This window comes from Ligilactobacillus murinus DSM 20452 = NBRC 14221 (assembly GCF_001591685.1).
Taxonomy (GTDB): domain Bacteria; phylum Bacillota; class Bacilli; order Lactobacillales; family Lactobacillaceae; genus Ligilactobacillus; species Ligilactobacillus murinus.
The window spans coordinates 1-42,841 of the sequence record NZ_BCVJ01000011.1; the positions used below are offsets into that span (position 1 = coordinate 1).

Annotated in this window: 44 protein-coding genes and 1 pseudogene; 36 read left to right on the top strand and 9 right to left on the bottom strand. The window is 39.8% G+C overall.

Translation table 11 applies throughout. From position 1 onward, the window contains the following. The coding region (locus LMU01S_RS03505; protein WP_061773554.1) for a MerR family DNA-binding protein at positions 1-282 on the top strand (282 nt) is incomplete at its 5' end. A 6-nt stretch (positions 283-288) separates the two neighbouring features. Further along, positions 289-888: a ribonuclease H1 domain-containing protein gene (locus LMU01S_RS03510; protein ID WP_056959176.1), complete on the top strand. Its 600-nt coding sequence runs from the start codon at positions 289-291 to the stop codon at positions 886-888. An 85-nt stretch (positions 889-973) separates the two neighbouring features. Here the strand turns inward: LMU01S_RS03510 and LMU01S_RS03515 are convergent, their stop codons facing one another. The 3 genes from LMU01S_RS03515 to LMU01S_RS03525 form a co-directional block, all read right to left on the bottom strand. Next, complete coding sequence (locus tag LMU01S_RS03515) at positions 974-1,867, bottom strand: peptidylprolyl isomerase PrsA (RefSeq protein ID WP_056959177.1); 894 nt, start codon at positions 1,865-1,867, stop codon at positions 974-976. A 90-nt stretch (positions 1,868-1,957) separates the two neighbouring features. Further along, positions 1,958-2,263, bottom strand: coding sequence for a hypothetical protein (locus LMU01S_RS03520; protein WP_056959178.1), 306 nt, complete (start codon positions 2,261-2,263; stop codon positions 1,958-1,960). Positions 2,264-2,268: 5 nt separating this feature from the next. Then, positions 2,269-2,697 (bottom strand): HIT family protein, encoded by a 429-nt coding sequence (locus LMU01S_RS03525; RefSeq protein ID WP_056959179.1) that lies wholly within the window; start codon positions 2,695-2,697, stop codon positions 2,269-2,271. A gap of 103 nt (positions 2,698-2,800) precedes the next feature. Between LMU01S_RS03525 and LMU01S_RS03530 the strand changes: the two genes are divergently transcribed. From LMU01S_RS03530 to LMU01S_RS03565, 8 genes are all read left to right on the top strand, one after another. Then, positions 2,801-3,328, top strand: coding sequence for a sugar O-acetyltransferase (locus tag LMU01S_RS03530; RefSeq protein WP_082613072.1), 528 nt, complete (start codon positions 2,801-2,803; stop codon positions 3,326-3,328). A 17-nt stretch (positions 3,329-3,345) separates the two neighbouring features. Further along, complete coding sequence (locus tag LMU01S_RS03535; RefSeq protein ID WP_004048119.1) at positions 3,346-4,086, top strand: ABC transporter ATP-binding protein; 741 nt, start codon at positions 3,346-3,348, stop codon at positions 4,084-4,086. Then, the gene (locus LMU01S_RS03540; RefSeq protein WP_056959180.1) at positions 4,079-5,293 is read left to right on the top strand and encodes an ABC transporter permease; all 1,215 of its coding nucleotides are present in this window, start codon (positions 4,079-4,081) and stop codon (positions 5,291-5,293) included. Before LMU01S_RS03535 ends, LMU01S_RS03540 begins: the two co-directional genes overlap by 8 nt. 63 nt (positions 5,294-5,356) lie before the next feature. Next, positions 5,357-6,151, top strand: a complete 795-nt coding sequence (locus tag LMU01S_RS03545; protein WP_056959181.1) for a phosphotransferase family protein — start codon at positions 5,357-5,359, stop codon at positions 6,149-6,151. 97 nt (positions 6,152-6,248) lie between these two features. Beyond that, on the top strand, positions 6,249-6,893 hold the full coding sequence (gene trmB / locus LMU01S_RS03550) for a tRNA (guanosine(46)-N7)-methyltransferase TrmB (RefSeq protein ID WP_056959182.1): 645 nt from the start codon (positions 6,249-6,251) through the stop codon (positions 6,891-6,893). A gap of 76 nt (positions 6,894-6,969) precedes the next feature. Next, a complete protein-coding gene (locus LMU01S_RS03555; RefSeq protein WP_004048111.1) occupies positions 6,970-7,287 on the top strand; it encodes a thioredoxin family protein in 318 nt (105 codons plus the stop codon). A gap of 20 nt (positions 7,288-7,307) precedes the next feature. Next, a complete protein-coding gene (gene ytpR / locus LMU01S_RS03560; RefSeq protein ID WP_056959183.1) occupies positions 7,308-7,949 on the top strand; it encodes a YtpR family tRNA-binding protein in 642 nt (213 codons plus the stop codon). A 148-nt stretch (positions 7,950-8,097) separates the two neighbouring features. Continuing rightward, the gene (locus tag LMU01S_RS03565) at positions 8,098-10,260 is read left to right on the top strand and encodes a DNA translocase FtsK (protein ID WP_056959184.1); all 2,163 of its coding nucleotides are present in this window, start codon (positions 8,098-8,100) and stop codon (positions 10,258-10,260) included. A 77-nt stretch (positions 10,261-10,337) separates the two neighbouring features. Here the strand turns inward: LMU01S_RS03565 and LMU01S_RS03570 are convergent, their stop codons facing one another. Further along, positions 10,338-11,162, bottom strand: coding sequence for an alpha/beta hydrolase (locus LMU01S_RS03570; RefSeq protein ID WP_056959185.1), 825 nt, complete (start codon positions 11,160-11,162; stop codon positions 10,338-10,340). A 272-nt stretch (positions 11,163-11,434) separates the two neighbouring features. Between LMU01S_RS03570 and LMU01S_RS03575 the strand changes: the two genes are divergently transcribed. The 3 genes from LMU01S_RS03575 to murC all read left to right on the top strand — a co-directional run bounded on the left by LMU01S_RS03575 (position 11,435) and on the right by murC (position 14,819). Then, positions 11,435-12,181, top strand: a complete 747-nt coding sequence (locus LMU01S_RS03575) for an esterase family protein (protein WP_056959186.1) — start codon at positions 11,435-11,437, stop codon at positions 12,179-12,181. A gap of 19 nt (positions 12,182-12,200) precedes the next feature. Then, on the top strand, positions 12,201-13,367 hold the full coding sequence (locus LMU01S_RS03580; RefSeq protein ID WP_056959187.1) for an ATP-grasp domain-containing protein: 1,167 nt from the start codon (positions 12,201-12,203) through the stop codon (positions 13,365-13,367). Between the two features lie 120 nt (positions 13,368-13,487). Further along, on the top strand, positions 13,488-14,819 hold the full coding sequence (murC, locus tag LMU01S_RS03585; RefSeq protein WP_056959188.1) for a UDP-N-acetylmuramate--L-alanine ligase: 1,332 nt from the start codon (positions 13,488-13,490) through the stop codon (positions 14,817-14,819). Between the two features lie 82 nt (positions 14,820-14,901). Here murC and LMU01S_RS03590 read toward each other — a convergent pair whose 3' ends face one another. Beyond that, positions 14,902-16,629 carry a glycerophosphoryl diester phosphodiesterase membrane domain-containing protein gene (locus tag LMU01S_RS03590; protein ID WP_056959189.1) on the bottom strand — a complete coding sequence of 576 codons (1,728 nt, stop codon included), beginning with the start codon at positions 16,627-16,629 and terminating at the stop codon, positions 14,902-14,904. 164 nt (positions 16,630-16,793) lie between these two features. Here LMU01S_RS03590 and LMU01S_RS03595 point away from each other — a divergent pair, with 164 nt between their 5' ends. The 13 genes from LMU01S_RS03595 to LMU01S_RS03655 all read left to right on the top strand — a co-directional run bounded on the left by LMU01S_RS03595 (position 16,794) and on the right by LMU01S_RS03655 (position 31,674). Then, on the top strand, positions 16,794-17,237 hold the full coding sequence (locus LMU01S_RS03595; RefSeq protein ID WP_004048097.1) for a MaoC/PaaZ C-terminal domain-containing protein: 444 nt from the start codon (positions 16,794-16,796) through the stop codon (positions 17,235-17,237). A 43-nt stretch (positions 17,238-17,280) separates the two neighbouring features. Beyond that, complete coding sequence (locus LMU01S_RS03600; RefSeq protein ID WP_004048096.1) at positions 17,281-17,982, top strand: Bax inhibitor-1/YccA family protein; 702 nt, start codon at positions 17,281-17,283, stop codon at positions 17,980-17,982. Positions 17,983-18,076: 94 nt separating this feature from the next. Continuing rightward, positions 18,077-20,749 (top strand): DNA polymerase I, encoded by a 2,673-nt coding sequence (gene polA, locus LMU01S_RS03605; protein WP_056959190.1) that lies wholly within the window; start codon positions 18,077-18,079, stop codon positions 20,747-20,749. A 19-nt stretch (positions 20,750-20,768) separates the two neighbouring features. Then, a complete protein-coding gene (mutM, locus tag LMU01S_RS03610) occupies positions 20,769-21,599 on the top strand; it encodes a DNA-formamidopyrimidine glycosylase (RefSeq protein ID WP_056959191.1) in 831 nt (276 codons plus the stop codon). Continuing rightward, positions 21,596-22,201, top strand: a complete 606-nt coding sequence (gene coaE, locus LMU01S_RS03615; protein ID WP_056959192.1) for a dephospho-CoA kinase — start codon at positions 21,596-21,598, stop codon at positions 22,199-22,201. Before mutM ends, coaE begins: the two co-directional genes overlap by 4 nt. Before the next feature lie 17 nt (positions 22,202-22,218). Continuing rightward, positions 22,219-22,689: a transcriptional regulator NrdR gene (gene nrdR / locus LMU01S_RS03620; RefSeq protein WP_056959193.1), complete on the top strand. Its 471-nt coding sequence runs from the start codon at positions 22,219-22,221 to the stop codon at positions 22,687-22,689. 17 nt (positions 22,690-22,706) lie between these two features. Then, positions 22,707-24,074, top strand: a complete 1,368-nt coding sequence (locus LMU01S_RS03625; protein WP_056959194.1) for a replication initiation and membrane attachment family protein — start codon at positions 22,707-22,709, stop codon at positions 24,072-24,074. A gap of 16 nt (positions 24,075-24,090) precedes the next feature. Beyond that, positions 24,091-25,020: a primosomal protein DnaI gene (gene dnaI / locus LMU01S_RS03630; protein WP_056959195.1), complete on the top strand. Its 930-nt coding sequence runs from the start codon at positions 24,091-24,093 to the stop codon at positions 25,018-25,020. Between the two features lie 296 nt (positions 25,021-25,316). Beyond that, positions 25,317-27,269 carry a threonine--tRNA ligase gene (gene thrS / locus LMU01S_RS03635; RefSeq protein WP_056959196.1) on the top strand — a complete coding sequence of 651 codons (1,953 nt, stop codon included), beginning with the start codon at positions 25,317-25,319 and terminating at the stop codon, positions 27,267-27,269. A 469-nt stretch (positions 27,270-27,738) separates the two neighbouring features. After that, on the top strand, positions 27,739-28,776 hold the full coding sequence (locus LMU01S_RS03640; RefSeq protein WP_056959197.1) for a methionine ABC transporter ATP-binding protein: 1,038 nt from the start codon (positions 27,739-27,741) through the stop codon (positions 28,774-28,776). A gap of 32 nt (positions 28,777-28,808) precedes the next feature. Further along, positions 28,809-29,489, top strand: coding sequence for a methionine ABC transporter permease (locus LMU01S_RS03645; protein WP_056959198.1), 681 nt, complete (start codon positions 28,809-28,811; stop codon positions 29,487-29,489). A 15-nt stretch (positions 29,490-29,504) separates the two neighbouring features. Then, positions 29,505-30,335 (top strand): MetQ/NlpA family ABC transporter substrate-binding protein, encoded by an 831-nt coding sequence (locus tag LMU01S_RS03650; protein ID WP_056959199.1) that lies wholly within the window; start codon positions 29,505-29,507, stop codon positions 30,333-30,335. 13 nt (positions 30,336-30,348) lie between these two features. Then, complete coding sequence (locus tag LMU01S_RS03655; protein ID WP_056959200.1) at positions 30,349-31,674, top strand: M20/M25/M40 family metallo-hydrolase; 1,326 nt, start codon at positions 30,349-30,351, stop codon at positions 31,672-31,674. A gap of 39 nt (positions 31,675-31,713) precedes the next feature. Here the strand turns inward: LMU01S_RS03655 and LMU01S_RS03660 are convergent, their stop codons facing one another. Further along, positions 31,714-32,385, bottom strand: coding sequence for an outer membrane protein assembly factor BamE (locus LMU01S_RS03660; protein WP_056959201.1), 672 nt, complete (start codon positions 32,383-32,385; stop codon positions 31,714-31,716). Between the two features lie 235 nt (positions 32,386-32,620). On the opposite strand from LMU01S_RS03660, the gene LMU01S_RS10555 reads away from it, so the two are divergent. Then, entirely contained in the window at positions 32,621-32,875 is a 255-nt protein-coding gene (locus LMU01S_RS10555) for a hypothetical protein (RefSeq protein WP_056959202.1), read from the top strand. Here the strand turns inward: LMU01S_RS10555 and LMU01S_RS10795 are convergent. From LMU01S_RS10795 to LMU01S_RS03675, 3 genes are all read right to left on the bottom strand, one after another. Beyond that, complete coding sequence (locus tag LMU01S_RS10795; RefSeq protein ID WP_082613073.1) at positions 32,813-33,163, bottom strand: IS3 family transposase; 351 nt, start codon at positions 33,161-33,163, stop codon at positions 32,813-32,815. The genes LMU01S_RS10555 and LMU01S_RS10795 overlap by 63 nt on opposite strands. Before the next feature lie 86 nt (positions 33,164-33,249). Further along, complete coding sequence (locus LMU01S_RS03670; protein ID WP_056959203.1) at positions 33,250-33,936, bottom strand: helix-turn-helix domain-containing protein; 687 nt, start codon at positions 33,934-33,936, stop codon at positions 33,250-33,252. Between the two features lie 85 nt (positions 33,937-34,021). Beyond that, positions 34,022-34,453, bottom strand: coding sequence for an Rrf2 family transcriptional regulator (locus LMU01S_RS03675; protein ID WP_056959204.1), 432 nt, complete (start codon positions 34,451-34,453; stop codon positions 34,022-34,024). A 143-nt stretch (positions 34,454-34,596) separates the two neighbouring features. On the opposite strand from LMU01S_RS03675, the gene LMU01S_RS03680 reads away from it, so the two are divergent. From LMU01S_RS03680 to LMU01S_RS03725, 9 genes and pseudogenes are all read left to right on the top strand, one after another. Next, complete coding sequence (locus LMU01S_RS03680) at positions 34,597-34,788, top strand: DUF6007 family protein (RefSeq protein WP_056959205.1); 192 nt, start codon at positions 34,597-34,599, stop codon at positions 34,786-34,788. Between the two features lie 105 nt (positions 34,789-34,893). After that, a complete protein-coding gene (locus tag LMU01S_RS03685; protein ID WP_056959206.1) occupies positions 34,894-36,225 on the top strand; it encodes a M20/M25/M40 family metallo-hydrolase in 1,332 nt (443 codons plus the stop codon). A 129-nt stretch (positions 36,226-36,354) separates the two neighbouring features. Continuing rightward, entirely contained in the window at positions 36,355-38,049 is a 1,695-nt protein-coding gene (locus LMU01S_RS03690; RefSeq protein ID WP_056959207.1) for an oleate hydratase, read from the top strand. 491 nt (positions 38,050-38,540) lie between these two features. Further along, positions 38,541-39,423, top strand: a pseudogene (locus LMU01S_RS03695) (DUF871 domain-containing protein); the annotation flags it as partial. Positions 39,424-39,596: 173 nt separating this feature from the next. Beyond that, entirely contained in the window at positions 39,597-40,064 is a 468-nt protein-coding gene (locus LMU01S_RS03700; RefSeq protein ID WP_056959208.1) for a Dps family protein, read from the top strand. Between the two features lie 137 nt (positions 40,065-40,201). Continuing rightward, a complete protein-coding gene (locus LMU01S_RS03705) occupies positions 40,202-40,570 on the top strand; it encodes an ACT domain-containing protein (protein ID WP_056959209.1) in 369 nt (122 codons plus the stop codon). A 60-nt stretch (positions 40,571-40,630) separates the two neighbouring features. Continuing rightward, positions 40,631-41,128 (top strand): hypothetical protein, encoded by a 498-nt coding sequence (locus LMU01S_RS03710; RefSeq protein ID WP_056959210.1) that lies wholly within the window; start codon positions 40,631-40,633, stop codon positions 41,126-41,128. Between the two features lie 63 nt (positions 41,129-41,191). Continuing rightward, a complete protein-coding gene (locus LMU01S_RS03715) occupies positions 41,192-41,389 on the top strand; it encodes a hypothetical protein (protein WP_056959211.1) in 198 nt (65 codons plus the stop codon). Positions 41,390-41,809: 420 nt separating this feature from the next. Further along, the gene (locus LMU01S_RS03725) at positions 41,810-42,742 is read left to right on the top strand and encodes a site-specific integrase (RefSeq protein ID WP_056959213.1); all 933 of its coding nucleotides are present in this window, start codon (positions 41,810-41,812) and stop codon (positions 42,740-42,742) included. Positions 42,743-42,841: the final 99 nt, after the last annotated feature.

Here is a 42,841-nt window from a genome sequence, read left to right on the forward strand (position 1 = left end):
GAACATGAATTGAATTGGATCTTCTTTATTCAGGCTATGCGCAAAGCTGGAGTATCGATCGAGGCGCTAGTTGAATTTGTTGAGCTATATCGTCTAAAGACTGATACGCGTGCTGCCCAAAAACAATTACTTGTCGAACAACGAGATAAATTAGAACAGCAAAAGCGCGAGATCGAAAAAACTTTGAATTATCTAAATTACAAGTTAGATAATTTTGAAAATCACGTGTTAAATTATGAAATTGAGAAATTACATTACAAAATAGATAAGAAAGATCAATGAGGTCATATGGCAAAAAAACATTTTTATGCAATAAAAAATACGGGGGAAATTTATCGCTCTTGGGCGGAATGCCAAACAGCACTTAAAAAAGTCAAAGCACCTGTATTCAAGGGCTTTGCCACTGAATCAGAAGCTAAGGCATTTTTAGCAGGAAAAAGTCCGACTGCAAGTTTACCAAGTGAAAGTATTTTCGTCGATGGTAGTTTTAATGCGGATAAAGCGATCGTCGGGGGTGCTTTTGTACTGGTAAAAGATGACAAAAGTGTTCATGAACAAACGATCCGAGATGATAAGCATACTGAGATCTTGCGTTTACGCAATGTCGGAGGTGAACTGTTAGCTACGATCTATGCCTTAAAGTATGCATTGTCGCTTGGAATGAGAGAAGTTACGATCTGTCATGACTACCAAGGGATCGCTAGCTGGGCAGATGGTTCTTGGCAAGCAAAACAAGATATTACTAAACGTTATGCTGCATTTGTTGAGCAAGTTATCAAAAAAGAGGGGCTACAGGTCCATTTTCAAAAGATCTCGGCTCATACGGGGGTAAAATTCAACGAACGGGCCGATCAATTAGCTAAACAAGCCGCAGAAATAACTAGTTGAGTACAAAAGAAGCTGTATTAGGCTTCTTTTTTTATGCTAAAAAAAAGCTACCCACGAAATGTAGGTAGCCGTGAAAGCTCAAAGCTTATTTTGAGCTGGAGCTAGATGAGGAAATGTAATCGGATAAGACATCTTTTAAGTCACTATCTTTGATGTTTACATTACCTTCTTTGAATTCTTTAGCAATGATCTTTTGCAATGCTGTTGAATCATTTAGTTTTTCATCAATAATTTGATCTTTCAATTCTTTTGTATGGTCAGCCATCTTGCCCTTGCCAGGGTTCTTGATACTGTAGATGACGTGGTAACCGTAGCTTGTCTTGACTGGTTCTTGTGAGAATTCACCTTGTTTCAAAGCAAAAGCAGCTTTTTTGAAGTCACTATCAAGAGAAGTATCCATGTTATTGAATGAAGGTAATTTACCACCATCGTTCTTAGTAGATTCATCGATCGATTTTTCTTTAGCTAACTTCTTGAAGTTATCCCAAGAGCCATCTTTTTTCAATTCTTCGATGATCGCATTAGCGTCTTCTTTCTTAGATACTAAGATCTGTGCGACTGTGATCGTTGGTTCATAGCTCTTCCATTGTTTCTTTAAGTCGGCATTAGTGATCTTAGTATTAGCGATCACAGCTTGACGTAGCAATAAGTTAGAACGAATGCTCTTCTTGAATGCTGAAGCTGTCATACCATTTTGTGCTAAAACAGTCGAGAAAGAAGAACCATATTGTTTTTTATACTTATTGTATTCTTTGTTAACTGCTTTATCAGTGACTTTATCACCATACTTGCCTTCTAAGATCTTATCTAAGATCATTTGTTGTAAGACTTGCTTACCTGAAGTAGTCTTTTTCATACTGTCGTAGTATTGGCTTTCAGTGATCTTACCACCTGATGTTGTTGCAACTGTCTTAGATGAACAAGCTGCTAAGGTGAAAGTCAACAAGATGCCGGCTAAAGCGGCAAACCATTTTTTCATTATGTTACACATCCAATCGTAAAATTAATAATTCTAATATAACACAAGTCACGTCTAAATTATCAATGTTTTAATAATTTTTAAGAAAAATCAATCGTTTTGTTGAGGTAATTTAGCTTGGATCTCTTTGGCTAAGGGTTCTACTTGTTCACGATAGTTTTCGATCTCTTGGGTCAAACTGTTGATCACAGGCTCAGAAGCTTTGAGTTCGGCTGAAAATTTAGCCACATTTTCTTTGACTTTTTCGACTTTAGCAAGATAATCTGTTATTTGTTCTACAGTTTGATCAAAAGCGATCATTTTTTGGGTGAGATATTTTAAGATCTCATCGCGCTTACTATAAGCATAAGCGCCGAGAGCCCCAGTAATGGTCAAAGTCCACAAAAATTTTTTCATTTTTTTCAGTCCTTTATCTGCTCGGTGATCTTATTTGCGATCACTTGCAATTTTTCTGGTGTGTAGTCAGCAGAATTATCGACAAAGGTCATTCCAAACCCATCTTCATTACTATAACGTGGTAAGAGATGGATATGTGAATGAAAGACCGTTTGATAGGCGACTTCACCGTTGTTATTGACGATGTTTAGTCCCTTGATCGTTGGGTCGGACGCTTTGATTGCACGTGCGATCTTAGGTAAGCGGCTAAAAACATCACTAGCTAATTGTTCATCGTATTCAAAGAGGTCAGAAACGTGCTTTTTAGGTACTACCAATGTGTGCCCTGGAGTCGCTTGTGAGATATCTAAAAAGGCTTTGACTTTATCGTCTTCATAGACGGTCACACTTGGGATCTCCCCGGCGATGATTTTGCAAAAGATACAGTCTGTCATATAAAAACCTTCTTTCAAAAATTTTAAATCTGCTTTTAGTATACACTATCTGAGTCGAATTTGTTGTAAACTAAATATTAAAAGGAAATAATGGAGGAAGGTCATGTTGGGAAAACAAACACATAGAATGCAATGCGGTATGATGTATAATGATTTAGATCCTGAGCTGATGCGAGCACGTCAAAAGACTATGGCCTTAACGACGGCGTATGCTCAAAGTTACTCGCAAAGTCCAGCCAAACGCGAAGCATTGTTAGCAAAAATTTTAGGCAAGATCGGCAAAAATGTTCATTTTGAACCGACTTTTCGATGCGAGTTTGGGAAGAACATCTCGATCGGGGATAACTTTTTTGCAAATTTTGATTGTATTATGCTTGATGGGGCTAAGATCACGATCGGGAACAATGTTTTATTTGGTCCACGGGTAGGTATTTATACCGCAGATCATACAATTGATAAAACTGAGCGCCAATTGGGAGATTGTCAAGCTAAACCAGTCACGATCGGCGATAATACTGTGATCGAATCGGGAAATGTGGTCACACATGATATTCCTTCTAACGTAGTCGCATATGGCGATCGAAAGATCACAGCAGCTGATAAAACGGGCTATGATCCCACCAAAATTTAGATAAGTAGGTAATTTAGATGACACTAGAAATTGAAAATTTAGTCGGTGGTTACTCACGTGTTCCAGTTCTAAAAGATATTTCATTTACGGTCAAAGCCGGTGAATTAGTCGGTTTGATCGGCTTGAACGGGGCAGGTAAATCTACGACCATCAAGCACATTATTGGATTGTTACGCCCACAAAAGGGAAAGATAACTTTAGAAGGTGTGACCTTAAAATCAGATCCTAAAACATACAAGCAAAAAATGGCTTATATTCCTGAGACTCCGATCTTATACGAAGAATTGACTTTACGTGAGCATATCGAGTTAACGATCATGGCTTATGGATTAGAAGCTAAAAGTGCTTGGCAACGCGCTCAAAAATTACTTGAGCTCTTTAGATTAGAAAATAAATTGGATTGGTTCCCAGCTAATTTTTCTAAGGGGATGAAACAAAAGGTGATGATCGTTTGTGCCTTTATAACAGAGGCTAAACTTTATATCATCGATGAACCATTTTTGGGACTTGATCCTTTAGCGACTCAAGATCTCTTAGATTTGATCGATCAAAAAAAGCAAGCTGGGGCAGCCGTTTTGATGTCGACGCATGTTTTGAGCACAGCCCAAGAATACTGTGATCGCTTTGTCATGATCGATCAAGGTCAAGTAACTGCTAAAGGTGATCTAGCAAGTTTGCGGACACAGTTTGGCGATGAAACAGCTTCTTTAGCAACGATCTATCTCAAGCTCACAGGGGCAGGTGAAAAACATGCTTGATCTGTGGAAAATGCGCCAAAAAACTCATCAAAAGCAGATGTTTAAGTATTTACGCTATGTACTAAATGATCACTTCATCTTAGCGTTGCTTTTCATCTTGGGTGGCTTAGCTTTGAGCTATTCAAATTATCTCAAAGCCCTCTCGCCCCAAGCAGAGATCTGGTATGCTAAACCGTTAGTGTTACTTATTTTAGTCATAAGCTTACAAGTCGGACGGTTGGCAACATTGTTAAAACCAGCTGATATCGTATTTATTTCACCCCGACAAGCTGAAATGGGCCAATATTTACAAAAAGCTTTACAGTCATCGTTAATTTTTGCTTGGGTGTTTGATACATTAGTGATGTTGGCTTTGACGCCATTCTTACTTGTTGCTGCTAAATTGACAGTAGTCCAGCTCATCTTTTTATGGCTATTGCTACTAGTATTGAAATATTTACAACTAGAGCGAAAACTACTAGGCCTTTATCAAGCTCAATTTGCTAGTGGACGATGGAAGTGGTTCTTAGATATTGGCTTTTGTGGTCTCTTATTAGGGACAAGTCTTTATTTAGATCCATTATATCTATTATTAGTAGCTGCACTTTTGACAGGTTATATCGATAAGTCAAAAAAAGCTCTCACGACACAGGCTGTATTTAACTGGGAAGTGGCTATTGAGACTGAAAATGAAAGAATGTTGCAGTTATATCGTTTCTTTGCGCTCTTTACCGATGTACCTAATTTGCAAGTCGCAGCCAAACGACGGCGCTATTTAGATCGTCTGTTACCACAAGCTAAGCCTGGTGGAAGTTTTACTTACCTCTACTGGCGGGCCCTGGTACGCAATGGTGAAACCAGTGGCTTAGTATTACGGTTAACGGTCTTAGGTGCTGTTATCTTGTATTTCATCACTGAACCGTGGCTAGCCTTAGCTCTAGCAGTGCTATTTGTCTATTTGCTTGGATTTCAGTTGTTTTCTTTGTATCACCACTACGACGAAATAGTTTTTATGCATATCTATCCGTTAGATCCAGAAAATAAACAAAAAGCATTTCAGAAAATGTTAGGGCAATTATTGTTTGTGGTCGCGGTGATCTTTACGTTAGTTAGCTGGATACAGTTACAAAATAGTTTATTTAGTCTCGAATTTTTAGGTGTTTTAGTGCTTGAGATCGTATTATTGACTCGGCCTTATCTTAAGGGACGCTTAGCAAAAAGAGCTTGACACTGAGTCTAGTTCTTTGTAGACTTATTTTAGTTATCGATATTTTCAAAAGGAGAGCCCCAGATGGATTTCAATTTGGAACATGGCTGGGAGATCTTACCGATCGATGGCGATACTGGCACTGCTTATATGGCGGTGAATAACGATGAACGTATCTTTATCAAGCGTAATACTTCGCCGTTTTTGGCGGCTCTTTCATTAGAAGAGATCGTTCCACGCTTGATCTGGTCAAAGCGGACAGTCTCAGGTGACACTCTGACTGCACAAGAGTGGTTGAATGGTCGTTCGCTAAAACGTGAAGAGATGTGTTCGCTCCAGGTCTCGGAATTATTAGCTCGGATGCATGGTTCCAAACTTTTAAAAAAGATGCTGTTACGGGTCGGAGGCAAGACGTATACGCCGGCTGATCTGTTGGCACAATATTTTAATGGTTTGAGTTCTGAATTACGTCAGCATCCACTATTATCCGAAGCAACGTCGCGATTGAAGGCAAACCAGCCGCAACTTGAACGCTCGAATTACGAAGTATGTCATGGCGATTTAAATCATAAAAACTGGCTCTTATCTGAGACAGGACAGCTATATCTAGTAGATTGGGAAGCCGTTAAGTTGGCTGATCCGGCTTTAGACCTTAGTATGTTAATGTGTCAATATGTCCCACGCAAAGACTGGAAGCAATGGTTGACGCGGTATGCAAAAAAAGAACCGTCACCGGATATGATGAAACGCATTTATTGGTATGCGGTCATGAATCTTTTGTTAGTTATCAAACACAACTATCAGCGTGGTCATTTCCATGAAATGAACCAAGACATTATCAAGCTTAATCAAGTAATCAAGAAGCAAAATTATATTTAAAATTGATGGGGATAAAAGGCATCAAAAACCTTTTGTCCCTTATTTAGTGAATTTTAGTTGAAAGGAAGTCTATGTATTAACTACATAGCAATTTATCATGCGTTTACGAAATAAACCTTGGGCTAAGCCCTTGATCCAAGAAAACCCACAATATGTCGTAACTGATCCGGCAACTTTACGTGGTAATTGGCAAAGTCGTTTTGAAAAAGAACAACCACTATATGTCGAGATCGGGATGGGGAAGGGCCGTTTTATCGTTGAGATGGCCAAGAAATATCCTGAGCGTAATTTTATCGGTCTTGAAATGCAAACAGTTGCTACAGGGATCGCCTTGAAAAAACAACTCGAGGCCAAATTGCCTAATCTCCAGTTAGTGTGTGCTAACGGCAGTGGTTTGACCGAATTCTTCGAACCAAATGAAGTTAGTGGGATCTATTTGAATTTTTCTGATCCATGGCCTAAGAATCGTAATGAAAAACGGCGCTTGACTTATAAGAGTTTTTTGGCTCAATATGAAGAAGTGATGCAAGCTGACGGTCATCTTGAATTCAAGACCGATAATCGTGGCTTATTTGAATATTCATTGACGAGTTTGAACAATTATGGGATGGTATTTGATCAAGTATGGCTAGATCTTCATCAGACACCAGATGTTGAAGATAATGTGATGACTGAATATGAAGAAAAATTCAGCCAAAAAGGTCAACCGATCTATAAACTCGAAGCTCATTTCAAAGCTTAGGCAAAAAAATTTTAAAAGCTAAGAGGATAAGTTATAATATACAAAAAGTAAGTAATTTATCTTGGAGGTATTTAAGATGGAAAAATTAGCAAAGATGGATAAAAAAGCATTAGAAGAAAAATTGAGCACAGGGAAGTATGTATTATTCTTTACCGCTGACTGGTGCCCAGATTGCCGTTTTATCAAACCAGCAATGCCTGAGATCGAAGCCAACTTTTCACAATTCGAATTTATCTTAGTCGATCGTGATGAAAATATCGACCTTTGCCAAGAAATGATGATCATGGGGATCCCAAGTTTTGTCGTGTATGAAGACGGTAAAGAAAAAGCTCGTTTTGTGAATAAAGATCGTAAGACGAAAAAAGAAGTAGAAGACTTCTTGAATAATATCTAAAACAAAGGAAGTATCAAATAATGTTAATTGCTAGCTATAATCCGACCCAAATGGGTGATGTTTTATTGACGATGGTGCGCCCTGAAGCAGCAGCGCAAGCAACTGAACAAAAAGGACGGATCGTTCGTATTTTTAATGCCGAAAATAATGAAACTTTAGGGTTCAACTTTTTTGATGTCAGTGAGATCTTGGTTGATCTAGCTGGCAAAGGTCAAGTTTTCTTGGATCAAGCTCAAGTTGAAGCTTTGAATCAAGCTTTACAAACAGCGGGGTTCGAACCTGAATTGGTCTTTGATGATGAACCTAAATTTGTGGTGGGCTATGTAGCTGAATTGACAGAACATCCAGATTCAGATCATTTGCATATCGCTAAGATCGAAGTCGATAATGACCAAACCTTGCAGATCGTATGCGGCGCACCGAATATTGAAGCTGGGCAAAACGTGGTCGTTGCTAAAGTTGGTGCGATGATGCCAAATGGTGCGATGATCTGGCCAGGTAAATTGCGGGGTGTCGATAGCTATGGGATGGTTTGTGCTGCTCGTGAGCTTGAGTTACCTAATGCGCCTAAAAAGCGTGGTATCTTAGTTCTTGATCCCGCTGAATTTGCAGCTAAGACAGCTTTTGATTTTGAAAAGGGGGCTAAGCTATTTACAGCTTAGTTTAGTAGATCTCACCTGGGACTGTGATAAGTCCTAGGTGTTTTTTTACATAAAGTTTTATAAAAGTGGTAAAAAACCTTTTCTCCATTTTGAATAATTACTATAATGAATTTAAAAGTAAATTAGACAGACAGTTAGGATGAACACCATGGAACATTATGATGGACCAGCCTTTTACAGAAATAATGGTCGCCCAGCTACAAAAACGCGGGTTCAGACTAAAGTACCAGCTAAAACTGAAAAAGCACCGACTAAAATAGCGACAAGTAACCAAAAGGAACGTTTAAATGGAACTTCACGGGCTTTTAGTCCAAGAAAAGTCCCGCGCTCTTTAGTTGCCGAGCGTGTTGTAAAAAAACGCCCTGATTACGATAAATTGGTGCGTTCATTAAAGAAAGCCCCCGAAGATTATTTACTCTTTGAAGGGACTGTTTTACTAGGAACTCAAGCGATCGATCTGACGGTAAGTCGCCAGTTTGATAATACAGATACTAAATTGCCTAAACACCCGACGGTATCATCACAACTAAAAACACCAACATTAGCTTCGGACAGTCGATCAACTAGTTCTAGTTTAGCGACTAGTGAAAGTATGAGCGACACAACAAGCCAGGTCCACTCGACAAGTTCGACTAGCCAGTTGCAAAGTTCAGTAAGTGATACGCGCACTCAAAGCATGAGCCCAGCTAACAGTAACAGTGAGGCAAAGAGCGTAAGCCAAAGTCAAGTAACTTCAGAGCTTAGTTCACAAGTTGACCTCACTAGTGAAATCGCTACTAGACCAGAGTCTCCCAAAATGACCGGGCTCAAAGCAGCCTTGGCACATGAAAGCTCTTTGACGCAAAGCGAACCAAGTGTGTCAGCGAAACTGACATTACCTAAGGATGGACCTGAGCCTTATCAATTTCCAGCACTTAGTTTATTACCTGCACCAGTGATCAATGACGATCCTGCATTGGATGATTGGGTCAAAAGTCAGGTCCAAACGTTAAATGAGACACTCAAAGCGTTTCATGTTGAGGCGACTGTTAGTGATTGGACTATTGGCCCGACGGTTACGCAATTTGAATTGACTTTGGGACGGGGAGTCAAGGTCAACAAGATCACCAATTTAAATGATGATCTCAAACTTGCCTTAGCTGCTAAAGACATTCGGATCGAAGCGCCGATCCCAGGTAAAAGTAGTGTTGGGATCGAGATCCCCAATAAAACTTCACGCCCAGTCATGTTATCTGAAGTCTTGTGTTCAGATAAATTCCAAGAAGCTTCTTCACCATTGACAGTAGCTTTAGGAGTCGATCTATTTGGCAAGCCCCAGATCACAGACTTACAAAAAATGCCCCATGGCTTGATCGCAGGGGCTACCGGTTCGGGTAAATCGGTCTTTATCAATAGTTTGCTTGTTTCCTTACTCTATAAAGCTTCACCTAGTGAAGTGAAGTTGGTCTTGATCGATCCTAAAGCAGTCGAGATGGCGCCTTATCATGATCTGCCCCATTTACTAGCGCCCGTGATCTCTGATGCTAAAGCAGCTGCGGCCGCGTTGAAATGGCTCGTAAATGAGATGGAAGAGCGGTATCAACGTTTAGCTGCTGCTGGGGCTCGTAACTTAGAGGCTTATAATGAAAAAGCTAAGGCAGCCGGTGAGTATGGGCTGCAATTGCCATATATCGTGGTAGTGATCGATGAATTAGCTGATCTTATGATGGCAGCTTCGTCTGAGGTCCAAGATCATATTGCCCGGATCACGCAAAAAGCTCGGGCAGCTGGGATCCACTTATTAGTTGCGACCCAACGACCAAGTGTGGATGTTTTGACCGGAACGATCAAAAATAATATTCCGACTCGGATCGCTTTTATGGTCTCAAGCCAAGTCGATTCACGAACGATCTTGGATACTGCTGGGGCCGAACGCCTTTTAGGTCGTGGCGATATGCTCTATTTGGGAAATGGTTCGGGGCAACCGACCCGGTTGCAAGGGACTTATATTGAAGATGAGGTCGATGCGGTGACTGATTTTGTTAGACAGCAAGGTAAGCCTAAGTACGCTTTTGATCCCGATAGTTTGAAAAAACGTGCAGTAGAATCAGAAAAACAAGATGATCTTTTGCCTCGAGTTTTAGACTATATCGTTAATGAAGAGACGATCTCAACTTCCAAGTTGCAACGAGTCTTTTCGATCGGCTATAATCGTGCTGCCGCGATCATCGATGATCTTGAAGCTAAACAATATATTTCACCAGCGCATGGTGCCAAGCCACGGAAGGTCTTTTTGACTCAAGAAGGCTTGAATAAATTGCGCAGTGTATAATAAAAAGACAAACGCTCAATAAGTGAGGTTTGTCTTCAATCTAAGACTGAGGTATACTCAGTCTTTTTTTGATACATTTATTCGTTAAATATAAAATTTAAAAATTCTGGGAAATGTTTAGCCCAGTAAAATTCACTATGAGATTCAGCTGCAAAAATATTTAGTGAGATATTATCCATTGGATGCCCTGTTCGTAAAAGTGTCTGATAGTAGCGCAAAGATTCATCAATATAGGCTTGGGCCTGCTTTTCAGGAGCCAAAACTTCATCGTCACCAGCATCATTTTCACTAGCTCCTGTTTGAATATAGACCTTATTGCCAGGGTGCAAGGGATGAGAAGTGATAAACTGCGTGAATTTTACTTGATTCAACCAGGCAGCACTAGAAAAAACGCCTAAATTTCCAAAGATCTCAGGGTACAGTGAACCGGCATAGGCTGTGATATAGCCACCCATTGAACTTCCAGCTAGCAACGTGGTCTCACGTTGAGGTAAGGTACGATATTTTTTATCGATGAATGGCTTGACAGTATCTACTAGCCAGTCAACATATGCTCGACCTAGACCGCCAAAATACCCGGTACCATCAGATGTTTGAAATTCAGTCTTCCATGGTGAATATTCATCGAGACGGTGTTCGGCGCTATTGTCGATCCCGACAATGATCATTTGTGGCAATTCGAGGTGTTGTTTGATCAGGGGAATGACCTTCCACGAATAACCTGCAAACGCTTCGCGACTGTAAAAAACATTTTGCCCATCGTGCATATATAAAACCGGATAATGACGCTCATTTTTAAAATAATCTCGGGGAAGTAGTACTCGGATCCTGCGCTCATTTGAAAAATAAGGCACAAATAGATAATGAGTCCGTAGCTCGAGATAATAACTGTTTTGAGGCATAATATAGCAGTTCCTTTCCCAATTTCTTGCATATATGACCAAGATATACTGAAAAAAACTTTTTGTCCAGCTATGGTCAAAATTTTATTTATATAAAAATAAAATGATAAAAAATGGTATTCACATTAGTTGTGATTTGTGTTAATATTAACGAAAAATTAAATGAAAGTTAGTTAATGCTGGGTGAAATAAAATTTATTTTGGCTTTTTAAGCGGGATAAGCGTTTAGAGTGACTAAGGTATTGTAAATTAAAAAAGGTGGAGGAAATTATATGCATTTTGAGAAATGTCAATTACATAGTAAGGTTTTAGGACGTTCGATGAATTTTAATGTTTATGGTCATGCGGGAAGACCGATCTTAGTTTTTCCGGCTTCTGGTGGTAGTCATAATGAATATGGTGATTTTGGGATGATCGCAGCATGTCAGCGTTGGATCGATAGTGGTCAGGTACGCTTTTTTACCCCAGATTCGTTTGATAAGGAAGCTTTTGAGGCTAATGAGAAAAGTCCCCATGATCGTGCCTTAGCGCATATGGCTTATGAGCGCTTTATCGTTGAAGAATTAGTACCACTTATCTATGACAAGACAAACTGGTCCGGAAGTTTGATAACAACTGGATGTTCGATGGGGGCATATCATGCAATGAATTTTGGGCTCAAATTCCCTGAGATCTTTGATACTGTTATTTCGTTAAGTGGACTATATGATCTGCGGTTTGTCGTAGGTGATTATGGCGCTGATGAGCTAGTTTACTACAATTCACCAACTGATTATCTATGGAATTTAGCTGATCCATGGTTTTTTGAAAAATATCGGCAAAATACTTATATCATCTGTACCGGTCTAGGACCTTGGGAAGAGGTTGACGAGACTCGCAAACTTGAAGCTGTTTTTAAGGCTAAGCAGATCCCAGGTTGGTTTGATTACTGGGGGAAAGATGTTTCGCATGACTGGGTCTGGTGGAAAAAACAGATGCCATATTATTTAAGTAAATTATCCGAAACGGGACAAATTTGAGTAGAAGGGACAAGATATAATGAATTTTATTGTTATTTCGCCCCATTTTCCTGCAAATTTTGAGCAATTTTCAGTGAGTCTCAGCAATAATGGGATCACGACTTTGGGGATCGGGGATAAAGCCTACGATGAATTGACACCTAGTTTGCGCACCGCATTGCATGAGTACTACAGAGTCGATGATATGGAAGATTATGACCAAATGTATCGAGCAGTAGCGTACTTTGCATTTAAATACGGTAAGATCGATCGCTTGGAATCACATAATGAATATTGGCTGTTTCAGGATGCTAGATTGCGGACAGATTTTAATATCCCAGGCTATAAGAGTGATGAGATGGATAAGATCAAGTATAAGTCAAAGATGAAACAGGTCTTTTTGAGCCACGATATTCCAGTTGCACTAGGAAAAGTTTTTCAGACCGCAGAGGAAGGCTGGAATTTACTAGAACAGTTCGGTTATCCAGTGATCGTTAAACCCGATTCTGGAGTCGGAGCTAGTGACACGTATAAGATCAGTACGCCGGAAGACTTTACTGCTTTTTTGACCAAACGTACTCCTGATGTAACTTATTTTATGGAAGAATTCATCGAAGGAGACATCATAACTTTTGATGGTCTGACAGATCAAACTGGACGTGTGGTTTTTTATTCTTCACTCGTTTACCAAGAGCCTGCTTTAGATACAGTCCATCGCACAGGTGACATGTATTTTTATGAGACACGTGACATTGACGCAGATCTTTATGAGTTAGGAATGAAAAGTGTAGCAGCTTTTGATATTCGGGAAAGATTTTTCCACTTCGAGTTCTTTAGAACAGCAGATGACAAGCTCTATGCCTTAGAGATCAACTGTCGTCCACCAGGTGGGCCTTCGATCGATCTGATGAATCATGCTCATCAGTTGAGCTTGTTTGAAGAATATGCTCATTTAGTTAAAGAAAATAAATTCTATGGCGATAGTACTTGTCCGTATTACAGTGTCTATATTTCACGAAGTAACAAGCAAGATTATCGCTATGACCTAGCTAAGATCAGACAAAAATATGGAGATGAGCTAAAAGAGATCCAACATGTTCCAGGGGTGTTTGCTGAGATCATGGGAGATGTTGGCTATATTTTCAATACTAAGACTAAAGAACAGATGCACGCGATAATCGAATTTGTTGGTGCACTCAAGACATAGAAATAAGAAATGAGCCGATCAGAATTTTGGTCGGCTTTTTGTATGGCTATGACTTTAAAAAGGTTTGCGATCTATGGTAAACTTAGCTTAATTGTTAATTAAGAAAAGAGGATATTTACCATGAATATGGACACCACATATTTTTTTGTAGGCATCAAGGGGACGGGGATGAGTGCGTTAGCCCTTATTTTAAATGACAAGGGTTATAAAGTTGCCGGTTCAGATATTGAAAAATATACGTTTACACAACGTGGCTTAGAACAGGCTGGAATTGAGATTTTCCCATTTGACGAAAAAAATATCCATGACAAGATGACGATCGTTGCTGGTAATGCTTTTGGTGATGAGCAAGAAGAGATCAAAAAAGCACGTGAATTAGGCTTAAAAGTTATGCGTTATCCGGAAGTTGTTGAAATGTTGATCGAAGAGACGACAAGCATTGGGGTCGCTGGTGCCCATGGTAAGACGAGTACTTCAGGTTTGTTGGCCCATGTTTTAAGTGGGGTCTCACCAACAAGTTATTTGGTCGGAGATGGCTCAGGTAAAGGGATCCCTGATGCACGTTTCTTTGTATTTGAAGCTGATGAATATCGTCGCCATTTTGTAGCATACCATCCAGACTACACGATCATGACCAATATCGACTTTGATCACCCTGATTATTTCACTGGGATCGAAGATGTTTGTGATGCTTTTGAAACGTTGGCTAAACAAACTAAAAAAGGCCTCTTTGTCTGGGGTGAAGATAAATATCTTCGCAAACTAAAAGCCGATGTACCAGTATATTATTATGGGACTGAAGCTGATGACGATGTGCGTGCTGAAAATATCAAACGTACGACTAAGGGCTCAACTTTTGATGTGTATTTACACGATGAATATTTAGGCAACTACGAGATCCCAATGTTTGGTAAGCATAACATCTTGAACAGTTTAGCTGTTATCGCTGTTTCGCACATGGAAAAAGTCGATCAAGAAGAGATCAAAAAAGAATTATTGACTTTCAAGGGGGTCAAGCGGCGTTTTACTGAAAAGCGTGTTGCTGACATGGTGATCATTGATGACTATGCTCACCATCCATCTGAGATCACTGCGACTTTAGATGCTGCGCGCCAACAATACCCAGATAAGAAGATCATTGCAGTTTTCCAACCGCATACTTTCAGCCGGACGGTCGCATTGATGGACGAATTTGCTAAGAGTTTAGATCTAGCCGATAAAGTCTATTTGACTGATATTTTCAGTTCGATCCGTGAACATGACGGTAAAGTTTCTGCCAAAGATCTAGGTGAAAAGATCACTAAAGGTGGCGAAGTTTTAGCTCTAGATAATATGTCACCATTACTTGATTACCATGATGATGTCGTTGTCTTTATGGGTGCCGGTGATATTCAAAAATACGAATATGCTTATGAAAAATTATTGAGCGATCTTAGCTTGAATAATAACTAATAAAAGACGATGCGTTAAGCGCTCTATGAATAACAAAACCTCACTATGATGCAGATCTTTAACAGCATAGTGAGGTTTTTTGTTATTCAGGTAAGAGAATGACAGCATCTAACAAGCGGTTAGCATAACTGGTATTAGCATTGAAGTTATGGTAGACCCACTTTGCTTCAGTGACATTATCGGTGATGATCCCATCTACATCCAAGAAGGCGGCCTTTTTAAGATCTTCCTCGCTATTGACAGTCCAAGAATAAACTTTTTTAAAACTGAGCTTGGCCTGGGTGACAAAAGAGTCATTTAACGTTGTCTTTTCCATCGTATAACCATTAGCTGGTGTCTGCGGGAAGATGAAATTATACGGTAGGATATAGTAAGCATTTAGTGTAGGAGCATATTTTTTAGCACTAGTAATAACTTTGTAGTCAAGTGATTGTAACTCATGATTATTTTGTTTGAGCGTAGTTTTGTATGTGTCAAAGAAATTTTTTAACATATTTTTTGAATCACGTTTAGTTGTCTTGATCTCGACTAATAGTCTTTGCTCATATTGTTTGGCAACGCTCAGATACTCGTCGAAACTAGGGATCTTAGCTTGGTGACCATTTTCGTGTACGGTCAAAGCAGTCAATTGAGCCAGTGTCAGCTCTTGGGGGCTAGTATCAAGATCGGCGAGTTGCTTTAGATTTTCATCATGCATGACGACAAATTTATGATCTTTGGTTTCTTGAATATCGATCTCGATGTAATTTGGTTTAGCTTGGGCAGTCTTACGAAGAGCAGGGATCGTATTTTGGACGCCATTTTTTGCATCGACTCCACGGTGTGAGATGATCAATGGTGTTTGACCTAAATGAACTAAGTAGGCCCCGTTACCTAAAAGAGCTCCAAGTGTAAATAAAGCGAACAATGGCTTAGCTATCTTGCTGAGCCAGCTTTTTTTAGTACTTTTGTAAGTCGCTAAGGTAACGTCAGCTGGTAAAATGAGCTGTAAAAGGGCAACGCTAGCCCAAACAGAGATCAGAAATGAGCCGATCTGCAGTAAGGTAACATTGATACTTCCACCGATAAGCGCACTCAACGGATTCTGATCGAGTCCAAGTTGGATCGAATATAAAATACCGATCAGTCCTAAGTTAGTGATAAGCGCAATAAATGAGATCTTTAGTAGTTTTAGCGTATAAGCCCAAAACTTATTTCTAGTTAGTTGCCAACTTTGTGCGAGCGCTGCTTTGATCTTGACTTTTTCAAAAAGCATCAGCGGTAAAACGAAGAGCAGGCGGATGCTCAAAATAAAGATCGCTAAGTAAAAAATACCGAGCAAAGTTGCATAAAGTGGTTTTTGTAAGAGAAAATCCAAGATAAATTCAGGGATGACTATTTTACTCAAAAGTGGCGAATTAAAGAAGATCCCACTAAAAGGCACGATCAATAAGAAATAGCCGGCAAAAAAGAAGATCCCGAGTGGATCGAGCTGGCGTAATTGCCGAGCCGTGTTTTTTAAGATCGCACGAAAGCTGAATTCATCTTGCCTGATCAAAACAACACCGTTTAGGATGAGCGCAAATTGCCCAAAAACACAGATGATCAAAATGATCAATTCCAAAAGTAAGCCCAAGGTGATATAGGGATGGCTCGTAACGAGTGAAAGTGCATTGGTATAAGATAAATAGGGGATCGCACCTAAATTCAATAGTAGCGAAGTCCACGCATTAAAGAGGGGGATAATCGCGACCTCAAGTGAAAGTTCGACCACTAAAAAGAGGATCAGATAATTTTTCCAATGTAAGCTAAAATCGCGTTTTAAACGCATCGTATCACTCCGATTTTTTAAATTTTATTACATTGTACCCAATACAATGCGCTAGAACAATAATTATCCCTAAATCTAGGTAATTTGATCTAGACCTAACGATTGAGCAAAAAGAAGGGGTATGCTATCATTAAGGCAGACCACTTAGAGGAAGGTGAAGCTATATGCCTGATGATGTGCATCGGCAGGGCAAAACGATCGCTGAGATCAAAGAAGGCGATTCATTGACTGTAACGGAAAGTATCTCAGAACGAGATCTATTGATCTATTTGGGACTGACTAACGATAATAACCCACTGTATATTCAAAATGAATATGCACAAAAATTAGGGCACGCTGGTCCAGTTGTGCCGCCAGTATTGTTGAGTGGGATCATTACGAGCTCAGTTTCAAAATTATTACCTGGACCTGGGAGTGAAGTGGTGAATTTTTCAGCTAACTTCATTCGGCCAGTCTATCATGATGAGATCGTCACATTCAGTTTTGAAGTGATCAAAGTTGATACGATGAAAGAAGTTGTGATGATCTCAGTTGAGGGTAGTAACCGTCAAAATGAACGCGTTTTAGATTCAGTTGTCATGGCTCGGCCTCCGCGTCAGCAAGATTAGCTACATTTATGATCAATTAAATACTTGAAAGAAGGAGAATTTTATGAATAATAATCCCGAAGTTTACAACAATAGTAATGCTGGCTTGAACAGTTTCTTTACTAAGATGTATGGGTATATGAGTGCTGCAGTAGCAGTTTCGGCGCTAACGGCTTTCTTTGGTTCGTTTAGCCCAACTGTGATCCGGTTTATGAGTAATCCGATCGCCTTATTTGCAGTCTTTGGGGTCCAATTAGTTTTGGCTTACTCCATGTCGTCGCTTAAGTCACAACGTTCACCTTTAGTGAGTGCTTTAGGTTTGTTCGTCTTTGCAGGGTTGGAAGGTCTACTCTTTAGTGGGATCTTTATCGTCTACACTGCCCAAAACATTACCAGTGCTTTTGTTTCCGCCTTTGTGATGTTTGCTGTTTTGTCCTTTATGGGCTCAACAACTAAAAAAGATCTCTCAGGGATCGGTCGCCAAGCTCGTGCCGCTTTGATCGCGTTTATCATCGTCTCGTTGATCAACTTGTTCTTGCAAAGCCCAATGATCACTTATGTCTTTTCCTTTATCGGTTTAGTGATCTTTGCTGGTCTGACAGCTTGGGATACCCAACGCTTACGTCAAATGTATCTTCAAATGGGTTCACAAGTAAATGTTAATAATTTGGCCTTGATGGGTGCTTTACAGCTCTATTTAGATTTTATCAACATTTTTATCTTCTTGTTGAATATCTTTACTGGTGCTGGTGGCAACCGCGACTAGTCAAACGAGTCTCTTCGACTTTTCGGAGAGGCTTTTTTTATTTCTACGAAAAATTTGTTAAAATAAAAGAAACTAGATAAGAGGACGGATCGATATGGCAGAAGATAAGAAAATGTTATTAGTGGATGGCAATAGCGTGGCTTTTAGAGCCTTCTTTGCACTCCATAATCAATTAGAACGCTTTGTCAATCACGCTGGGCTGCATACTAATGCGATCTATGGCTTTAAATTGATGCTAGACAAGATCTTGGGCGATGTTTTACCGAGTAATGTTTTAGTTGCTTTTGATGCTGGCAAAGTGACTTTTAGAACGAAAGCTTATGCTGATTACAAAGGTGGGCGTTCCAAGACCCCAAATGAATTGTCAGAACAGTTTCCTTACATCAGAGAATTGCTTGATGCTTATGGGATCAAACACTATGAATTACCAGAATATGAAGCTGATGATATTATCGGAACGATGGCAGCCAAAGCAGAAAAAGCAGGGTATCAAGTCACGATCGTAACGGGTGACCGCGATCTGACGCAGTTGACGACTGATAAGACGACCGTTGCAGTAACGATCAAAGGGGTAACGGAGATCGAAGAATATACACCAGCTCATGTGGTCGAAAAATATGGCTTACAACCAGCACAGATCGTTGATATGAAGGGCTTGACAGGTGATAGCTCAGATAACTATCCGGGGGTAACTAAAGTCGGTGAAAAGACTGCGATCAAACTTTTAAAACAATACGACACGATCGAAGGGATCTATGAAAACATTGAAGCGATGAAAAAGTCCAAGTTAAAAGAAAACTTGATCAATGATAAAGAGCTCGCATTTCAATGTAAAGATCTTGCGACGATCAGAAAAGATGCTCCAGTAGCCCTCACTTTAACTGAGACAACTTGGCCAGGAGCTAAAAAAGAAGATTTGCTCAAATTCTTTGAAGAGATGGATTTTAAGAGTTTTATCGCTCAATTACAAACTAGTTCAGCCGACGATGTCAGTGCAGGACCTACTTTGAGCAAATTAGAGGTCGAAGCTTTAGATGAAGCTAAGGTCGAAAAGTTAATTTATGATAAAGCTTCAGATATCAGCTTTTATCTTGAACTAAGTGATGATAATTACCATACGGCTGACTTTTGGGGCTTTGGGCTTAAGATCGATGACCGCTATTATGCAACTAGAGATGTTGAGCTCTTAAAATTACCCAAACTAAAGCAATTACTGGAAGATCCAGCGATCCAAGTTGATGTGTTTGATGGTAAACAGACCTATGTAGCCTTAAAACGTCTAGGTATTGAACTAAAAAATATCAATTTTGATTTACTTTTAGTCTCATATCTGCTAAATACCAGCGATAACAGCAATGATCTGGGGAATTTAGCCAAGCGTCATGACTACTTCGATGTTTTGACCGATGAAGAAGTCTATGGAAAAGGGGCTAAGCGCAAAGTTCCAGTTGATGATGCGATATATTTTGAGCACTTAGCGCATAAACTCAAAGCTATCTCAGATCTAGAAGATAAGTTGATGAAAGAACTAGCTGAAAATGAGCAAGAAGATCTTTATTTTGAGATCGAACGTCCACTTTCTTTAGTCTTAGCGCAAATGGAGATCACTGGGATCAAAGTCGATCGTGAACGCTTAGATATCATGCAAAGTGAGTTTAAGGAACGTTTGAGTGAGTTAGAACAACAAATATATAACGAAGCTGGTGAGAAATTCAATATCAATTCACCTAAGCAACTTGGGGTGATCTTGTTTGAAAAATTAAAATTGCCAGTTGTTAAAAAGACTAAAACAGGCTACTCAACGGCTGTAGATGTCTTAGAAAAATTACGTGGGATGTCACCGATCATCGATAATATTTTAGCTTACCGTCAATTGGCTAAATTACAATCGACCTATGTTGAAGGCTTATTAAAAGTTATCGCAGCTGATGGTAAGGTCCACACACGTTATACACAAACTTTAACGGCAACTGGGCGTCTATCATCAGTTGATCCTAACTTGCAAAATATCCCTGTTCGTTTAGAAGAAGGGCGTAAGATCCGGCAAGCTTTTGTACCAAGTCATCCGGATTGGGAGATCTTTGCTTCTGATTATTCGCAGATCGAGTTACGAGTCTTAGCCCATATTTCAAAAGATCCGCACATGCAACAAGCTTTTAAAGATGATTTTGATATTCACGCTAATACTGCGATGCGTATTTTTGGATTAGATGATCCAAGCCAAGTTACAGCTAACATGCGTCGCCAAGCTAAAGCGGTCAACTTTGGGATCGTTTATGGGATCAGTGATTTTGGTTTGGCACAAAGTATCGGGAGTACCCGTAAGCAGGCAAAAGAGTTTATGGAGACGTATCTAGCCTCATTTCCTGGAGTACATCAATACATGCAAGATATCATTGAAAGTGCGCGCCAAAAAGGCTACGTTGAAACACTTTTCCATCGTCGGCGGTACCTTCCAGATATCAAGAGCAAAAATTACAACTTGCGCTCATTTGCAGAACGGACTGCGATGAATACTCCGATCCAAGGCAGTGCAGCTGATATCATCAAAGTTGCAATGATCAATATGCAACAAGCTTTAAAAGATGCAGGCTTAGAAGCCAAGATGTTGTTACAAGTACACGATGAGTTGATCTTTGAAGCACCTAAAGCAGAGATCTCTAAACTAAAAGAGTTAGTACCAAAGATCATGGATTCGGCCGTTGAACTTTCGGTCCCATTAAAGGTCGAAAGTGCTAGTGGTAAGACGTGGTTTGAGACTAAATAGTATAAGATGAGGTGAAAAAATGCCAGAGTTACCAGAAGTAGAGACAGTCCGGCGTGGTTTGCAAAAATTAGTTCTAGGTCAAAAGATCGCACGCGTCGAAGTTTTATATCCTAAGATGATCGTTGGTGATGCTGACGATTTTAGAGCTAAATTAAAAGATCAAACACTTGAAAATATCCAACGGCGGGGTAAATATTTGCTCTTTAGGTTTTCAAATGATCTTACCGTCGTGTCCCATTTGCGCATGGAAGGTAAGTTTTATGTCAAAGAAGCGACTGATCCAGTCGACAAGCATACACATGTCATCTTTTATCTAACTGATGGTCGGCAGTTGCGCTATAACGATGTTCGTAAATTTGGGCGGATGCAATTAGTTCAAACGGGCAGTGAAGAAGATCTGCCAAGTTTAGCTAAATTAGGACCTGAGCCAGTAGCTGAAACTTTTAAAGTTGCTGATTTTTATCAAAAACTACAAAAAAAGAAGAAAAATATCAAGACTGCCTTACTTGACCAGACTTTGGTCACGGGGTTAGGCAATATCTATGTTGATGAGGTGTTGTGGCAAAGTAAGATCCATCCAGAGACGTCATGTCAAAAATTGACCTTAGAGCAAGCAACGACATTGCATGATAACATCATCACTGAATTAGCTAAGGCGATCGAAGCTGGTGGAACAACGATCAGAAGTTACACGGATGCTTTCCAAAAAACGGGCGCCTTTCAATTTGAACTAGATGTCTACGGTCAAACCGGTGAGCCGTGCAAACGTTGTGGTACAAAGATCCAAAAGATCGTGGTAGGACAACGAGGCACGCATTTTTGTCCGCAGTGTCAGCAGGTGGTAAAATGACATATATTTTAGGCTTGACTGGTGGGATCGGAATGGGCAAAACGACGATCAGTAATTTTTTGCAAACATTAGATTTTAAGATCCTTGATGCTGATGTGATCGCCCGAAAAATCGTTGAACCAACGACGCCTGGTCTGGCTGAATTGCAAAAAACATTTGGACCTCAGATCATCCAAGCTGATCAGACTTTAGATCGGGCTAAGCTTGGTAAGCTCGTCTTTAGTGATCCTAAGAAATTAGCCCAATTAGACCAGATCATGCAGCCTTTGATCAAAGCTGAATATGAAAAACAGTTGGCCTTGGCTGAGCAACAGGGGCATAAAGTAGTTGTGATCGATGCTGCCTTATTATTCGAAAATGGTTATGCAGATCATTGTGATGCAGTTATCAATGTTGAAGTTCCTAAAGCAGTGCAACTAAAGCGGATCATGAAACGCGATCATTTGAGTGAAAAGGCGGCACTTGAGCGGATCGCTAGTCAAATGTCTGCTGAAAAAAGGCGGAATTTGGCTACAACTACAGTAGATAGTTCGGGAACAGTTGAAGAAACGCAAGCGCAAGTGATAAAATGGCTAAAGATAAATAATTTAATCGAGAATTAGGCAGTGAGGTAAAGATTATGAAGTGTCCAAATTGTCACCAAAATGGATCACGTGTAGTGGATAGCCGTCCCGCCGACAATGGACATGCTATTCGGCGCCGGCGGGAATGTGAAAATTGTGGTTTCCGTTTTACTACATTTGAAAGAGTAGAAGCAGCGCCACTATTAGTTATTAAGAAAAATGGTGCCAGAGAAGAATTTAATCGTGAAAAAGTCTTGCGTGGTGTTATGCGAGCAGCTGAAAAACGGCCTGTTGCAATGGATGAGATCCAAAATATCGTTGATCAAGTTGAAACAAAGATCCGTGCAGTCGGAGGTAATGAAGTTTCCAGTCAATTGATCGGTGAATATGTGATGGAGATCTTAGCCAATGTCGATGATATCGCCTATATCAGATTTGCTAGCGTCTATCGTGAATTTAAAGATATGGCATCTTTTGCAAGGGAATTGCAAGACTTGATGGCACGTGATAACGAAAAAAATAAGTAGTTGGGGGATGTTAGGCGATGAGTGAAGGTTTAAGGCAGATGTCGCCTAAGGATGGTTACGTTGTCAATACTAAAGCCCATATCGGTTCGACAGAGTTCAAAGTCATTTTAAAGCTCTACCAGCCGTTGATGGGAGTCAATGCTTATGGTATTTATTCATTATTAGCGGCTAAAGTAGCTCAAACACCAGACTTGTTAGCGCGCCGAATGCATAAAGAGCTATTGGATATTTTGAATTTAGGTTTGCGTGACTTTTACGAAGCCCGGATCAGATTAGAAGCACTCGGACTATTGAAGACATTCATTCAAAAAGATGAGCTTGGTCAAGTGTTTATCTATGAGTTACAAGCTCCTTTGAGTGCCGAGGCTTTTTTTAAAGATGACCTCTTGAGTATGCTTTTAGCCGATTCATTGGGTCAGACCCAATATGACGAGTTGAAACAAGAATTTGTCAAACCAGATCTCACCTATACTGATGCTAAAGAGATCACCAAGTCGCTTCTAGATGTCTTTACTGTGAAAAAAGATACATTACTCAAAAATTCACAGGTAAAAGCGACAGCTAAACCGGCTAAAAATCTCGTTGATTCAGTCGAAGTCGATCTAGATATAGAATATTTAAAAGAGCTTTTAGCCCAATCTTTTGTGCCGGCAACTGAGATCAGCCGTTCACTTGAGACCTTAAAGTCGATCGCTTTATTATATGGTCTAAATGAACTAGAACTCGTCAAATTGCTCGAACAGGCACTAAATGTCAAGGACGATAAAGTCGATCTTGAACTTGTCAAGAAATTAGCCACTCAGCAATTTGATCGGCAATTCAAAGAGCTAACACCTAAAGAAGTTAAAGCGACCGCACCGATCGATCCAGCGGTGAGTGCGGAATTGACGCAAACTGATTTAGCGCTGATCGCTGTTTCAAAACAATATCTGCCGCTTGAATTCATCGAAGAACTCAAACGGCAAAAGAATAGTTTTGTGACGAATTTAGAGCGATATACGGTCAAAACTCTAGTTGAAAAACAAGTTTTACCCAATGCGGTGATCAATGTCTTGTTGCACTATTATTTGATCGCTCAAAATAACACGATGTTAGAAGATAAAGTGGCTAATCGTTTTACTAAAGCTGCCGCTAAGTTAGCCGAAAAGAAGATCAAGACTCCAGAAGAAGCAATGGTCTACATGCGTGAGGCTAACCAGAAAGCTCGTGAAAAGAAACAACAAAAAAAATATTATGGGCGAAAACAGCAGATCGTACAAAAAGAAACTTTGCCGGACTGGGCAAAAGATGAAAAAGAACCTAAAGCTAAGTCAACTAAAGCGGATAAACAGGTACTAAATGCTCAGATAGACGAATTATTGGCACAGCTAGAACAAAGTGAATAGGAAGGCGGTGGCTAAAATGGAAGATCTAGGCAAGAATTTGACTGAGCAGATGCAAAGAAATAATTGGAACGAGCGCTATCAAAAGCTGATCACCGAGATCTTGCAGGATACCGAGGTGCGGACTTTTTTGGCTGAAAACAGTCAAACTTTGACACAGGCAGATGTGATGAAAAGTGCGAGTAAATTGTATGAGTTTGTGACTTTAAAAAAGCAGATAGCTCAAGGTAAACAGACTTTTGCACCAGGCTATCTACCGACACTTGCGATCAGCAATCACCGGGTCGAAGTCGTGTACGTTCCTACAGCTGAGCTCAAAGCAAGGCGTGAGCAAAAAGCTTTGGAAGCGCGTGTTAAGACGATCAATCTACCGCGTAGTGTTCGTAAAGCGCAGTTAAAAGATTATGAGCGTAGTGATGAACGCATGGAGGCTTTAAAAGCGGCTTTGGATTTTGTTAATAGTTACTCTAAAAAACCAAAAGAATTTCACAAGGGTCTGTATTTAGAAGGCAGTTTTGGTGTGGGTAAGACCTATCTTTTAGCAGCGATCGCTAACGATCTAGCTAAAAGGGGCTATCAAACGACTTTGGTGCATTTTCCATCGTTTGCTGTTGAGATCAAAAGTTCGATCAGTAAAAATCAAACGACAGAGTATATCGATAGTTTAAAAAAAGCACAGGTCTTGATGATCGATGATATCGGGGCTGATTCTTTGAGTAGCTGGCTAAGAGATGATGTTTTAGGGGTCATCTTACAATACCGGATGCAAGAAGAGTTACCGACCTTTTTTAGCTCGAATCTCTCGTTGACACAGCTAGAACAGCAGTATTTGACGGTCAACAATCGGGGGGAAGCCGAGCCTTTGAAGGCCAAGCGCATTATGGAACGGATCAAATTTTTGGCCGATGAATATCATGTTGTAGGAAAAAATCGCCGAAATCCGGAATAATGACTTGAAATTAAAGAGGTTTCGTGCTTAAATAGGAATTACATTAAGTAAAAGACAAACGGCAAATCAATTCAGGGAAAGAGACCTTTGACTGCAAGTCTCTTAAAGAGGAGCTTACCACTTTTATCACGATAGCCTACTGCAAAGGTAGGACGGCTCGTTTCCGTTATCGACGATCAAGAGAGGGTCAACTGACCTTGAAATTGGGTGGAACCGCGTTAAAGACGCCCCTAGTGTTCAATGGAGCACTAGGGGCGTCTTTTATGTCTTGGCAAAAAACAAGGAGGATCATAATAATGTCAGAGATCAATGTTAAGTTTCCAGATGGTGCTGTAAAACAATTTGCAGCTGGAACAACAACACAAGATATCGCAAAATCTATCAGCATCAGCTTAGCTAAGAAGTCTGTTGCAGGTGAATTTAACGGTAAATTAGTGGATTACAACGAACCTTTAAACGAAGATGGTGAGATCAAGATCATCACGAAAGATTCTGATGAAGGAATGAACGTGTTATGGCAAACAGCTGCTAATGTTTTAGCTAGTGCTTTGCATAGCCTTTATCCAGAAATGAAGTTTGGTCAAGGTGAGGCCTTAGAACATGGCTTCTTCTTTGATACAGATAATGCAGCTGGTCAAGTGGCTGAAGCTGATTTTGAAAAGATCGAACAAAAGATGCAAGAAATCATCAAGCAAAACTTACCGATCGAACGTGTTGAATATACAGAAGAAGAAGCTTTGCAATTAGTTGATGGTGATCAATACCAAACGGAATTAGTCAAAGAGATCGCTGCTGATAACGCTGGTAAAGTCGTAGCTCATAAATTGGGTGATTTCAATGACTTCTCATTTGGACCACAATTGGCTTCAACTGGTGCGATCAAAGTGTTCCAATTACTTTCAGTGGCTGGGGCTTACTGGAAAGGTGCTTCAAGCAACCCAATGTTACAACGTATCTATGGGACAGCTTTTTACAAGCAAAAAGACCTTGATGCTGAATTACAACGTCGAAAAGAAGCACGTGAACGTGACCACCGTGTGATCGGTAACAATTTAGATCTTTTCTTTGTTGATCCTAAAGTCGGTGCCGGTCTACCATACTGGATGCCAAATGGGGCTACGATCCGTCGTACGATCGAACGTTATATCATCGATAAAGAAGTTGCTCGTGGCTATGAACATGTTTACACACCAATTTTAGCTAACGTTGATCTTTACAAGCAATCAGGTCACTGGGATCACTACCGCGAAGACATGTTCCCACCAATGGACATGGGTGATGGCGAATTACTTGAATTGCGTCCGATGAACTGCCCATCTCACATTCAAGTTTACAACCACCATATTCGTTCATACCGTGATCTTCCATTACGTATCGCTGAACTAGGGATGATGCACCGTTATGAAAAATCAGGTGCTTTGACAGGTCTTTCGCGGGTACGTGAAATGACATTAAATGATGGTCATACTTTCGTAGCTCCAGATCAGATCGAAGAAGAATTCAAGCGGACACTTCAATTGATGGTCGATGTTTACCATGACTTTGACATCAAGGACTACCGTTTCCGTTTGAGCTACCGTGATCCTGAAAACACACATAAGTACTACGACGATGATGAAATGTGGGAAAAATCTCAACGGATGTTAAAAGCAGCCATGGATGATCTTGGCTTGGATTACTTTGAAGCTGAAGGTGAAGCTGCTTTCTACGGTCCTAAATTAGACGTTCAAACTAAGACGGCTCTTGGTGGAGAAGAAACACTTTCCACGATCCAATTGGACTTCTTGTTACCTGAACGTTTCGATCTCAAATATACTGGGGCTGATGGTGAAGAACACCGTCCAGTTATGATCCACCGTGGTATCGTATCAACGATGGAACGTTTCACAGCTTACTTGACAGAAATGTACAAGGGGGCTTTCCCAACATGGTTAGCTCCAAAGCAAGTTGAGATCATTCCAGTTAAGAATGAGCTTCACATGGATTATGCACGTCAATTGAGCTCAAAATTGGGAGCACATCAGATCCGTGTAAGTATCGATGATCGTAACGAAAAGATGGGTTACAAGATCCGTCAAGCTCAAGTGATGAAGACACCATATACTTTAGTTGTTGGTGACCAAGAAGTAGCTGATGGCACTGTGACTGTTCGTAAATACGGTAGTGAAAAGACTGAAACAATGACTCAAGATGAATTCAGAAACCTTATCTTGCATGACATTGAAACTTACAGCCGTAAAGAAGACTAAAAATTAGTTTTGAATAAAAAGTGCTTGCTCTTGATGAGATCTCACCAAGGCAGGCGCTTTTTATTATTCAAAGTTTGCATATTTTTGAAAAAAATTCAGAAAAAATTAAAAAACTAGTTGACATCATTATATTTAGTGGTTAATATTAGAAACAACATAAAAATAACGTGAGCGATGATGAGATGAGTAACCTAAGCTTGGGCCGATCACAGAGAGTCTATGGTGTGCTGAGAGTAGATAGTGCAAAACTAGGTGAAGATGGTCTTTGAGCATGATGACAGGGTGAGCAAATGTAAGCCATGTCTGGGTCGAGCCCATTACAGCTCGCGGGTCTACTGCATTTTGCGGTGTACTTAGTGAGGTCATTATTGTGAGATGATGACGAAGATGGGTGGTAACACGTGTAAACGTCCCTGTAGCATAGTAGCTATGGGGGCGTTTTTTTATGTGAAAGAAGGAGATGATCAAAATGATAGAATTAGAAAATGTTTCTGTTGTATTTGGTAATGATGAGAAAAAAGTCGAAGCAGTCAAACATGTCAACTTAAAGATCGCTAAAGGAACTATTTTTGGGATCGTTGGTTATTCGGGTGCTGGGAAAAGTACACTGGTCCGTGTTATCAATCGGTTGCAACGACCAACGACGGGAATTGTGAGAATTGAAGATTGTGTATTAAACGAATTGAATGAAAAAGAGTTGCGTCAAAAAAGAAAAGAGATCGGGATGATCTTTCAGCACTTTAATTTGTTAGAGACGCGTACGATCGGCGAAAATGTTTCATTTCCGCTTAAATATAATAATATTTCTAAAGAAAAGCAACGAGCTAAAGTGGCAGAATTACTCAAATTAGTGGGATTAGAAGATAAAGTCGATGCTTATCCCAGCCAATTGTCGGGTGGACAAAAGCAACGGGTCGCGATCGCTAGAGCTTTAGCGTCGGAACCTAAGATACTACTCTGTGATGAAGCGACAAGTGCTTTAGATCCTAAAACAACTAAACAGATCCTGGAGCTATTACAGCATTTGAATAGAGAATTGAAGCTAACGATCGTATTGATCACGCATGAAATGCAGGTCGTAAAAGAGATCTGTCATCAAGCAGCGGTGATGTCTAAGGGTGAGATCGTTGAGAAAGGCACGGTACTACAACTTTTTAGTAAACCACAAAAGAAATTGACCGCAGAATTCATTAAAACAGCCTTTCAACAAGAGGAAATCATTTCCAAGTTACTGCAACACACCGATCTTAAAGCAGATGAGACACTGGTAGAATTGGCCTATACGGGAGATATCACTAATGAGCCGTTACTCATCGAGCTATATGAAAAATTTCGGATCATCGCTAATGTTTTATACGGTAATATCGAGTATTTGCAAGAGACCCCGATGGGAAAACTGATCGTCAGTTTTAAGGGAAGCGAAGCAAATAAAACGAAGAGTCTTGCGTATTTAAAAAGTAGGGGATTAAAAGTTAGGTCGCTAGAAATAACAACACTTGGTGTGTAGTTACAAATCGAAAAATAAAGAGGTGACAGATAATGCAAACGATTTTTGAAAAATATTTGCCTAATGTAGCAAATGATCCACAGGTCTTTTTTGAAGCCACTTGGCAGACGATCTACATGACATTTTGGACAGCCTTGATCGGAGGAGCATTGGGGTTAGTCTTAGGCGTGATCTTAGTTGTCAGTCGACCGGGCGGACTTTATGAAAATAAGCTGATATTTTGGCTGTTAGATAAAGTGATCAACTTAGTCCGCTCAGTTCCATTTATCATTTTACTAGCTCTTTTAGCCGTTGTGACACAATTTATCGTCAAAACAACGATCGGGGCGAAAGCGGCTTTAGTCCCACTGATAGCCACGGTGATCCCCTTTTTTGCTCGTCAAGTCGAGACCGCATTATTAGAGGTCGATCCAGGCCTGATCGAAGCGGCCCAAGCGATGGGGCTCAGTCGCTTAGGGATCATTTGGCGAGTATACATACGAGAAGGACTCAGCAGTTTGATCCGCGTATCTGCCTTAACAATGATCAGCATCATCGGTTTGACGGCGATGGCGGGAGCTGTTGGGGCTGGTGGTTTAGGCGATCTGGCCATCTCACAGGGATATAATCGCTTTGAAAATGATGTGACGGTGGTCGCCACGGCCTTGATACTAGTCTTAGTCTTTTTAAGTCAGTATATCAGTAATTTATTGATCAAAAAAATTTCACATTAATTGGAGGAACCTATCATGAAAAAAGTATTCAAGTATTTACTAGTTGCGAGTTTTATTTTAGCTAGCTTTATTTTTGCCACAACTAAAGCCCAAGCAGCTGAAGATAAAACGGTCAAATTGGGTGTAGTTGGTGCTGATACCGATGTTTGGGACAGTGTAAAAAAACGACTAAAAAAAGAAGGGATCAATATCAAATATGTTAAGTTTTCAGACTATAACCAACCAAATAAAGCCTTAGCCACGGGAGATGTAGATCTTAATTCATTTCAAACACAAATTTTCTTAGATAACTACAATAAGGAACGTAAAACCGACCTAGTAAGCATCGGCAATACAGTGATAGCGCCACTAGGGATCTATTCTGAGAAAGTAAAGAACGTCAAGTCTTTAAAAAATAAGTCCGTGATAGCCATTCCAAATGACCCGACAAATGGTGGGCGGGCTTTGAAACTTTTAGAATCTGCCGGTTTGATCAAATTAAAAAAGAAAAGTGGCGATACACCGACAAAAAGCGATATCACCAGTAATAAAAAGCATTTAAACATTAAGCAATTAGATGCTTCACAGACAGCTCGTTCATTGCGCTCAGTCGATGCAGCGATCATCAATAATGGGGTAGCGGTTGATGCCGGGTTGACGCCTAAAAAAGATGCGATTTATTTAGAGCCACTTGATAAAAAATCACGACCTTATGTAAATGTGATCGCGACCCGAAAAGAAGATAATAACAATAAGACTTACAAAAAGATCGTAAAAGCCTATCAAACAGAAGAGACTAAAAAAGTGATCGCTAAAACTTCTAAGGGTGGAAGTGTGGCAGCGTGGGAAAAATTTGGGACTAAATAAGTGAGGGGATTTTATGGAAATTGAAGAATACGCATTGAAACATCTAGCAGATCATTTTGATTATCTCAGAATAAAAACGATCGCAGCTCAAGATAGCGGAATAAAGCAGACCAGTGACTGGTTAGTCGATACTTTTAAAGCGCTCGGGGCGACTAAAACAAAAACTTGGACAGAGCATGGCGGAAATCCCGTGATCTTTGCTGAATTTGACGCTGGAAAAGAAAAGACAGTTCTTTTTTACAATCACTATGATACTCAACCAGCCGAACCGTTAGAGCGTTGGACTAGTGATCCATTTGAGCCAGTTATCCGTGAAGACAAGCTTTTTGCACGTGGTGTTTCTGATGACAAAGGTGAACTAATAGCCAGATTGATCGTAGTCAAGTACTTCTTACAAAAAGGTGAACTGCCAGTCAACGTTAAGTTTATCGTAGAAGGTGAAGAAGAGATCGGCAGTGCGCATCTAGCAAAATGTGTTGCCACCCATCAAAAAGAACTTACAGCTGATGTCTGTTTTTGGGAAGGAGGCGGAAAAAATGAAGCTGAGAAGTATCAGATCGTAGGTGGGGTACGCGGGATCGTTGCCTTAGAGATCGAAGTTGAGACTGCAGACTATGATCTACATTCGTCGTTGGCAAGCTATGCTGAAAGTGCTGCTTGGCGGTTGGTGCAAGGCTTGGCAAGTCTACGTGATACGAAAGGAAATATTTTGGTCGCTGATCTTAAGACTGATGCCGATGAATTAACTAAGACAGAGAAAAAAGCCATTGTAAAAAGTCCTTTTGATAAATGCGCAGTTAAAAAAGCAAGTGGACTTAAGCGACCTTTTCTAACTAAAGATCCCAAAAAAGAATTGGTCAATGGAATCACCTTAACGATCAATGGAATCACGACTGGTTATCAAGAAGTAGGGGTAAAGACTGTTTTGCCGCGTTATGCAGTCGCAAAGCTCGATTGTCGTTTAACACCTAGTCAAGATCCAAGACGAGTAGCTAAGGTGATCGCCCAGCAATTGCGAAAAAATGGTTTTGAAGATCTAAAGGTCAAATATATCGTTGGTCAGAAAGGTTTTAGAACAGATATAACTTCACCTTTTGTAAGTAAAGCATATCAAGTCGCAAAGAGACGATATGGTGAAGATAATGTATGTTACTTACCCAATGCTTCTGGAGCAGGTCCGGCTTATGTCTTTGGGGATGATTTAGGGATCCCCGTGATAAGTGGTGGGATCGGCTATGCGCAGAGCAATGAGCATGGGGCTGATGAAAATATCCGGTTAGTTGATTTTGAGCAATTTACCGGTTATCTTAAAGAGTTGCTAGAAGAAATTGGAAAATAATAAAAAGCAAGTCGTTTTGGCTTGCTTTTTAAGTGGTTATTACTTATTATTTTTCCACTCAAACTTGGTCAAGGAATCATTTTTATTGCTTCCGACTTCGTGTTTGTTTTCATAAAACTCTAGGTCAAAGTCCTTCTTATTATAGCGGTGTAGAAAGGACTGACTGAGTTTGGCGATCTTTTTTGCGATCTCATTTTTTTCCTTGGCAGGTGTATTGTTGAAGCCATTGACAGCAGTAACTTTGACCTCGTCGTCACCATTAAACGTGACTTTAGCGATCATTGTACTCCAAGCAAATTCGGTCTGACCTACTTTAGCATACTCATAGGCTTGTTTAAAATATTTGGCAAAGTCTGAATTGATATTTTTTTTCAACGTTTTAGGTGAAACTTTTTTAGCGACACTATCTTTAGTACTGATCAAGGTATGATCGTTGACGTTTTCTAAAGTCTCTTTGTCAAAGATCAAAGTCAAGGTCTGTTTATCTTTGATCTGGTAAGTCCAAACGCTGTCTTCATATTTGTTGTGGGCAGGCTCTCCCAAAATATCGACGACTTGACGTTTATTCATGCCAAGTTTGATCTCTTTGAAGTTCTTAGTGGATACTGTATTAGCTTGGATGTTTTGGGTCGTTGCTTGATAAGTAAAAGTTCCTGCAAGTCCCAAGCTCAAACATGCAAGACCAAGTACTGATACATATTTAAATTTCATTAAAAAAACCTCCGTCTTTATCTTAGTCCTCTAAGTGATAAGTAGCAAAGATTTTAACTTATGATCGTGCTGCACTATAAGTGTATTTATATAGCTTAGTGAAAAAATATTACCAAATATGTAGCTTAGTAATACCAATTTTGAAATATTTAAATATGAGATCAAAAAAGTGATATCATATGTGCTATCCATAAAATAGTATGGATAAATAAAGTGATATTGGGAGGTCATATTTATGAATTTTACGTATTCTGATGGAACTAAAGTTGGTGAGCATGAAAAACATTTGACTAAGGTTGGAACGTTATTTCTTAATGCTCCATACACAGTCACCTTTGTTTCAAAAAACAATACTGTATCATTTGTAGACTATGCAACAAATAAAACTTTTTGGCTAGATTCTGGAACTGTATTGAATTCATGTGGCTTATTGAAAACTGGAGTGGCACAGGTAGAGATCAGGAGCTTTCGCCGTAAAATCTCGGCCTAAGACATTTTCTTCATAGTTTGAATAACCCGACTTAGTACAACCTTTGCGTTTTCTTCTGATCGATGAAGTTATGCCTAATTTGCGCATTAAACGTTTGATCCGCTTTAGATTATAATATTTACCATATTTTCGTTCGATCAATATTTTAATACGTCTAGATCCATATATGCCCTTTAAAGCGTGAAATTCCTTTTTGATTATCTCACTTAGCCATTCATTTTCTAAGCATCGATTTGATTTAGGCGCACTTAAGTAGCGATAATAGCCAGAACGAGAGACTTTTAACATTTTACATAGTGATCTGACATTTAGTTTAGGATCATCATCTAAGGCTTCCTTGATAGCTTTAAAACGAATCTTTTTAGGTACTTGAATTATCTCCTCCTTTCGATCTCGTCCAATTTTTTTAAGATGACATTCTCAGTTTCTAAATATTCGTTTCGTTCTTTTAGGCGTAAGATTTCGAGTTTAAGGCGTTCAGTTTCGGATAAAGTTTCGAATTCACGATCTTTAACGGTCTTTCCACGCTTATCTTGAAGGGCAACTTCGCCATCTTTTTCGAACTTTCTGACCCAAGAATAGACTTGCGAGTATGAGATTTTATACTTATCGATCGCCTTTTGGTAGTCTTTATCATGAGCTAAAGCATATTGAACGATCTCCAAGCGTTCTTTAAAGGTAGTTTTACGGCCATGTTTCATGTTTGCATGTCCTCCAGTGGTTTTAAAGCTTTTACCACTAGTATACAATCTAATCCATTGGCGTAAAACTTCACGACTTGAAATGTTATATTTATCACAACATTTGCGTAAAGAATAACCATTTTCCAAATAGTCTAGGACAGCATTTAGTTTCAGATCAGCGGGATATCTTTTCCACGTTCGAGACTCTTTTAAGCCATCAATACCATTAGCCTTATATTTTCGTATCCAGTTCGCTAAAGTATTTTCATCGATACCATATTCTTTACTAATAGTTATTCTGGAATATAGCCCACTAAGATACTTAGTAACAGCATCATACCGCTCTTCAATAGTGTGTTTAGTAGTTCTTTTAGACATAAAAATCCCTCTAGAATAGAATCACAGAATTTTATTATTTCTGTGTCTACTCTAAGGGGATCATATCAAGGTATATCTGTCTATTTTAATTTAGATATTTTTTTGCATCTTGCAAAACTTCGGCTAAGGTGATCGTTTTTAATTCGTTTTCCATAGCTTGTTGGATGCGTAATAATTTATCGTCTAAGATATGGTGGATGTTACGCCCAACGGGACAATTAGGGTTAGGATCAGCATGAAAACCAAAGAGCGTGCCATCTTTAATGCTATCGACAGCCTGATAGACATCAAATAAGCTGAGTTGCTCGTAGTCTTTGATGATCGAAGCGCCACCTTGACCGCGTTTGACTGCGATCAGGCCAGCCTTTTTTAATTGAGATAAGATGTTTCTGATGATCACCGGATTGACTTGGACGCTATCAGCTAAGATCTCACTGGTCACTTTTTCTTCTGCTGGAGCAGTAGCGATATAAGTTAAAATGTGCATAGCGATCGTGAAACGGCTTGAGATCTGCATGAATATCACCTCTTTAAATATAACTTCAATATAGTCAACTATACTTTGCGTGAGTTGTGATGTCAATGGTTACAACATTGAGGTCAATAATTATGTTATAATAAGATTAGATATGGATGCGCTATCACAATAAGGAGGGAACTATGAAAGCTGACAAGGAGATATTGTATAACGTGATCGGTTATATCATTTGTGATCTGTTTTTGTTTTGGTATTTACCTAATGATACTTGGCTTGAGATCGGAATAAACATAGTTATAATGATCGTTGTGATGTTTGGTGTATACATGATTTTAGATGTTATTTTGAAACGTCTGCGAGTTAGGAAAAATTAAGCTAGTGGGGCGCTTGTCAGAAGTGCCTTTTTTGATTGACAACGAAAAATATATTAAATATACTTTAGAAAAAAATGAAGTGATTTTCTAAAGGAAGTGAGCAATATGAAAGAAAATTTACGTGAATTTGCGTTAAAACATTTACCGGACTATTTTGAGCTGTTGCGTTTGCGTTCGATCTCAGCCCAGCAAAGAGAGATCCCCGAGACGGCAGCGTATCTGGTGAAAGTTTTTAATGAGTTAGGGGCAGCTCGGGTGGAAAAATTAGGGAGTCCGGAACATGCGCCAGCTATCTTTGCTGAATTTACTGGCAATGATCCGACTAAAACGATCTTGTTTTATCAGCACTATGATGTTCAGCCACCAGAACCCTTGGAGAAATGGGAAAGTGATCCTTTTGAACCGACGATCAGGGAGGAAAAACTTTATGCCAGAGGAGCTTCCGATAATAAAGGCGAGCTGATCTCACGCTTAGTCTTAGTTAAATATTTTCAGGCAAATGGTGGTTTGCCAGTCAACGTGAAATTTTTTGTTGAAGGTGAAGAAGAGATCGGCAGTTTACATGTCGAACAGATCGTTAAGGAAAACAAAGCCAAACTAGCCGCAGATGCTTGTATCTGGGAAGGTGGTGGCAAAAACTACGTCGACAATTATCAGATCGTCGGTGGTATGCGGGGGATCACGGTCTTTGATGTCGAAACGACAACAGCTGATATCGATCTGCATTCATCGTTAGCTTCATATGCAGAAAATGCTGCTTGGCGTTTAGTTCGTGGCTTAGCTACTTTACGTGATGATACCGGCAAAGTTTTAGTTGAAGGTTTTTATGATGATGTCCAACCGTTGAGCAAGGCGGAAGAAGAAGCCGTTTTTGCCTATGATTTTGACTTAGATGTGGCGATCAGTCGGGCTGGTTTGAGACGGACCCTCAAAGCCGAGCATAAATTAGCGTTAGTCAATGAACCAACGATGACGATCAATGGTTTGACTGCTGGTTATCAAGGTAAAGGTGTCAAAACGGTGATCCCGCATATGGCTTCGGCGAAATTGGATTGTCGGTTAACGCCTTCACAAGATCCAAAAAAGATCGCACAGTTGATCCAAGAACATTTAGATAAAAATGGCTTTGAAGATCTGAAAGTCAGGTATCGTCTAGGTGAAAATGGGCATCGTTCACCGATGAGTGATCCCTTTATCCAATTAGTCCTTGCTAAGGCCAAAGAATACTACGGTAAACAAACTAAATATCTACCTAATTCAGCTGGTGGTGGTCCTGCTGAGGCCTTTAGTAATGAACTGGACCTACCGATCGTGATCTTAGGGGTCTCTTATGCCGGAAGCCAGGTGCACAGCCCCAATGAGCATATTCGACTCCAGGATTTTGGGGATGGAACTCAGCTTTTAGGTGATATTTTGGTGGAATTTGGTAAAAATTAAATTTTTTTGAACTAAGTGGTTATTTGCGACGAAATGAGGATTTTGTCGCTTTTTTGAGTGTTTTTATCTGTATTTTTACTGTAAGAGAACTATAATGGAGGTGAAATTTGATAGATAGGGTGATATGTTATGTTAAAGAATAAAGCAGTAATGATCGGTGCTGGTATCGCTAATATGGCTGCCGCCGTTTATTTGATCCAAGAAGGTCATTGGCGTGGCGAAGACATCACTTTTTATGCCCTTGATCTACATGGAGCAAATGATGGTGCTGCCGCTTCAGTTGCAGCTGAACAGTATTGGAACAAGAACCATCCAATGGAAAACACCAAGGGCTACGTTGCACGTGGTGGGCGGATGTTGAATTATCGGACTTATGTTGATCTGATGGATCTATTAGATCGGATCCCTTCAGTAACTGAGCCAGGTATGACAGCGGCTGAAGATACGCGTGATTTTGATAGCAAACACCGGACATTTGATAAAGCACGGCTGATGCAAGGTGGTAAAGGGATCATTGATGGTCACAAACTAGGACTGAATAATTTAGACCGCATGCTATTGACCCGCTTGATCATGTTACCTGATGATAAGGAAGAAGAATTGGACAATGTTTCGATCGCTGAATACTTTAAAGATGATCCACATATGTTCCAAACGAATTTCTGGTACATGTGGGAGACGACATTTGCCTTTCGCGTTGAATCATCAGCGCAAGAATTACGGCGCTATATGCACCAAATGATCTATGAATTTACTCAGATCGAACACTTAGTTGGCGTCAATCGGACACGCTATAATCAATTTGAAAGTATTATGTTACCTTTGATCAAATACCTCGAAGGTCAAGGATGCAAGTTTGTGATGAATAGTCGGGTCGAAGCTTTTGATTTCAAAGAGACGTCGATGCAAGATGAGATCACCGTTACTGGTTTAGAGATCTTAGATACTGCGACAAACGAAAAGAAGCATGTTGCGATCGCTTCTGATACCGCCGTCTTCTTTACGAATGGTTCGATCACAGACTCGGCTAGCCTGGGTGACTTCAATACACCTGCACCGGAAAATATGGACTATGGGGCTGCTTCCTCACTGTGGAAGCAAGCGACTGAGCATTTCTATAATTTGGGTAATCCAGATAAATTCTTTGCTGATCGGAACGCTTCAGAATGGGTCAGCTTTACTTTGACGACCAAAGATCATCTGTTGTTAAATGAGATCACACGGATCACGACCCAATTACCAGGGAATGCGCTCAATTCATTTCTATCAACAGAGCCGATCACACCACTAGGCCATGAAGATGTCAATATGTCGATCGTTGTTCACCATCAACCGCACTTTACGACGCAAAAACCAAATGAGACCGTCTTATGGGGTTATTTCCTTTACCCAAGACGGCGGGGTGAATTTGTTGATAAGCAATACATTAAGATGACTGGTAAAGAGATGTTACAAGAATTGATCGGGCAACTTTCTAAAGTCGATCCCGGACCGGTCAATATCAAAGAAAAAGAAGCAGCGATCATGGATAGCGTGATCAATTGTATCCCAGTTTATATGCCATATGCTTCTGCTTTGTTCAATAACCGGGCTAAGAGCGATCGCCCAGAAGTCATCCCAGAACATTCGACGAACTTAGCCTTTACCGGTGAATTTGTGGAACAACCATATCAGATGGTCTTTACCGAACAAAGTGCTGTTCGTTCTGGTGAGATCGCTGCTTTCCACTTTGCCGGTGTGCCGATGAGCAAATTGGTCAAGACACCACGCTATGACAAAGATCCCCGGGTCTTGATGCGAGCTGCTAAGCGAATGTTTGAATAGTATGTGTCCAAGTTTAGCCTCTCGTAAATAATAAGAGGGTGTCCGTCAACTGATAGGGATGACCCATACAACACTTCCTGCAGAAATGTGGGGAGTGTTTTTTTACGCATAGTATGCATAGAATTTCAACCATTGCAAATATGAGTAGAACAGACCAAAAAGCTCTTTTCGACAGTTGTTCGCTATTTTTTAGTACGGATATTATACCAAAAGCGCATCATTACACTCACCTAGATCGGTCCCTAAAGAACAAGATATTTAGATAAATTAGTACAATGTAATAAAATAAAAAATATATTACTTAAATAATTTTAAAGTAGTAGCCGAGATGCTTACGACTTTTTGGGTAAGGCTATTTGCTAGTAATCTAAAAAAGAAAATGGTTACAATATGATTGATCTAGACCAATAAGAGGTGTATTTTTGAGATCGAGAAAAGAAGAAATATTAGAGATATTAACTAAAAACCATAATAAATTCACTGCAAAAGAATTAGCAGATAAATTACAGATCGATCGGGCTAATGTTAGTCGTTATCTCAATGAGTTGACCAAATTAGGGGCTGATGGGATCAGATTAGACGAAGGCTTTGATGGCAGTAAAGAAGCCATGTTGAGTTATAACCCCGAAGGTCTGCGATCGAGCTGAATATGAGCAACAATGTAGTATATTTGGAAAATATCTTGTCATATGAAGCTAATGAACCCTTTATTTATGGGTGTCATAACTTCTATCTGCAAGAAGGTTCAGCCTTGCCGTATGATTTCTTTGTCAGTTGCAGTCAACGTTTCAAGCGCCATGGCATCAAAACAGCAGCTTTTGTAACAAGTCAAAGTGCTAAAGGTGGACCGTGGGATGTCAATGATGGCTTACCTACGCTTGAAATGCATCGGCATCCACCGCTTGAACTGCAGGCACGACATCTGTTTTCGACTGGGTTGATCGATACGGTGATCATTGGTAATGCCTATGCTTCAGATGAAGAACTAAGATCACTAGCAGCAATCGATCGCTATAAATTGAGTCTAGGGATCGAGTTTGTACCGCAAGTAACGAAGCTTGAAAAAAAGATCGTAGCCTACCCGAAGCACTTCCGGCGGGGCGATATTACAGCCAGTGCGATCCGTTCGACGATGGTGCGCGCAAAATACGCTGAGCAGACTAACCCAGCTCATGATAATACCAAGGAATTCCAAAGAGGCGATGTGGTGATCGGCAATGATGACTTTGGAAAGTATAAAAATGAGCTCCAGATCGTTTTAGAACCGTACAGTGATCCACGCAAGAGTTTAGTTGGCAAGATCCACCAGAAGAATTGATGCTGTTAGATTTTGTCAAACCGTGGACAAAGTTTAAATTTGTGCCTAGAAACTGAGCGTTTGAGGTGTAAGTGATCGATAAACTATGTGTGAAATAGCTGGGAAGTAATAAAAATCGCAGTTATCATAAGGTGTAGAAGTACTCAGTTCAATTCTTAGAATTTCTGATAAATTAATGTTATAGTAGATAATGTAGAAACATTCTAATTTATCTTGGGAGGAATTTTACATGAAGTATGGAGAAACAAAGAAAGTTTTGAACCAACTTGTTGCAGATCTGAGCCAAATGTCGATGATCATTCATCAAACACATTGGTATATGCGTGGCACCAACTTTTTGAAGTTACACCCCTTGATGGATGAATTCATGGATGAGATCAATGATCAACTCGATGTGATCTCGGAACGCTTGATCATTCTTGATGGAGCACCATATTCAACGCTTCGTGAAATGACTGAGCATACAGGGATCAAAGATGAACCTGGTAGCTATGACAAGACGATGGCAGAACATCTAGCTAAATTGCTAGAAGGTTATCGCTATCTTGAAGCATTATATCAAAAAGGCATCGAAGTCAGTGATCAAGAACAAGATCACAGCACACAAGATATCTTTATCGGATTTAAGACCGATATCGAAAAGAAAATCTGGATGGTAAGTGCTGAACTAGGTAACGCACCTGAGATCGATAAATAGTTAAGAGTCTAAACATCATGTTATCGCTTGATAGCATGATGTTTTTTGTATACAACTAACGCTTAACGAAATATTGCACAACGTATATCCACTTGCTATACTTACAGCTATAATAAGTGTAAGAAGAGGAGACGAATATGGAATTAAAAGTTATCGCACATGATTTTTCAGTTTGCAAAGTAAAAGATTATTCACAAGTTGACTTGAATAAGGAATACTGTTTTACGGGAAAAACAGACGAAGAAAACTCACTAGTTTGTTTGACTAAAGATGTACCTCCAAACGTCTTGGAACGTGATGATGCTTGGAAAGCTTTCCGGATCCAAGGTGTGTTAGATTTTTCACTGATCGGGATCTTGGCTAAGATCTCGACTTTGTTAGCAGAAAATAAAATCGGTATTTTTGCGATCTCAACTTACAATACGGATTACATCTTGACTAAGGCAAAAGACTATCAATCAGCATTAGATGTATTGGCTAAAGCAGGTTATCAGATCGTAGAATAAACAGTAAATGAGATGTGAGCTACACTGAGAAAGTGACCAAGCGTATGAGGGGATGAGCAGATGTCAGAAAGACAAACAAATAAAAAATTAGCTATCGATATGGTCACAGTTTTGACGCAACCACCAGTTCCACCGGCGTTGCATTATGTGAATCCGCGGACGATCATGGGAGAATTTGAATGGAATAAGCTGAAAAAACAATATCGTTTGTTAGCTGATCATCACTGCATGATCTGTCAACGATATGTCAGTCATACTGCTGGGGACTGGCTTGAACTCCACGAGCAATATGAATATGATTTTGTTAATTTGATCCAAACATTGACCGGATATGTCTCGATCTGTCATGAATGCCACATGTATATCCACACGGGATTTTTGGGTTTACAATTGCAGCAAGGTACTATCAGTTTAGAGAAATATCAGCAAGTGATCACTAAGGGAGATGCGTTGTTGCAAGCGTTTGGGTTGCAAAAGATAATGTATCCAAGTGAAGCATGCTTCTATGATCCTAAGTGGAAATTATCATTTGACGGAAAGCTGTATCAAAGTCACTGATGTATAGTGTATAATTAAAGTGTAAACGGTTACTGTTTTTGTGATCGCAAGGGGGTCTTGAACATGAAAGATAAAATGAATATTGCTATTGTAGTTGCTATTTTTGTTACGCAGTATTTTTATAGTTTGTTTATTGCCAAGTTGATGCCTTCTGCTGAAGTGAACTTAGTCGTTAATATTTTAGTTAGTTTGTTAGTGATTGCAAGTGTTGTTTTGGTATTCAAGGGATTGGAAAAATGGAAAATACGTGATACTGAATAAAAGAATTGGCACTTAAACTTCGGGATAGTTTATGAAGAAATATTTGGAGATTGTAGAAAAAGCTGTAGTTGCTCTGTTAATTGCTTTTATTTTTCTTGGTATAGCGTATCTTTTCGGAATCGATCTCAATGTAAATAGATATATTTGTATAGTGATAGGAACGATGTTTGGTTGGTCTTTAATTGGTATTATTCGAATAAAGCGTTCACGATAGAGCGATTGGCGCCTGAGTAGGGCGTCTTTTTGTCGTGTGGAATTAAAATCTTAAAGTGGGGTTAAGGGAGCTATAGTACTGTATCATCTAATTGATGGTATAGTGCTTTTTTTGTGTCTAATCAATTAAATAACCGTAGTAAACTAAAATTACTCTCCAACAACGTAAGCCATCCTCATGGTTATAAATTTATGGGGGAACAAAAAATGGAAAACAATAAAAATACAAAGCACGAGCTATTTCACGAATACTACGCACGTTGGATCAATATCTATAAGGAAGGTGCAATTCGACGTGTAACAATGCAAAAATACAAAATGACGCAGCAGTGGCTAGTTAAGTTGATTCCTAATTTAGAAGTATGCCAGTTGAATCGTACGACCTATCAGCAATTGTTAAACGATTATGCAAAATACCATGAACGCCAAACAACGATGGATTTTCATCATCAATTAAAAGCAGCGATCTTAGATGCAGTTGATGAAGGATGGATCAATCGTGACCCAACACGAAAAGCGATCATTAAGGGAAAAACACCACGTGAAAAGAAGCAAAAGTTTTTAAATCAATTTGAAGTTCATAAGCTTCTAAGTGATTTAGATCTAGGTCCAAAGATCAATTGGGACTGGATGATTTTACTGATCGCTAAAACGGGAATGCGTTTTTCAGAGGCATTAGCATTAACGCCAGCAGATTTTGATTTTTTACACCAAACTGTACGTGTAAATAAGACATGGGATTATAAAAACGACACTGGATTTATGCCAACTAAAAACTTTACATCTAACCGCAAGATTCAGATCGATTGGCAGACGGTCATTCAGTTCACAGAATTATTGAAGGGGTTGCCAGAAGATGAGCCGATTTTTGTAAAAGGTAAGGTTTGGAATTCGACACCTAATAAGCGTTTAGAGCGACATTGCAAAAATGTAGGTATTCCAGTGATCACGATCCATGGTTTGCGACATACCCATGCATCGTTGTTATTATTTGCCGGGGTGTCAATTGCCAGTGTGGCACGAAGATTGGGGCATGCAAGTATGACTACGACACAAAAAACATACTTGCATATTATTGCAGAATTAGAGAACAAAGACGTTGATTTGGTTATGCGCTCGCTATCTGGGCTAAGTAACTAATATTTTTCTACATGAGGATGGTTTACGTAGTTGGGGAGAATCCGCATGAAATAAGGGTTTATAGGGGATGCTGAGCAAGTTTTAGTTAGTATACCTACA

Bases quoted from the DNA above. Each gene is read 5' to 3' on its own strand.
- LMU01S_RS03510 (WP_056959176.1), top strand. From the start codon at position 289: ATGGCAAAAAAACATTTTTATGCAATAAAAAATACGGGGGAAATTTAT.
- LMU01S_RS03515 (WP_056959177.1), bottom strand. From the start codon at position 1,867: ATGAAAAAATGGTTTGCCGCTTTAGCCGGCATCTTGTTGACTTTCACC.
- LMU01S_RS03520 (WP_056959178.1), bottom strand. From the start codon at position 2,263: ATGAAAAAATTTTTGTGGACTTTGACCATTACTGGGGCTCTCGGCGCT.
- LMU01S_RS03525 (WP_056959179.1), bottom strand. From the start codon at position 2,697: ATGACAGACTGTATCTTTTGCAAAATCATCGCCGGGGAGATCCCAAGT.
- LMU01S_RS03530 (WP_082613072.1), top strand. From the start codon at position 2,801: ATGTTGGGAAAACAAACACATAGAATGCAATGCGGTATGATGTATAAT.
- LMU01S_RS03535 (WP_004048119.1), top strand. From the start codon at position 3,346: ATGACACTAGAAATTGAAAATTTAGTCGGTGGTTACTCACGTGTTCCA.
- LMU01S_RS03540 (WP_056959180.1), top strand. From the start codon at position 4,079: ATGCTTGATCTGTGGAAAATGCGCCAAAAAACTCATCAAAAGCAGATG.
- LMU01S_RS03545 (WP_056959181.1), top strand. From the start codon at position 5,357: ATGGATTTCAATTTGGAACATGGCTGGGAGATCTTACCGATCGATGGC.
- trmB (WP_056959182.1), top strand. From the start codon at position 6,249: ATGCGTTTACGAAATAAACCTTGGGCTAAGCCCTTGATCCAAGAAAAC.
- LMU01S_RS03555 (WP_004048111.1), top strand. From the start codon at position 6,970: ATGGAAAAATTAGCAAAGATGGATAAAAAAGCATTAGAAGAAAAATTG.
- ytpR (WP_056959183.1), top strand. From the start codon at position 7,308: ATGTTAATTGCTAGCTATAATCCGACCCAAATGGGTGATGTTTTATTG.
- LMU01S_RS03565 (WP_056959184.1), top strand. From the start codon at position 8,098: ATGGAACATTATGATGGACCAGCCTTTTACAGAAATAATGGTCGCCCA.
- LMU01S_RS03570 (WP_056959185.1), bottom strand. From the start codon at position 11,162: ATGCCTCAAAACAGTTATTATCTCGAGCTACGGACTCATTATCTATTT.
- LMU01S_RS03575 (WP_056959186.1), top strand. From the start codon at position 11,435: ATGCATTTTGAGAAATGTCAATTACATAGTAAGGTTTTAGGACGTTCG.
- LMU01S_RS03580 (WP_056959187.1), top strand. From the start codon at position 12,201: ATGAATTTTATTGTTATTTCGCCCCATTTTCCTGCAAATTTTGAGCAA.
- murC (WP_056959188.1), top strand. From the start codon at position 13,488: ATGAATATGGACACCACATATTTTTTTGTAGGCATCAAGGGGACGGGG.
- LMU01S_RS03590 (WP_056959189.1), bottom strand. From the start codon at position 16,629: ATGCGTTTAAAACGCGATTTTAGCTTACATTGGAAAAATTATCTGATC.
- LMU01S_RS03595 (WP_004048097.1), top strand. From the start codon at position 16,794: ATGCCTGATGATGTGCATCGGCAGGGCAAAACGATCGCTGAGATCAAA.
- LMU01S_RS03600 (WP_004048096.1), top strand. From the start codon at position 17,281: ATGAATAATAATCCCGAAGTTTACAACAATAGTAATGCTGGCTTGAAC.
- polA (WP_056959190.1), top strand. From the start codon at position 18,077: ATGGCAGAAGATAAGAAAATGTTATTAGTGGATGGCAATAGCGTGGCT.
- mutM (WP_056959191.1), top strand. From the start codon at position 20,769: ATGCCAGAGTTACCAGAAGTAGAGACAGTCCGGCGTGGTTTGCAAAAA.
- coaE (WP_056959192.1), top strand. From the start codon at position 21,596: ATGACATATATTTTAGGCTTGACTGGTGGGATCGGAATGGGCAAAACG.
- nrdR (WP_056959193.1), top strand. From the start codon at position 22,219: ATGAAGTGTCCAAATTGTCACCAAAATGGATCACGTGTAGTGGATAGC.
- LMU01S_RS03625 (WP_056959194.1), top strand. From the start codon at position 22,707: ATGAGTGAAGGTTTAAGGCAGATGTCGCCTAAGGATGGTTACGTTGTC.
- dnaI (WP_056959195.1), top strand. From the start codon at position 24,091: ATGGAAGATCTAGGCAAGAATTTGACTGAGCAGATGCAAAGAAATAAT.
- thrS (WP_056959196.1), top strand. From the start codon at position 25,317: ATGTCAGAGATCAATGTTAAGTTTCCAGATGGTGCTGTAAAACAATTT.
- LMU01S_RS03640 (WP_056959197.1), top strand. From the start codon at position 27,739: ATGATAGAATTAGAAAATGTTTCTGTTGTATTTGGTAATGATGAGAAA.
- LMU01S_RS03645 (WP_056959198.1), top strand. From the start codon at position 28,809: ATGCAAACGATTTTTGAAAAATATTTGCCTAATGTAGCAAATGATCCA.
- LMU01S_RS03650 (WP_056959199.1), top strand. From the start codon at position 29,505: ATGAAAAAAGTATTCAAGTATTTACTAGTTGCGAGTTTTATTTTAGCT.
- LMU01S_RS03655 (WP_056959200.1), top strand. From the start codon at position 30,349: ATGGAAATTGAAGAATACGCATTGAAACATCTAGCAGATCATTTTGAT.
- LMU01S_RS03660 (WP_056959201.1), bottom strand. From the start codon at position 32,385: ATGAAATTTAAATATGTATCAGTACTTGGTCTTGCATGTTTGAGCTTG.
- LMU01S_RS10555 (WP_056959202.1), top strand. From the start codon at position 32,621: ATGAATTTTACGTATTCTGATGGAACTAAAGTTGGTGAGCATGAAAAA.
- LMU01S_RS10795 (WP_082613073.1), bottom strand. From the start codon at position 33,163: ATGTTAAAAGTCTCTCGTTCTGGCTATTATCGCTACTTAAGTGCGCCT.
- LMU01S_RS03670 (WP_056959203.1), bottom strand. From the start codon at position 33,936: ATGTCTAAAAGAACTACTAAACACACTATTGAAGAGCGGTATGATGCT.
- LMU01S_RS03675 (WP_056959204.1), bottom strand. From the start codon at position 34,453: ATGCAGATCTCAAGCCGTTTCACGATCGCTATGCACATTTTAACTTAT.
- LMU01S_RS03680 (WP_056959205.1), top strand. From the start codon at position 34,597: ATGAAAGCTGACAAGGAGATATTGTATAACGTGATCGGTTATATCATT.
- LMU01S_RS03685 (WP_056959206.1), top strand. From the start codon at position 34,894: ATGAAAGAAAATTTACGTGAATTTGCGTTAAAACATTTACCGGACTAT.
- LMU01S_RS03690 (WP_056959207.1), top strand. From the start codon at position 36,355: ATGTTAAAGAATAAAGCAGTAATGATCGGTGCTGGTATCGCTAATATG.
- LMU01S_RS03700 (WP_056959208.1), top strand. From the start codon at position 39,597: ATGAAGTATGGAGAAACAAAGAAAGTTTTGAACCAACTTGTTGCAGAT.
- LMU01S_RS03705 (WP_056959209.1), top strand. From the start codon at position 40,202: ATGGAATTAAAAGTTATCGCACATGATTTTTCAGTTTGCAAAGTAAAA.
- LMU01S_RS03710 (WP_056959210.1), top strand. From the start codon at position 40,631: ATGTCAGAAAGACAAACAAATAAAAAATTAGCTATCGATATGGTCACA.
- LMU01S_RS03715 (WP_056959211.1), top strand. From the start codon at position 41,192: ATGAAAGATAAAATGAATATTGCTATTGTAGTTGCTATTTTTGTTACG.
- LMU01S_RS03725 (WP_056959213.1), top strand. From the start codon at position 41,810: ATGGAAAACAATAAAAATACAAAGCACGAGCTATTTCACGAATACTAC.